General features: G+C 74.4%; 30 protein-coding genes (1 of these 30 running past the window's edge). 24 read left to right on the plus strand and 6 right to left on the minus strand.

What is annotated here, in order from left to right:
• The 3 genes in view from BLW43_RS13645 to BLW43_RS13655 are tightly spaced (at most 12 nt apart) and all read right to left on the minus strand, a layout consistent with a single transcriptional unit that may run on beyond the window.
• Nucleotides 1-1,151: the 5' portion of a glycosyltransferase family 61 protein gene (locus BLW43_RS13645; protein ID WP_093254264.1), read on the minus strand. It extends 10 nt beyond the left edge of the window; the window shows 1,151 of its 1,161 coding nt (coding positions 1-1,151); the start codon lies at nucleotides 1,149-1,151; the stop codon falls past the left edge of the window.
• Entirely contained in the window at nucleotides 1,144-1,728 is a 585-nt protein-coding gene (locus BLW43_RS13650; protein WP_093254266.1) for a hypothetical protein, read from the minus strand. Before BLW43_RS13650 ends, BLW43_RS13645 begins: the two co-directional genes overlap by 8 nt.
• 12 nt (nucleotides 1,729-1,740) lie before the next feature.
• The gene (locus BLW43_RS13655) at nucleotides 1,741-3,069 is read right to left on the minus strand and encodes a glycosyltransferase family 4 protein (RefSeq protein WP_175478908.1); all 1,329 of its coding nucleotides are present in this window, start codon (nucleotides 3,067-3,069) and stop codon (nucleotides 1,741-1,743) included.
• Between the two features lie 223 nt (nucleotides 3,070-3,292).
• On the opposite strand from BLW43_RS13655, the gene BLW43_RS13660 reads away from it, so the two are divergent.
• The 22 genes from BLW43_RS13660 to BLW43_RS13760 all read left to right on the plus strand — a co-directional run bounded on the left by BLW43_RS13660 (nucleotide 3,293) and on the right by BLW43_RS13760 (nucleotide 34,575).
• Nucleotides 3,293-5,548 carry a hypothetical protein gene (locus tag BLW43_RS13660; protein WP_175478909.1) on the plus strand — a complete coding sequence of 752 codons (2,256 nt, stop codon included), beginning with the start codon at nucleotides 3,293-3,295 and terminating at the stop codon, nucleotides 5,546-5,548.
• Entirely contained in the window at nucleotides 5,529-10,472 is a 4,944-nt protein-coding gene (locus tag BLW43_RS13665) for a glycosyltransferase family 4 protein (protein ID WP_093254271.1), read from the plus strand. The genes BLW43_RS13660 and BLW43_RS13665 overlap by 20 nt, the downstream gene beginning before the upstream one ends.
• Before the next feature lie 43 nt (nucleotides 10,473-10,515).
• Nucleotides 10,516-13,041: an FkbM family methyltransferase gene (locus tag BLW43_RS13670; protein WP_093254273.1), complete on the plus strand. Its 2,526-nt coding sequence runs from the start codon at nucleotides 10,516-10,518 to the stop codon at nucleotides 13,039-13,041.
• 5 nt (nucleotides 13,042-13,046) lie between these two features.
• Nucleotides 13,047-13,709, plus strand: coding sequence for a 6-phosphogluconolactonase (locus BLW43_RS13675; RefSeq protein ID WP_093254274.1), 663 nt, complete (start codon nucleotides 13,047-13,049; stop codon nucleotides 13,707-13,709).
• Between the two features lie 65 nt (nucleotides 13,710-13,774).
• Nucleotides 13,775-16,069, plus strand: coding sequence for a class I SAM-dependent methyltransferase (locus BLW43_RS13680; RefSeq protein ID WP_175478910.1), 2,295 nt, complete (start codon nucleotides 13,775-13,777; stop codon nucleotides 16,067-16,069).
• A gap of 88 nt (nucleotides 16,070-16,157) precedes the next feature.
• Nucleotides 16,158-17,006, plus strand: coding sequence for an FkbM family methyltransferase (locus BLW43_RS13685; protein ID WP_175478911.1), 849 nt, complete (start codon nucleotides 16,158-16,160; stop codon nucleotides 17,004-17,006).
• Between the two features lie 69 nt (nucleotides 17,007-17,075).
• Complete coding sequence (locus BLW43_RS13690) at nucleotides 17,076-17,999, plus strand: NAD(P)-dependent oxidoreductase (protein ID WP_093254279.1); 924 nt, start codon at nucleotides 17,076-17,078, stop codon at nucleotides 17,997-17,999.
• 42 nt (nucleotides 18,000-18,041) lie between these two features.
• A complete protein-coding gene (locus BLW43_RS13695; RefSeq protein WP_217632183.1) occupies nucleotides 18,042-19,082 on the plus strand; it encodes a Gfo/Idh/MocA family protein in 1,041 nt (346 codons plus the stop codon).
• 43 nt (nucleotides 19,083-19,125) lie between these two features.
• On the plus strand, nucleotides 19,126-19,701 hold the full coding sequence (locus tag BLW43_RS13700) for a D-sedoheptulose-7-phosphate isomerase (protein WP_093254281.1): 576 nt from the start codon (nucleotides 19,126-19,128) through the stop codon (nucleotides 19,699-19,701).
• Nucleotides 19,698-20,444: a hypothetical protein gene (locus BLW43_RS13705; protein WP_093254283.1), complete on the plus strand. Its 747-nt coding sequence runs from the start codon at nucleotides 19,698-19,700 to the stop codon at nucleotides 20,442-20,444. Before BLW43_RS13700 ends, BLW43_RS13705 begins: the two co-directional genes overlap by 4 nt.
• Nucleotides 20,437-21,252 (plus strand): inositol monophosphatase family protein, encoded by an 816-nt coding sequence (locus tag BLW43_RS13710; RefSeq protein ID WP_093254285.1) that lies wholly within the window; start codon nucleotides 20,437-20,439, stop codon nucleotides 21,250-21,252. Before BLW43_RS13705 ends, BLW43_RS13710 begins: the two co-directional genes overlap by 8 nt.
• Nucleotides 21,249-21,920: an acylneuraminate cytidylyltransferase family protein gene (locus BLW43_RS13715; RefSeq protein ID WP_093254287.1), complete on the plus strand. Its 672-nt coding sequence runs from the start codon at nucleotides 21,249-21,251 to the stop codon at nucleotides 21,918-21,920. The genes BLW43_RS13710 and BLW43_RS13715 overlap by 4 nt, the downstream gene beginning before the upstream one ends.
• Entirely contained in the window at nucleotides 21,907-22,686 is a 780-nt protein-coding gene (locus BLW43_RS22955) for a hypothetical protein (protein ID WP_139284066.1), read from the plus strand. Before BLW43_RS13715 ends, BLW43_RS22955 begins: the two co-directional genes overlap by 14 nt.
• Nucleotide 22,687: 1 nt before the next feature.
• Nucleotides 22,688-23,839, plus strand: a complete 1,152-nt coding sequence (locus tag BLW43_RS13720) for a glycosyltransferase family 4 protein (RefSeq protein WP_139284067.1) — start codon at nucleotides 22,688-22,690, stop codon at nucleotides 23,837-23,839.
• Complete coding sequence (locus BLW43_RS13725; protein WP_093254291.1) at nucleotides 23,836-25,509, plus strand: hypothetical protein; 1,674 nt, start codon at nucleotides 23,836-23,838, stop codon at nucleotides 25,507-25,509. The genes BLW43_RS13720 and BLW43_RS13725 overlap by 4 nt, the downstream gene beginning before the upstream one ends.
• Entirely contained in the window at nucleotides 25,506-26,861 is a 1,356-nt protein-coding gene (locus BLW43_RS13730) for a glycosyltransferase (RefSeq protein WP_093254293.1), read from the plus strand. The genes BLW43_RS13725 and BLW43_RS13730 overlap by 4 nt, the downstream gene beginning before the upstream one ends.
• Nucleotides 26,849-27,586, plus strand: coding sequence for a hypothetical protein (locus tag BLW43_RS13735; RefSeq protein ID WP_093254295.1), 738 nt, complete (start codon nucleotides 26,849-26,851; stop codon nucleotides 27,584-27,586). The genes BLW43_RS13730 and BLW43_RS13735 overlap by 13 nt, the downstream gene beginning before the upstream one ends.
• 5 nt (nucleotides 27,587-27,591) lie before the next feature.
• Nucleotides 27,592-28,773, plus strand: coding sequence for a glycosyltransferase (locus BLW43_RS13740; protein ID WP_093254297.1), 1,182 nt, complete (start codon nucleotides 27,592-27,594; stop codon nucleotides 28,771-28,773).
• A 9-nt stretch (nucleotides 28,774-28,782) separates the two neighbouring features.
• Nucleotides 28,783-30,330, plus strand: coding sequence for a capsular polysaccharide export protein, LipB/KpsS family (locus BLW43_RS13745; RefSeq protein WP_093254299.1), 1,548 nt, complete (start codon nucleotides 28,783-28,785; stop codon nucleotides 30,328-30,330).
• A gap of 134 nt (nucleotides 30,331-30,464) precedes the next feature.
• The gene (locus tag BLW43_RS13750) at nucleotides 30,465-31,583 is read left to right on the plus strand and encodes a polysaccharide pyruvyl transferase family protein (RefSeq protein ID WP_093254301.1); all 1,119 of its coding nucleotides are present in this window, start codon (nucleotides 30,465-30,467) and stop codon (nucleotides 31,581-31,583) included.
• Nucleotides 31,580-33,811 carry a polysaccharide pyruvyl transferase family protein gene (locus BLW43_RS23595; RefSeq protein WP_175478912.1) on the plus strand — a complete coding sequence of 744 codons (2,232 nt, stop codon included), beginning with the start codon at nucleotides 31,580-31,582 and terminating at the stop codon, nucleotides 33,809-33,811. Before BLW43_RS13750 ends, BLW43_RS23595 begins: the two co-directional genes overlap by 4 nt.
• On the plus strand, nucleotides 33,808-34,575 hold the full coding sequence (locus BLW43_RS13760; RefSeq protein ID WP_093254302.1) for an ATP-binding cassette domain-containing protein: 768 nt from the start codon (nucleotides 33,808-33,810) through the stop codon (nucleotides 34,573-34,575). The genes BLW43_RS23595 and BLW43_RS13760 overlap by 4 nt, the downstream gene beginning before the upstream one ends.
• Nucleotides 34,576-34,629: 54 nt before the next feature.
• Here BLW43_RS13760 and BLW43_RS13765 read toward each other — a convergent pair whose 3' ends face one another.
• Nucleotides 34,630-35,739, minus strand: a complete 1,110-nt coding sequence (locus tag BLW43_RS13765) for a KpsE/RkpR family capsule polysaccharide export protein (RefSeq protein ID WP_093254303.1) — start codon at nucleotides 35,737-35,739, stop codon at nucleotides 34,630-34,632.
• A gap of 17 nt (nucleotides 35,740-35,756) precedes the next feature.
• Between BLW43_RS13765 and BLW43_RS13770 the strand changes: the two genes are divergently transcribed.
• On the plus strand, nucleotides 35,757-36,635 hold the full coding sequence (locus BLW43_RS13770) for an ABC transporter permease (RefSeq protein ID WP_093254304.1): 879 nt from the start codon (nucleotides 35,757-35,759) through the stop codon (nucleotides 36,633-36,635).
• A gap of 100 nt (nucleotides 36,636-36,735) precedes the next feature.
• Complete coding sequence (locus tag BLW43_RS13775) at nucleotides 36,736-38,151, plus strand: carboxypeptidase regulatory-like domain-containing protein (protein ID WP_093254305.1); 1,416 nt, start codon at nucleotides 36,736-36,738, stop codon at nucleotides 38,149-38,151.
• Nucleotides 38,152-38,163: 12 nt separating this feature from the next.
• On the opposite strand, the gene BLW43_RS13780 is transcribed toward BLW43_RS13775, so the two are convergent.
• Nucleotides 38,164-39,372 carry a polysaccharide biosynthesis/export family protein gene (locus tag BLW43_RS13780; protein ID WP_093254307.1) on the minus strand — a complete coding sequence of 403 codons (1,209 nt, stop codon included), beginning with the start codon at nucleotides 39,370-39,372 and terminating at the stop codon, nucleotides 38,164-38,166.
• Nucleotides 39,373-39,474: 102 nt separating this feature from the next.
• Entirely contained in the window at nucleotides 39,475-41,175 is a 1,701-nt protein-coding gene (locus BLW43_RS13785) for a calcium-binding protein (RefSeq protein ID WP_093254308.1), read from the minus strand.
• Nucleotides 41,176-41,269 lie beyond the last annotated feature (94 nt).

The following is a 41,269-nucleotide window of genomic DNA, read 5'->3' on the forward strand; positions in this document are numbered from 1 at the left end:
TCCAGCGCGTCGAGCGCCGCGGCGGCGGCGTCGAGATCGACCAGCATCGCGCTGTTGTTGGGGTCCGACCGGGCCAGGAACGACCGGCAGCGCAGCCGCACGACCCGGTTGCCGAGCGCGCCGTCGGCTTCGTCGAGGTGGTGGCGGGTGTAGTTCTCCGACGCGAGCATCAGCACGCGCCGCCCGCCGACGCCGAACAGCAGGTTGAACAGCGCGCCGCCGAACTGGCCGGCGATGATCCCGGCGCCCGCGAGACGGTCGAGCTGGGCGCGGAAGTCGAGATCGCCGAGGTTGACGCAGCGAAAGCCCCGCGCGGTCAGCATCGCGATCAGCGCGCGCTCGTTCAGCACCGCGCGGTCCCAGAAGAACGCGTCGTGGCGGGTGAGATAGATCCGCTCGCCGGTCTGCGGCGGGGGGCCGTCGGGAAACAGCCGCTCGCGGAAATCCGCGATGACCGGCGCCGCCGCGGAAGGCGGATAGTCCGACGCCCAGAGCGCATCGGCCGCGATCCAGCCCGCCTCGGGCTTGAGGAACAGCTGCTCCGGCCCGATCCCCAGCGCCTCGAACACGGCGCGGCGGCGGGCGTGGACCTCGCGCGAGACCAGCAGCCTCGGCCGGGGTTCGGGCATGCGCCACCAGACATGCAGCCGCGACAGCACGTCGATGATGAAGTGGGTGTAGGCGTCCTCGGCGTAGGTCGAGAGCAGGAACAGCGGCGTCTCGACCCGTTCGACCGTCTCCGGCGGACCGATCAGCCGCGCGCCCTCGGGGCCGACGGCCACGCCATGGGGCGTCAGCACATAGCGCCGCCGCGCCGGGTCGGCGGCGATCTCGGGCCAGAATCGCGCGGCGGTCCGCAGCAGGAAGGCGTCCTCGCCCAGGAAGACGGCCCCGCGCCGGCCCACCGTCGCGCCCTCCAGCCGGAACAGCGCGACGTCCTGCGCCGGGGTCGGCCGCGGAAAGGGCCGCGACGGGGCGTCGTCTCCCGGCGCAAGTTCGGCGAAGCGCATGTGCGTCCCGCCCTCGAAGCGCCACGAGGCGGAAAGCTCGGCGCGCGCCGGCGGCCCCCCGCGCCGGCGCGGCAGGGCGAAACGGCCGCGCAGCAGCGCGCCCGCGCCGAAGGGCTCCGCTCCCGCCGCCTCGTCAATCATAGGCGAAATATCCGCTCAGCGTCGTGGCGTCGCCGATCGGTGCGCGCAGCGCGATGGGCGCGCGCAGCGGCCCGCATCCCGCAACGGCGCCGCCCTCGGCGAGGAGCAGCACGGAGGCCGGCCTGCGCGGGCCCGCGGCCATCGCGGCCAGCGCCGGGCCGAGCGTGGGATTGCGCCGCGCCGCGGCGCGCGAGACCCCCAGGCTGAGGCAGACCGACCGCGCTGCGGCGACGCGCGCCGCAAGCGCCTCCGCCGCGCCGGGCGCCGGGGTTCCGGCGCCGACGAAGGCCACCGCCACGCCGGGGCGCAGGTCCGCGCGGAACGCCGTCGGGTCAGCCGGCCCCGCCAGGCCGTCGACGGCGTCGAAGGCGTGCACCACGAGCTGATCCGAGGCGCGCTTGTCGTTCAGGAACAGGTGCTGGAGATAGGCGCAGAGCAGCAGCAGCCGCCCGCGCGGGCCGAGCTCCGGCGCCCAGACCGCGAAACGGTCGGCGAAGAAGGCGTCGAGGTCGCGCTCGCGGCTGCGCAGGGCGCCGCCCTCGATGCGGAACGTCTTCAGCATGGCGTCGAGGCGCAAGGCGGGGCCGCTTCAGGAGGCCATGACGCGCGCGTAGCACGCGTCGATGGCGTCGGCGACGCGGGCCTCGCTGAACGCCTCCGCCCGCGCGAGGCCCTTCGCGGCGAGGGCGCGGCGCAGCGGCTCGCTGTCGGGCGCGCTGAGCCGGCGGAACGCGTCGCGGATCGCCGCGGTGTCGGTGGGGTCCACCAGCAGCGCGGCGTCCCCGGCGATCTCGGCGGTCGAGCTGATCGAGGCGGTCACGACCGGCGTGCCGCACAGGAACGCCTCCAGCACCGGCAGGCCGAACCCCTCGTAGAGCGAGGCGAAGACCAGCGCCCGCGCCGACCGCATCAGCGTGATCATCTGGGAGAAGGGCAGGTAGTCGAGGTAGATGATCCGCGGCGAGCGCGCCATCATGTTGACCACGTCCTTGAACTGCCAGGCCTGCCGGCCCACCACCACCAGCGGCTCGGGCACGCCGGAGGCGAGATAGGCCTCGATGACGCGGCGCAGGTTCTTCTTGGGCTCGATCGCGCCGACATAGAGGTAGAAGCCCTCGCGGGTCAGCGTGTCCACGTTGCCGGGGGCCTTGTTGGCGGCCTCGCCGAGCGGCGCGTGGAAGGCGTGGGCGAGCTCGATGTCGACGTCCTCGCGGCTCTTGGACAGCAGTTTCCCGGGGATCGTCACGCTCTGGTAGGTGTTGGTGACCTTCTCCGGCGCGGCCGGCAGCATGCTGAGGATGTCGTCGCGGCTGCATTCCGAGACGGTCACGACATGGTCGGCGTCGCGGACGATCTTCCTGAGCAGGCGGTAGTAGCGCTCCTTCCGGTCGAGCGTGGCGTAGGGCAGCTTCAGCGGCACGAGGTCGTGGAAGGTGTAGATGTTCCTCGCCCCGCGCAGGCGGATCGGGATCGGGTAGGTCCAGTGGGCGATGTCCACCGGCTCCGGCGAGACGACCTCCAGGAACCCTCCGGTCAGGCTGAAGCGGTGCTGGGCGGTGCGGAACAGGTCGCGCCAGTTCAGCACCGCGTCGCAGTCGGGCCGCTGCTGGTGGCTGTCGCGGATGACGAGGCCGGTGTCGGGCACGAGGGCGGGGCGCGCCGTGCGCACGACCCGCGCCAGCGCCCGCGTCTCCCGCACGATGTCGAACTTCGCCGGCGGCGCGTCGGCGAACATCGCCTCGCGCAGCACCGCGTCGCCCCGCTCGGGCGCCTGCTTGCCGTAGAGCGCCACCAGATGGTGGCCGAGCATCTTCACGCAGACGCTGAGGTTGCGCGAATAGGTCGCGACGCCGGTGCCCTGCTCCAGCGCGAGATTCATGCCGTCGATGAGGATGCGCAGAGGGCGGGAGCGTGGCACAAGGGCCTCCGGTGCTGAGGGGGCGGGCGCCGGCGGGGCGCGGGTCGCCGTGCTTAGTGTCGCCGCCGGCGGGCGATGACAAGGGCGCGGCGCCGGATCGACCGCCCGTGCGTTGATATCCGACGCGCCAGCGGCCATGGTGCGACGCGCCGCGGGGTCTCGTTCGGCCCTGTCCCGCGCGCCCCCAGGCGCCTCCCTCGTCAACTTGGTGGACGCACAAGCCATGTTCTTTCGGAAGGCAGCCGCTCCGTCGACGGCGAGGCAGGCCCGGGGCCCCGTTTGCGGCGTGGCGCTGGTGGGCGACGGCGCCGACGCAGGCTGGGAGGACGCGTTGTGGACGGCGCTGAACGAATGCGCGCCGGCGTGGCGCCTCGACGTCAGCGCGCCGCCGCACGCCGCAGGCGCGGCGTTCCGGCGCGCGGTCGCGCCCGGCGATGTCGCGGCGGCGCTTTCGGCCGCGCTCGACGAGGCGGCGGCCTCCGGGGAGGGCGCGCTCGCTCTGGTCTTTCCGAGCCTTGCGGCGGCGACGCTCGTCGGGGCCGCCGCCGGCCGCGCCGGCCGGGTCTGCGTCGCGCCGCCGCGCATCGCCCCCGGGGACGCCGCGCCGCTTGCGCGGCTTGCGCGGTCCGGCCTGCGCGTCGGGCTGTGGTCGAGCGTCGGCGTGGATCTGTGGGCGCGCACCGAGGCGGATCTCGACGCGCTGCGCCGGGCGGGGGCGGGGGCGGTCCGACTCGGCGCGCTGGAGGTCGGCGCGCCGGCGCCGCTTGCACAGGCGGCCGACGAACTGCGCGCGGCGGGGCTGCTTGGGGGCGTCGTCGCGCTGGCGCCGGGCGCGGCGGCGGCGGACGGTCTGAGCGCGCTGGCGGCTTTCGCCGACGCGCTGGCGGCGGCGGGCGCGGCGGGGCCGTTCACGGCGCCGCCAGGATCGGCGCAGGCGATCGACGCGGCGTCCGGTCTCGCCGCCGTCTCCATCGGCGCGGCGGAGACGGACGGCGCGGCGGACCTGGCCGTGGTCTGCGCCGACGATCCCGGACATGAGGAGCGCGCTGCGCGACTGCTGGCGCAGGGCTGCGCCGTGATCCTGCTTTGCGGCGACGAGGCGCGCAGGCTCTCGGCGCCCGCCGCGCCGGACGCGCTGGCGGACCGACTTCGGGCGGCGCTCGGGATCCCTGCGCAGGCGCCTTCGGTCGTCGGCGCCCGTCTCGCCGAGCGGCTCGGCGTCTCGGTCGCCGTCGATCGGGCGCTGTTCAACCCGTGGACGCGCCTCTTCGTCCTCGACGCCGACGTTGCCGGAGACGTCTCTCCCGATGATCTGGGCGGCGACATCTCGGCGCCCGGCGGTGGCGGCCTGGTCAACGCCTGGGCGCGGAGCGTGGCGCCGCGCCCAGGCTATGCGGCGCGCCTGCGCGCCTCGGCCGTGCTTGCGGCGGGCGTGGAGCCGGAAGATCTGTCGGTGACGCTCGGCCTGCGCGGCTGGCCGGTGGCCCGCCTCTCCGGCGACGTCGCGCCCAGCGTCGAGCGCAGCGGCCTCATCGCGCTGCAGCCGGACGCGGCGGGCGGCGCGCGGATCGATTTCTGGGGCGAGCCGGGGGACGCGCGGCTGCAGGTCGGCCGCAGGCAGGTGGTCGCCGAGCCTGTCCGCGCCGACCCCGGCCGCCCCGCCACTTTCTCGACGACGCAGCCGTTCCCGTTCGACCGCGAGACGCTGACGACGCTGCCCGAGGCGGGCGTCGGCCAGAAGTTCACGGCCTTCGCGGCGCTGACGGCGCCGGCGCGGCCGAGCTCGGCGCGGCTGGCGGCGATGCGCGACCGCTTCGCGGGCCGCGAAGCCTGGCTGATCGGCAACGGGCCGAGCGTGCGTCTGGCGGACCTCGACCGGCTGCAGGACGCCGGCGCGCTGTGCTTCGGCTTCAACCGCTTCCATCTCGCCCATGACCGGACCCGGCTGCGCCCTGCCTTCACCGTCACCGCCGACCGCCAGATGATCGAGGATTTCGGCCTCGAGATCGTGGCGTCGTCGGGCGGCATGGTGTTCGTGGCCAACGACCGCTGCCCCGATCTGGCCGGGGACTACTGCTGGGTGAGGCAGGTCGGGATGTTTCCTTCGCTGTTCTCGCGCGACGCGTCGCGGTTCGTGACGCCCGGCGGCTCGTCACTCTACGTGGCGATGCAGATCGGCTACTTCCTGGGCGTCCGGAAATGGCGCGTTTATGGCGCCGACTTCGCGTTCCGCTTCGAGCCCAGCCTGCGCGGCGGCGACGTGTTCCGCGCCGCGACGGGCGACGGCAACCATTTCATCGCCGGCTATCGCAGCGGCCGCGCATGGTGCCCACCCTCGATCGAGAACATCATGCCGTCCTTCCTGGCCGCCCGTCAGCTGATGGAGGCCGAGGGCGGCTTCATTCGCAACGCCACCCGCGGCGGCGCGCTGGAGGTGTTCGAGCGGGAGGAGTTCGACCATGCCCTCGCAGCCGTCTGAGCGCCGACGCGCGCCCCCGGAAGGACAGGCGCCGACGCCCGGCGCCGAATTCCGGCTGCGCATCGCGGTTCTGGGCACCAACAACGACAAGATGTACTCGGGCGGGCGCTATCATGCGCTCATCATGGCCTATGTCCTGGCGCGGGCGGGCCATGACGTCACGGTGGCGACCAACCGCCGGCCGATCTTCGTCGACGACCTCGAGCCGATCAGCCCTGGCGGCGTGCGCTACGCGTTCACGCCAGATTTCGCGCGCGCCATGCCGGAGGGCGCGTTCGACTACGTCCTCCTGACGCCCACCGGCGTGTTCAACCCCGTGTTCTACGAGAACGCGCTCGACTTCGCGCGCGGCGCCGGCGCGCGGCTGGCGCTCATCAACTTCGAGTCGGCCAACTGGTTCAACGCGACTGCGCCGGAGCCGCGCGACCCGCGGCTCTGGGACTACTGGCGGCGCGCGGTGTTCGAGGGCGGCCTCGTGATCTCCAGCGCGATGGAATCCGACCGGATGGCGCGGGCGTTCTACGCGCCGCTCAGCAAGGGCGGCGTGGGCTTCGAGGTCTGCGGCCCGGCGATCAACGACGTCGCGGCGGCCCCATCGCTCGACGCGCCGAAGGACGGCGCGGTGGTGGCCTTCGTGCGCGCCTCGGACCGGCACAAGGGCGGCGCCGACCTCTTGCGCATCCCGCCCGAGGTTCTCGCCGGGCGCACGCTGCGGATCGTCTCCGGCGGTCCGGCGGACGATGATTTCCGCCGCGCCCTCGAGGCGCGCTTCACGCCCGGGAGCGGCTGCGCGCTCGCGTTCCACGCCGCCATCCCGGACGCCGAGAAGTTCCGCCTGCTGGCCGCCGCGCAGGCGGTGCTGTTTCCCAGCAGGTTCGAGGGCTTCGGCTATCCGCCGGTGGAGGCCTGCCATGCCGGCGCCGAGGTCGTCTGCTACGATCTCCCGGTTCTGCGGGAGACGGTGGGCGCGACGGCGCATCTTGCGCCGGTCGGCGACGTGGACGCTCTCGCCGGCGCGCTGCGCCGGGCCCTGGCCCGGCCTGAGCGGCGCGAGACGCTCAGGCGCTCGGTCGCGGGGCTGGCGGGCGTCGACGCCGTCGGGGCGCGGCTGACCGACATCCTGCTGCGCCGCCATGACGCGACGCCGGTGGTCAGGCGAAAGAGGCACCGCGTGCTCTGGGGGCCTTTCGCGGACGCGCCGCCGGCCCGGACGGTGCGCGCGGCCGCCGATGGGAGCCTCGCCGCCGCAGCGCCGGGCGCGCCGGCCTCGACCGTCACTGCGTTCCACACCCCGGCGGGCGATGTCGTGGTCTCGTTCTTCTTCTCTGCGCCCGGGCGGGTCGCGACCCTGCGCGAGGAGGGAGGCGCGGCGTTCACGGAGGTGCATGTGCGACGGCTCTGGCCGGTCGGCGGCATGGCGCTGCAGCAGGCGACCGGCCGCCTTGCGGCCGAGGCCGTCGGCCGCCGGCTGAGGCTGACGGCCCTCGATGCGTCCGGCGCGGCGGTCGCCGGCTTCGAGGTCGAGATCGCCAGGCCGGGACCGCCCGCGCGGGTGGCGCTCGACATGGTCGGCGTCGAGCCAGACGCGTCCGGCGCGACGCTGACCTGGGCCGTCGATCCCGCGGGGGGCGTGACCGCCGGCGCGATCAGCGTCGACGGAGAGCGCTGGACGCCGGTGACGGTCGAGGGCGGACGGATCGCCGCGCGGGTGGAGACGCCTGCGCCGCACCTGACCGGGGCGACGCTCTATCTCTACGGCGACACTGCGCCGCTGGGGGCCTATGGCGGCTTCCCCACCCTGTGCGGCGGGCAGCGCCAGCCGCTGGCCGCCGTCGAGCCAGCCGCGCCGCTCACGCCGCTGCGCGGGGCGCGGCGCGGCTGGCGGCATGGCGTCGCCCTCTCGCCGCGGGGTCGCTGGCTTGGCGCGCTCGCCTGCGCGCCGACGTCGGCGGCGCTGGCGCTGCGGGCGGGCTCGGTGGTCGCGTTCGCCTCCGGCCGGGAGCTGACCGTCGCCGCGGTCCGCAGGACGCCGCGCCTGACGCTGGCGCTTTTCGATGCGCCGGTCGAGGCAGATGCGGATGTGGGCTCCGAGGGCGACGGGCGTGCGATAACGGCCCATGAGCCTGCGCCGCAAGCGGCGGCTTTCAGAGCAGAAGCGTCGACGCCCTCCGATGGCGCGCCGCCCGAGACCGCGCTGCTGCCTTCCTGGGTCGGCGGCGTCTGGCGCGGCGACGGTCCGCTGTCGGGCCGCTGCGTGGCGCTTGAGCGCCCGCTTCTGGAGCGAATGCTGGCCGCGGGCGTTGCCGCGTTGTGGTTTGCGGGCGCTGGAGAGCGGCGGGTGGAGCGGCTGTTCCGCCATGCCGACGGCGCGCTGGCGTGGCTCGACGCGGCGCTGCCGCCCTTGGTCGAGGCGGCGGCGGGGTCCCTTCCGGCCGACGTCGCGCCGCCGACTGCGCAGGGGCGGTCCGTCGCCCCTGTCGATCACGCCGGGGACGGCCGGCCGGAGCCCGGATCCCTCTCGGCGGCGCGCGGCGACATCCTGTCATTGCCGGGCCTGGGGCGTCTGCGCGCGCCGGGGCGGCGGCGCGCCGGGGGCGGCTCCGGGGTTGCGCCGGATGCGGCGGTCGGCGACGGCGCCGCCGCGGCCGGGGCGGAGCCGCGACGTCTGGCGACGGGCGCTCTGGCGACGGGCGCTCTGGCGGAGGGCGCCGGCGCGCCGCTGGTCCACGCCTCGCCGGTCGTGTCGGCGCGGGCGAGCCGGCTCGACCGGCTGGTTGACGACTACCGGCGGCGCGGAGAGGGTCGGGCGGCCGCCGCGACGGCGACGGCGGCGCGCGCCGAAGACCGGCCGCGCGTGCTGTTCGCGTCGCTGGCGTCGCCGACGCCTGCCGATCAGGGCAACCGCGTGGTCACGCGCAACCTGATCGCCCATCTCGTCGGGCACGGCTTCGACGTGGATCTGGCGCTGGTCGGCGACGCGGACCCCGCGGCGATCCGGTCGGCGTTCGGCGACCGCGTCAGGGTGTTCGCCTGGCCGTTTCCCGAATGGGCGTCGACGCCGGGCGCCGCCTTGCGCCGGCGGATTCTGCGGGAGCTGCGCGACACGCCCTTCGGGTCGATGGAGAAGGAGCTTCGCGACGCCCTGATCGAGCATTGCGCGCGCCATCATCCGTACTTCATCGTGCCTGACGCGGCGGCCCGCATGGCGCGGGCGCTGTTCAGGGCGAACGCCTACCATTCCATCGTCTGTAATCATACGCACATGGCGCGCATCGCCGAGGAGCTGGCCGCCTGCGGACCCCTGCCGCCGACGGCGATCGTCACCCACGACGCGCTGTCGCGGCTGCCCATCGAGCACGAGGGCGGCCCGCTGGACACGATGTACCGGCTGTGCGCCCCGGAGACCGAGCGCGCCGTGCTGGACGGCGCGCCCGGCGCCGTCGTCGTCGCCATATCGCGCAGCGAAGCGGACTACTTCCGCGCCATCGGCGTGCGCAACCCCGTCGAACTCTGCGAGTATGACGGCTTTCTGGAGTGCCGCGGCTATGCGCTGACGCCGCGCGCCTTCGACCGCCGCCGGCTGGTGTTCCACGCCAGCGGCAACCCGATGAACGTCGCCGCGATCCGCTGGTTCGAGGCCAACTGCTGGCCGGCGATCCTCAGGGCGGCGCCGGACGCGCGGCTGCGCGTCTGCGGCGGGGTGTGCCGGGCGTGGCGGCCCTCGACGCCGTCGGTCGACATGCGCGGGACGCTGTCGCGCGAGGCGCTGCTGAGGGAGCTTCACCACGCCAGCGTCGCGATCAATCCGACGCTGGCGGGCACCGGCCTGAAGATCAAGACCGTGGAGGCGGCCTGTCTCGGCCTGCCGGGCGTGTTCCTGCCGCCGGCCGTGGAGGGGCTGGAGGACGTCGCGGAGGCGTTCGGCGTGGTGTGCGGCGACGCGCGTTCCTTCGTGGACGCCTGCGTGGCGTTGCTGACCGATCGGGACCGCTGGGAGGGCCTGCGCCGCACCGCCCTGGCCTTCAGCGCCCGGCGCTTCTCCGATGAGGCGATCTACGCCGGGCTTGACGCGCACATGGGCTGGGATCGCGGCGCCGAGGCGCGCCGCGCCGCGCCGCGCCCGCCCTACGCGGCCGGTCCCCCGGAATCAGAACCCCGGGAGACCGGGCCCGGAGCGCCTGGACCCGGAGACGCCGGTCAGGCGGCGACGCTGGCGGCGACGCTGGCGGCAGGCGCGCGCGCGCTTGCCGCCGGCGACGTCTCGGCCGCGTTGCACCATGGCGCCGTCGCCGCCGCCGCGCGCCCCGACGCCGCGGCGGCCCATGCGCTGCTGTCGCGCGCCGCCGACGCGGTCGGCGACCTTGTCTCGGCGGAGCGCGCCCGGCGTCACGCGCTGCTCGCCGCCCCCTTTGCGCAAGGGCCGGCCGTGGCGGCGCAGACGCCGCGCGGAGCCTTTTCCGGCGCCGAGGATGTGGTCCATGCCGCGCCGCTGGGTCGGACCTTTCGCCTGCCCGCAATCGTCGCGCCTGGCGTGTCGCCGGGCCTGGGCTGGAGTCATGTCGAGAAATGGGGGGCGTGGATGGCCGCCGGCTACGCCCGGCTGGCGCTGGAGGTCGACGCCCCCGCCGGACCGCTCCGGGCGCGCCTGACGCTGAACGCCGCGCGTGGCGGCTTCCTGCCCCTGCAGGAGGTGTCGATCCAGGCCGACGGCCGGCCGTTCGGAAGCCTCCGCCTCACACGCGACAACAAGACCGCGCCGATCGAGGGCGCGCTGCCGGCGGCGCCGGCGGGGCCGCGCCGCATCCTGCTGGAGTTCCGCGTGCGCGACCCCGCCCCGTTCCGCAGCGCCGACGACGACCGCATTCTCGACTGGCGCACCCTCGGCGCCGGCCTGCTGGACATCCGCCTCGGAGACCCGCCATGAGGGCTCTCCGAAGTCGGCGCCGGCCATATCAGGAACAGCGATCATGCCTTCAGGCAACGTCTCCTCGCCCAACGCCGACGCCTGGCGGAAATTCGAGCGGCTGACCCCGCCGGTCACGGCGCGGGTGTTCGAGGCGATCATCGAGAACGCCTACCGCGCCGTGCTGCGTCCCGGCGACTGGGCCGTGGACGCCGGCGCCCACCGGGCGCGCCACACCATCCCGATGGCGCGCTGCGTCGGCCCGCAGGGCAGGGTGGTCGCCATCGAGGCGGCGAGCGCCATGCGCGACAAGCTCCGCGCCGCGCTGGACCAGGCGGGCGACCCCGCCGTTCAGGCGATCGTGGAGATCGCCCCGTTCGCGGTCTGGTCGGAGCCGGGCGTCGCCGAGTTCACCTATTTTCCGAAGATCGGCAGCGGGCAGAGCAGCCTGCGGGCCCTTCCCGGCGCCACTGCGCCTTCCGAGAAGGAGACGGTGACGCTGGCGCGGATCGACGATCTGGTGGCCTCGCCGGAGAAGGTGCGCTTCATCAAGCTCGACGTCGAGGGCGCCGAGCACCATGCCCTGCTGGGCGCGACGGCGACCCTGCGCGCGGGCCGCCCGATGCTGGCCATGGAGTTCGGCAACGCCGGCGCGGCCGAACGGTTCGGCTATGGCCGCGACGCGTTCTTCGCGCTGTTCCGCGACGCGGGCTATGCGCTTCACACCGCGCTCTGCGGCCCGATGACGCCGGAGATGTGGGGCGTGCCGGGGCCCTACTACCTGTTCGGACTGCCGGAGGAGAATCCTGGGGCGCTGGCGGGCGTGCTGGCGCCGTCGCTGGTCGCCGCGCTCAGCGACGAGTGCCTCGCGACGGCCGCCCTCGCCGCCGCGCCGAAGGACGCGCCCGGCGCCGATCCCGTGGCCGCCGGCCCGCCGACGCCGCTCTGCGCCGGTCTCGACGCCGTCGCGCGGTCGGTCGTGTTCGAGGCCCTCGCCCACGCGCCGGTCGCGGCGTTGCGGCTGGAGGTGTGCGGCGCGACGGTGGCCGAGCTTCGCGACGCGCCGGCCGGCCGGCTGTCGCTGACGGGCCCATGTCCGCCGGAGGCGGGGCCCGACGACGTGCTGCGGGTGATCGTCGGGGCGGACGTGACGCTTTCGGCGCCCCTGGGCGCGCTCGCCGACGTGACGCCGCCGACCCTGCGCGTTTCGGCGACGGAGGTTGATTTCACGCGCGAGACGCTGCGGGTGCGGGGCTGGGCGGTCGCGCCCGGACCCGCCTTCGGCGTGCATCTGCATCGCGGCGGGCGGCGCGCCGCGGCGGCGGTCGTCGGGCAGTTGCGGCGCGACGTGGCGCGCGCCAATGCGTTCCTGCCGGCCGATGCGGGCTGGATGGCGGCGGCGCGGATGCCCGGTCTCGCCGAGGAGGGCGGCGCCGAAGGGGGGCCGGCGCTGGACATGGTGCTCACCTGCGACGGCCGTGTCGCAGGCGTCGCGCGCGTATCGCTCGGGGATCGGCGTCCGACCGCCGAGGAGGCGACGATCGCGCGGCTGCGCCGCGCTGTGCGCGCGAAGGCCGTCGCCGCGCCGCCTGAGCGCGCGCTGCGCCTCATCGCGTCGGACGCGTTCCGCAAGCGCTGGGCCGTCGCGCCGGAGGGGCGCGCGGCGCACGCCCGCGAGGCGCTTGTCGAGACCGTCGCCGCCCGGCTGACGCCGGGCCGCGAGATCGCCGTGCGGCTGGCCAGCGGAGACCTGGTGTGGTGCGATCCCATCGCCGACACGGTGATGGCGCGCGCCTTTCTCGCCGATGCGGGCTATGAGGCCGGCTTCGTGGCCTGGGCGGCGCGTCAGGTCCGCCCGGGCGACGCGGCCATCGACGTCGGGGCCGCCTATGGCGTGGTCAGCCGGGCGCTCGCGCGCCGCGGCGCGCGGGTCGTCGCAGTCGAGCCCGAGCCCTCCTCGGTCGCGCGCATGACGCGGTCCGGCCTGCGCTTCGGCGACGGGAGCATCGACATCGTCGAGGCCGTGGCGGTCGAGGCGGCCGGTCAGGCGGTGTTCGGCGCCTTGCCGAACTCGAACATCGGCGCGGCGCGGGTGCTTGAGAACGACGACCCGGCGACGGTGAGCGACTACGCGCGCTCGCTGTCGCTGTTGAACGAGCGCGTGCTCGACCCGATGCTGACCGCGGCCAAGGCGCGCCGCGCCTACAGCGCGGACGACGTCGCGGTGATCCGGCGCGAGGCGGTGACCATCGACGGGCTTTGTTCGCGCTTCGGCTTGCGCGACGTGGCGCTCATGAAGATCGACGTGGAGGGCGGCGAACTGATGGCGCTGCGCGGCGCCGCGGCCCTTCTCGACGGCGCTTTCGGGACGCCGCCGCTGGTGGCGTTCGAGTATTCCGACCTGTTTCCGCAGCGCGGCGGCGCGCTGGGAGACGTGCTGGACGTGTTCCTGTCGCGGGGCTGGCGGCTGTTCCGCTTCGAGCATGAGAAGAACCTGGGCGGCGCGCTGCTGCCGGTGACGGGCCCTGACGACGCGCCCGAGCATGACAACCTGGTGGCGGCGCCGCCGGGCCGCGCCCCGGCGCCCTGAGGCAGATGTCGGTCCGCGTCGTCTCCTGCGTCGACCGTGCCGCCGCCGAGGCGGCCTGTGCGGCGCGTCTCGCGGCGCTGCTGGGCGCGGCGCTGGCCGACCGCGCCGGCCGCGTCGGCCTGCTGGTCTCGGGCGGCGCGACGCCGACGCGGGTGCTGCCGCTGCTTCTCGCCGAGAAGCTGGACTGGGACCGGGTGGACATGCTGGCCAGCGACGAACGCCTGACGCCGCTCGATCACCCGGACAGCACCGAGGGCATGGCGCGCGGCCTGCTGCGCCGTTTCGGGCGCGGCGCGCGGTATCTGGGCCCGGGAGGACTGACCGACCCGGCGGCGGCGGAGCGGGCCTGGCGAAGCGCCATCGCCGCGGCGCCGTGGCCGCTGGCGGGAGGGCTGATCGGCGTGGGCGCGGACGGCCATGTCGCGTCGCTGTTTCCCGGCAGGCCCGAGATCCTCGACGCCGGGCTGAGGACGGCCTTCGTGCCCGAGACGCCGCCCCATGCGCATCCGCGTCTGACGCTGGGGCCGGCGGCGCTCGCGCAGGCCGGGGAGCTTGTTCTGGTGGCGGGCGACGCGGCCAAGCGCGCTGTCCTGGCGCGGGCGGGCGCGCCGCTGGCCCTGTTGTCGGCGGCGATCGACGTGACGGCCTTCACGGCCATCGGGCCATGAAGCCTTGTGAATCTATGGCCCCAGCCTGGCGCATCGTCTATAGCCGCCATAGCGCATTAACGAGGATGACGCACGACATCATGGACAAGACTTCTGTAATTGGCGCAATTAGTGTTTGCGTCCTGGAGCGGCGCAGTCGGATCCTGCGAGTCCATGGATGGCTGACGGCGCCTTTTGAAAGCGCGGTGTGCCAGTTAGGCGCCTTCGGCTCTCAGACCGTGCATCGCAATGTGCCGCGGCGCGATGTCGTGGAGCGCTTTGGCATGTCCTCCGACGCGAGACCAGGCTGGCGCGTAGAGGTGCGTCTTCCCGAGTTGCCCGACCCCGCCGCCCGGTTCAGGATAACTTTCCTCTTGGCCGGCAAAGTAGTCGCCATGCTCGAGCGGACGGTGACGGTGGACAATGATGGCGTCCCCGAGTTTCACGAAGCGCTTTTCGCGCAGTTTCATGCGCTGAACGCCGAAATTGCGGCTTCGAGGGCGCCTGTGGAAGGCGGCATGTTTTTCTTAAGCACCGACGCTTTCGGCGCCGATGTTGCGCCTACGACCGTCTACGCCGCCAAGCGTGCGCATTTCCGCGACGCGGTCCGGGGCCGTCTCCAGGGTATCGAAATCGGCTTCAACGGCGGCCACTCTGCGCTCATGGCGCTGTCTCTCAACCCGGAGCTGCGCTTGACGGCGGTGGACATTGGCCATCATCCCTATACCGCGTTGGCGGCGCGTTTCCTGAAGCGACTCTTTCCTGAGCGCTTCAGGTTTGTCGAGGGTGATTCCCGCGAGGTTGTTCCCGCCCTGCGCCTTGCGCTGGTCGGCGCGCGCTTCGATTTTGCGCATATAGACGGTGGGCATACGCCGGAGATCTGCCGCGCCGACATCTCCAACGCGCTGACCATGACGGCCCCGGGCGGTGTCGTTGTGGTCGATGATCTCGGCGATCCAGCGCTGCTGGCCGTCACAGCTGAGTTCGAGGCGGCGGGGCTTCTCGAGCGGGTCCCGGGCTTCGAGGAGATCTTGGAAGCGCGCCATGGCGTGTTCGTCGCGCGCCCAGTCGGTCTGGATGCGGACCGTTCCCTGGGCGCCGGTGAGTTCGTCAACGTCGCGGTTGCGCCGGTCAGCGCCGCAGACGACGCGCAAGCCGACGCTGGCGGGGAGACGCCGCTAGTCCTGCTGCGCCGTCTCTGCGGTGCAGAACCGGAGCGGCGACGGCTTACGTTTGATCTGTTCCGCGCGCTGTCGCGATCAAAGGAATTCGAGTTGCTGAGCGCGCTTGGCGAGAACGTGCTGCCGTTCAAGGTGGGTGCGGCCGACGCTCAGCGTTACGGCCTCGCCTTCGAGGCGTGGTGCGAGGCGGTCTATAGCGCCGCGCCGCGCCGTACGGCGACGGAGGCGGTCGCGGCCATGTGCTTCGCCGACGCTGCGCTCAACGGGGAGCGCCCCTGGAACACGCTCTATCTGGGGGCGACGGTGTTTGGGACCGCCGGCCTCGTTCCGGCCGAGGCCTATTTTCTGCGGGTGGCCGCGATGGACGAGACCATGATCTCGACCAATGCGCATGGCGCATCCTCTCTGAGATTGATGCTTCCCCCTGCTCCCGCAGCGCCGTCGCCCTTCGACGACCTTGATAATGTTGCGTTCGCTGCGGCTGATCTGGCCGATGGGCCGTTCGTGCATCTCGTCGCGTGCGATTGGCGCTACTGGGAGCTGTTCAGCAATGAATTGCTGGGTTCGGCGGCGCAGGTCCGATCTTCGGCCGTGCTGCATGTGCACATCCTGAATCCCGAGCAGCCACTCGAAGCGTTGCGTTCGAAGGCCCGCGCGGACTATCCGGAGCTCGCCCTGAACCTGTCAGGCCATAGCGTGCGGCTTCCCGAGGCGCTGGCGGCGCAGTGGGACGGCATGAACGCGCGAGCCCTCTACACCTGCATGCGGTTTCTCATCGCGCCCCATGTTCTGAAGCGCTATGGGAGGTCCGTCCTGATCACCGAGTTCGATGCGAACCTGAACAGCAGCATCGCGCAGGTCGATATGCTCAACCAGGATGCCGACGTCTTTCTTTGCCACTATCGTGAGAACCAGCAAAATCATTTTCCTTGGAACCAGATTTGGGCGGGAACGCTGCTGCTAAAGCATACGCCTGGTGCGATTCGATATGCGGAAATGGTGGCTCAGTACTGCAAGCATGTATTCGCAGCGGGGACTGCGGAGAACCGGCCCATGTGGCACATCGACCAGAACGCCTTGTTTGTCGCCGCCGAGCAGGCGCGCACCGCCGATCCGAGTATTCGCTTCGCGCAGTTCGCCGATGCTGCGCGCCCGATCAGCCGCAACTTTGGCAATGTCTTCGCCGTCCGCGGCGCGTGAGGTGGGGGCCAGGCTGCCGCTTCGTCGCCGCTTGATCACCCCGGTGGTCTGATCTAACACCACAAGCCTCGGTGGACAGGCCATGTGCATGATGGACGGGACCATGATCCAGACAGGCGGCTTCCTTGCCGCGCGACCGCACAGGAATTTCGTCGAGTTCCGCAATATCCTCCTTGATCCAGAACTGCCGGAGATCGGCAGGAAGAGTTTTTACGAAGACATTCTGGCGGAGCTCATCCGCAGCAAGGTCGGGCGTGGCGAAACAGTGATGGACTGTGGCGCAAACGCCGGACGGCACGTGTTCAACTTCGTCAGAGCGCTTGGCGGAGAAGGGGAGTGCATCGCCTTCGAGCCGAACCCGGCGATGGTCGCGGTTCTGCGATCGCGGCTCGACGGACACGCGCTGGCCTCTGCCGTACGGATTGTAGAGGCGGCGGTGGGGGCGTATCCGAGCGAGGCGCAGTTCCTCGTCTACGAGAACGAGCCGGCGGTCAGCCGCATGACCACCTCTCCGGCGCCGGCGGGAGAGCATTCCATCAGCGAGATCACGGTCCCGGTGCTGCGACTCGATGATGTGGAGCGCGGCGGGCGCGTCTCCTTCGTCAAGATCGACGTGGAAGGACACGAGGTCCCGGCCCTGATGGGCGCGCGCGGCATCCTCGGCGCAGATCGCCCGCTGGTGTTCTTCGAGTGCAACATGACGGACATGCTGGCCAGCCACGGCCTTGCGCTGTTCGATCTGTTTGCGGAGGTGGATTATGCGGTGCTGTCGGCCGCCGGACAGCATGTCGATCACGCCTGCGCGGACAAGCCGCTTCCCACCAACTTTTTTGCAGCGCCGACCGAGCGTCTTGGCGAGGCGGCGGAGGCGCTGCACTTCGCAATTCTGAAGGCTACGCTGAAGCTGTTCGCCGGACGGCGGATCGCCGATGGCTAACCCGCCCTGCGCCGGCCCGGCCCGGCGCGGTGGCTTCGGGGCCTTCAGTGCAATGTTGGGAGGTGGCGCATGACGCGGCGCGTTCTGGTCAGCAACATCATGATGCTCAATGAGCAGTCGCGGTTCGACGGCGAGCTGCGCGCGCTCGGCTTCGAGCCGTCTTTCGCCGAGGTCTCGCAATATCTCGACGAGGCCGCCTGCCTCGCGCTGGTCGGCGACTTCGACGGCTGGCTGGCCGGCGACGACCGGATCACCCGCGCGGTGCTGACGCGCGCGTTGCCGCGGCTGCGCGTCATCGCGAAATGGGGCACTGGCGTCGACAGCATCGACCTCGACGCCGCGCGCGAGCTGGGCGTGCCGGTGCTGAACGCGCCCGGCGCCTTCTCCGACGCCGTCGCCGAATGCGCCATCGGCATGACGCTGATGCTGACGCGCCATCTCGCCGCCATCGACCGGGCGGTTCGGGCCGGCGGCTGGCCGAAGCCCCGCGGGCGCGAGCTGCGCGGCGGCGCGCTGGGGCTGATCGGCCATGGCGCCATCGGCCGGCGCATCGGCGAGCTCGGCGCCGCCTTCGGCATGGCGGTGCGCTTCCACGACCCCGCCATCGAGGGCTCTGCGCCGCTGGAGGAGATCGCGGCGGGGTCGGACGTGGTGTGCGTCGCCTGCGCGCTGACCCCGCATACGCGCGGGCTGGTCGACGCGGCTTTCCTGGCGGCGATGCGGCCCGACGCCGTGCTGGTCAACGTCGCGCGCGGCCCGATCGTGGACGAGGCGGCGCTGCTGGCGGCGCTGCGGGCGGGGCGGATCGCCGGGGCGGCGCTGGACGTCTTCGAGACCGAGCCGCTGGGGCCGGATCATCCGCTGGCGGCGTTGGACACGGTCGTTCTCGGCAGCCATAACGCCAACAACGGCGTGCAGGCGGTCGAGGCGGTCCATGCGCGCACCCTGCGCAACCTCGTGGAGGGCATGGCCGCGCCGGTTGCGAAGGGCTAGGGAGAACCCGCCGCAGAACGCGACTGGGACGAGGGGCGTCAGGTGCTGACATACGGGATCATCGGCTACGGCAAGATGGGCCGCACGCGCCATGAGGCGATCCAGCGGACCGGCGCCGGCGCGGTGAAGGCGATCCACGGCTTCGAGCGCGATGCGGTGGAGCCCGCGCTGGCCGTGCGCGGCGTGCGCGACATCCTCGACGATCCCGCCATCGACGGCGTCTACGTCTGCTGCGTCAACGCGCTGAACAAGCCGATGACCATCGAGGCGCTGGAGGCGGGCAAGCACGTCTTCTGCGAGAAGCCCCCGGCCTTCAACGCGGCCGAGGTCGAGGAGATCCGGGCGGTCGAGGCGCGGTCGGGCCGGGCGCTGATGTACGGCTTCAACCACCGCCACCACGGCGCGGCGGTGAAGATGCGCAAGACCGTCGAGGGCGGGGACTTCGGCGCGGTGCTGTGGATGCGGGGGCGCTACGGCAAGTCGGTGGACGAGAACTATTTCGACAGCTGGCGGGCGGACCCGGCGCTGGCGGGCGGCGGCATCCTGATCGACCAGGGCATTCACATGGTCGACCTGTTCCTGACCCTCGGCGGGGACTTCGACGAGATCCAGGCGATGACCTCGAGCCTCTACTGGCGGCTGCCGGGGGTGGAGGACAACGTGTTCGCGATCATGCGCAACACGCGCAGCGGCTGCGTGGCGTCGCTGCACTCGACCATGACCCAGTGGCGGCACCTGTTCTCGCTGGAGGTGTTCATGGAGCGCGGCTACATGGTGCTGAACGGCCTCAAGACGTCCTCGGGCACCTATGGCGCGGAGCAGCTGGTCATCGCGCGCAACCGCTCCGTCGCGCCCGCCGCCACCTGGCGCGATGAGGAGGTCGAGACCTTCGAGGCCGACGAGAGCTGGGACCGCGAAGCGCGCATCTTCGCGGACTGGATCCGCACCGGCCGGCGCAGCGACCTTGGCGGCGATTCGTCGGACGCGCTGCGCGTGATGCGGATCATCGACGCGATCTACGCCCAGGAGCGCCACGAGGCCCCGAAGCTCTATTCCCGGCTGAATGCGGTCGAACAGGTCTGAGCGGGACCGCCCCCCGGAGGGCTCAGCGCCGAGGAGACGCCACATGACATCCAGCGCCTTTCTTGACGAGTACTTCGAGCAGTATCGCGCGCTGCTGTTCGACGACGCCGCGCGGCGGGGCGTCGAGGCCTTCGCCGCGCTGGCGCTGGCCGTGCGCGACCGCGGCGGCAAGATGATGTTCGCCGGCAACGGCGCCAGCGCGTCGACCGCCGAGCACGGCGCAGTGGACTTCACCAAGCAGGGCGGCGTGCGCGGCGTCACTTTCCATGACCCCAACCTGATGACCTGCTTCGCCAACGACTACGGCTACGACAACTGGGTGGCGCGCGCGCTCGACCACTACGCCGATCCTGGCGACGCCGTGGTGCTCCTCAGCGTCAGCGGCGCCTCGCCCTCGGTGGTGAATGCGGCGCGGCGGGCGCGGGAGAAGGCGCTGCCGGTGGTGGCCTTCACGGGCCGCGCCGCCGACAATCCGCTGCGCGGGCTGGCGGATGTGGATTTCTGGGCGCCGTCCCACGCCTACAATGTGGTGGAGAACCTGCACGCCATCTGGCTGACGGCGACGATCGACCTGATCGTGGGCCGCGCCGTCTACGAGACGCGGGCGACCGGGGCGTGAGCGGCGCGGTCCCCTATCACCGGCGCGAGCGCAGCCCGCTCCTCCCGGTCCTGCTCGACGCGCAGACCGCGCCCCGGTCGCTTGCGGAAGCCTATGCGGCGATGGCGGCCCAGGCGGCCGCGACGCCCGGGAGCTGGACCGCGTGGAAGCTGGGCGGCACCAACGCCGCCTCGCGCGCCGCCTTCGGCGTGGCGACGCCTTACTTCGGCGCGCTGCACCGCGACGAGGTGCTCGACCGGCCCGCCGCCGCGCCTGGCTTCGCGCTTTTCGAACTGCGTGGCGAGGTCGAGCCGGCGGTGCGGATCGCACCATCCGGCGAGGGCTTCGACGCCTGCTGCGTCGCGCTGGAGATGCCGTCCTCGCCGGTCGCCGACCTGCCGTCGGTCGGCGTGGCGGCGCTGGTCGCCGATCGCTGCGCCGCCGGGGCGCTGCTGCTGGGGCCGGCGTCGCCGCCTGCGGCCATGGCGGCGCTGGAGGCCGGGCGGCTGACGCTGGAGATCGACGGCGCCGCGGCGGGCGAGGGCGGCCTCGATGCGCTGGTTGCGAGCCCCGCCGCGTGTCTGGCGGATTTCCTCGCGCTGGCGCGCGGCCTCGGCTTCGCGCCCCGGCCCGGCGACTGGGTGGCGCTCGGCGGCGTGACGCCCTGCCTCGACCTGCCGGAGGGCGCCCGCGTGCGCGTGCTGCTCGACGACGCGGCGCAGCTGGATTTCACCGTCAGCGCGGGGCCGCGCGCCGATGGATGACGCCGCGATCCTGCCGGGGCTGGCGGCCGCGCTGCGCGAGGCGGCCGCGATGGCGCGCGCCGCCGCGCCGCGCCGCGCCGCCGCCAAGGCCCCGCAGGACTACGTCACCGAGGTCGACCTCGCCGTTGACGCGCTCCTCGCCGAGCGGCTCGCCGCGCTGACGCCCGGCGTCGCGGTGCTGAGCGAGGAGCGCGCGGTCGAGACGACCGGGCGGCTGGCGCGCTACTGGATCGTCGACCCGATCGACGGGACGCTGAACCTGATGGCGGGCCTGCCCTTCGTCGGCGTCTCCGCGGCGCTGGTGGATGCGGGCGGGCCGCGCGTCGCGGGCGTGGTCCGGGTGTCCGACGGGCTGATCTGCGCGGCCGTGCGCGACGGCGGCGCCACCTGCGGCGGCGCGCCGCTCAGGACGCCGCCGGCGCCGGCCGAGCTCGTGGCGCTCTCGACCGGCCTGCTCGACGCGCTGATCGCCGAGCACGCCGGCGCCTATGCGGCGGCGCGCCGGGTTGGGAAGCTGCGCAACCTGGGAGCGCAGGCCCTGCACCTGTGCGCCGTGGCGACGGGCGGGCTGGCGGCGGCGGCCTCGCTGGAGGCGCGGGTGTGGGACGAGGCGGCCGGCGGGCTGATCGCGCGCGAGGCGGGCTGCCTGTGGCGCGCGCGCTCGGACGAGCTGGACTGGGGCGATCCGGCGGGCGTGATGACCGCTGGGCCGCAGCGCAGCCTTGCCGCCCATCCCGCCGTCGCCGCCGCGCTCTCGGCGGCGCTGGCGCCGGCGCTTGAACACGGTCCTGAACGGAGGCGACCATGACAACCGGTCCGCTCATCGCGATGATCCCGGCGCGGCTGGGCTCCCAGCGCCTCGTCCGCAAGAACCTCGCGCCCTACAAGGGCGCCCCCCTGATCGCTCATGCGATCCGCAAGTGTTTCGCCGCCGGATGCTTCGACGCGGTCTGGGTCAACTCCGAGAGCGCGGAGATCGGCGCCGTGGCGCAGGCGGAGGGTGCGCAGTTCCACCGTCGGCCGCCGGCGCTGGCCGACAGCGTGGCGACCTCCGAGCAGTTCGTGGCCGAGTTCCTCGAGGCGCATCCCTGCGAGGCGGTGGCCCAGGTGCATTCGATCGCCCCGCTGCTGACGGCGCAGGAGGTCGCGGCCTGCGTCGCGGCCTGGCGCGCGGGCGGCCAAGACGTGATGCTCTCCTGCATCGAGGACCAGATCGAGGTCGCGTTCCGCGGCAGGCCGGTCAACTTCACCTTCGCCGAGAAGACCAACAGTCAGGATCTGACGCCGGTCCAGCGCATCACCTGGGCGATCACGATCTGGCGGCGCGAGCCGTATCTGGCCGCCCTGCGCAGGGGCGAAACCGCCACCTATGGCGGCGACGTCGGCTTCTTCCCGGTCAGCGCCGCCTCGGGGCACGTCATCAAGACCCAGGCCGATCTCGACATCGCCGAGGCGCTGAGCCGTGTCCGGGGATGACCGGGCGACGCGCAGCGCCTCGGGCGAGCCGGAGCGGCCGTTCGTGACCGCGCTGGACGAGGCGCTGTCGCTGGCGCTTGGCGCCCGGGTCGGCGACGGGATCGACGCGCGCGACGTCGCTGAGGCCGCGTCGCTGTTCCGCGCCATGCTCGCCGACCGGTTCGAGACGCTGATCCGCGTCGGCGCCGTCGACGCCGACACCTTGGCGCGCCGGGTGGCGGAGCTTCAGGCCGACGTGCTGATGCTCAAGGCGGCGGTCGAGCGCCGCGAGGACGCGCCGGCGGCCCTGCGCCCTGCCTACGCCGATCCGCTGGCGCTTGCGCGCGCGCTCGCCTCTGGCCCCGCCTCCAGCCCCGACGCCCCCCCGCCCGGCGGCGGCTCGGCGACGACGCCCTTCGATGAGCGCGTCCTGTGCGCAGGCTGGTCCGCCCCGGCGGCGGACGCAGACGGCGTGCGCCGCCGGCGGATCGCGCCCGGTCCGAAGGCTTCGGTGGTGCTTCCCGCCTTCGGGCCGGGCGCGCACCGCGTCGAGGCCGCCTGCGGCCCGCTCGACGCGGCGCAGGCGCGCGGCCTGCGCGTCGCCTGCCTCGGCGGCGCCGTCTCGAACCTCGCCGTCGGCGGCGGCGCCGTCCGTTTCACGGCGGAGATGCCGCCGCATCATCGCGGCGGGTTCCTGTTCATCGAGTTCGAGCAGGCGCAGGAGGGCGACGGGGACGGGGTGGCGGTGGCGTCCTTCGCCGTCCGCCACGTCCCGGCCGTCCGCTGACATGTCGCAGGACCGGCGGCCCAGAGTCGTCGCGCTCACCGATGTGCCCTTCTGGAAAAGCGCCTTCGGCAGCCATGCGCGTCTCGCCGCGCTGTTTGGCGCGCTGACTGCCGAGCTCGATCTGTCGGTGCTGAGCTTCGCGCCGTCCGCCGTCGGCGCCGGGAGCGACCGGGTCCGCGTGGTTCCGCACGGCTCCGTCGCGCCGCTCGCCGCGCCGTCGGGGCGGCATTCGCGGCGCCCGTTCCTGCGCGACCGCGTCCGCCCCGACTGGCTGGCGGCCGCGCGCGGCCTGCTCGACGCCGAGCGGCCCGACGCGGTGATCGTGGCGTATCTCGACCGGTCCTGGCTGCTCGACGCGGTCCCGCCAGAGACCGTGACGCTGCTCGACAGCCACGACGTGATGTCCCAGCGCTCGCTGAGCTTCGCCCGCTTCGGCGCCGCCCCCTCGATCGCGCCCACCGCGATGGAGGAGCGCGAGATCATGGCCGCCTACGACGCGGTGATCGCGATCTCGGACGCCGACGCCGACGACATCCGCGGCCGGCTCGGCGTGCCCGGCGTGATCGTGGCGCCGCACGCGCCGCCCCTGCCGCCGCCCCTGCCGCCGTCGCCGCCGGCTCCCGGCCCGATGCGGCTGCTGTTCGTCGGCTCCTACGCCGAGGCCAACATCGCCGGGCTGCGCTGGCTGCTCGATCAGGTCTGGCCCGCTCTGGGCGGGCGGTTCCGCCTCGCCGTCGCCGGCGGCGTCTGCGGCGCGATCCCGGCGCCGCCGCCGGGGGTGACGCTGCTCGGCCGGGTCGACGACCTCGGCGCGGCGATGGCGGCGGCGGACGTGCTGGTGAACCCGGTGTTCATGGGCGGCGGGCTGAAGATCAAGACGCTCGACGCGATGGCCGCCGGCCTGCCCTCGGTCAACAGCCGCGAGGCGGTGCGCGGGCTGGAGGCGGCGGTGGGCGGCGCCCTGCTGGTCGCCGACGGGCGGCTGGAGTTCATCGCGCATCTGCTGCGGCTGGAGCGCGACCCCGGCCTGCGCGCCGACCTCGGGGCCGCGGCGCGCGCCTTCGTGGAGCGCGAGCTGTCGCCGGCGCGCGCGTTCGGCGAGCTGATCGCCTTCCTGCATCGCGCCCGGCGGCGGGTGGAGGCGGCGCCGTGACCGCGCCCGCCATCCGGCGCATCGTGTTCACCGGAGACTTCCTGCGCCCGTCGCCCTACCGCTGGCGGCCGACGCAGCACTACAACATCCGCTGGCTGCGGCAGCTGCTCGGCGCGCCGCTGGGTCTCGCGACCCGGCTGCCGATCGAGACGGTGGTCTGGGGCCGGGGCTCGGTGGCGAGCGAAGGCGTGGACGGCGCGGCGGCGGCGCTGATCTACGACGCCTTCGGCCTGCCGCGCTCCAGCGACGGCTGGGCGCGGCTCTCCACCGCCGCCGCGGTTCCCGATCTGGTGGAGACCTTCATCCACGGCCTGTTCCGCGACGCGCTGGTGATCGGCTTCGAGACGCCGCCGATGCTGGAGGGCTGCCTGCGCCGGGCCGGTGTTCCCCATATCGACGTCATCAACCACCCGGTGCGCTTTCTCGACGACATCTTCCTCGGCTTCCGCAGCGACCTCGCGCCCGTCCGCGCGGCGCTGGCGCGCCATGCGGTGCGGGAGGACCGGCTGCGCCTGATGGCGGGCGTGCAGGCGGCCGCGGCGCAGCGGCTGTTCGAGAAGGCGCTCGAGCCCCGCAGCCTGCTGTTCCTGATGCAGGTCGCCGACGACCGCAGCCAGATCCGCGACGGCGCCTTCGTCGGCGCGACGGACTATCTCGAGGAGATCGCGGCGCTCGCGCGGGGCTTCTCGCGCGTCTACGTCAAGGAGCATCCGCTGCAGCCGCGCTCGCCGCATTCCCGCGCGATCCTGGCGCGCTGCCCCAACGCCGAGACGGCCGTGGAGAACTTCTACAGCCTTGTCGCGACCGACCAGATCGCCGCCGTCGCCTCGCTGAGCTCCAGCGCGACGCTGGAGGCGGGCTATTTCGGCAAGGCGGCGCACTATCTGCTCGGCGCGCCCTATGCGCTGGCGCCGGACGGCCGCGCGCCGGCCCCGCACGAGCATGTCGGCGTGTTCGACGCGTTCCTGACGCCCGATTTCTGGCGCGAGGCGCTCGATGGAACCGTGCCGGTCACGGCGACCGACGGGCTGCGCCCGCCGTTCAAGCCCAACCGCCTGCGCGCCTCGCTGCGCAGCTTCTGGGGCTTCAACCAGATCGACACCGACGCCGCCGTCGCCCTGCCGCTGCGCGACGCGCTGTCGCCGCTGGAGGCGCGGCTGGCGGCGTTGGAGAGTGCGGGCGGGCCGGGCTCGGCGGGGGCTGGCGCGCCCCGGCTGCCCCGCGACCTGCGCCCCGACCTGCGCCTGCGGCCGCGCGCGGCGCTGGACTGGGACGGCGGGGTGGAGATCGAACCGGGCGAGGAGGGCCACGCGGTCTTCGGCCCCTATCTCGCCCTGCCGCCGGGGCGCTACCGCCTGCGCCTCGCCGTCGCCGCGCCGCCGCGCCCGCGGCGGCTGCTGTCGCGCCGGCGTGCGGGCGAGGCCGCGCGCTTCGAGGTCGCGCTCGGGGCCGCTGCGGTGGTCTGGGCGGCGGCGCTGTCGGAGCTGCCGGCGCCGTCGCGGCGCGCAGGGGGCGAGCGGCGCGTGACGGTCGCGTTCGAGGCGTCCGGGGCGCCGGGAGCCGCCCCGTTCGAGTTCCGCGTCTGGGCGGCGGCGGACGCCGCGCTGACCATCCGCACCCTGCGGCTCGAGGCTGTGGACGGGCTTGCGGGCGCGGGCGGCGCCGGATGATCCACCTCCACACCCCGGCGCCGCCGGCGAGGACCGGCACCGCCGCCTATGCGGGGCGGCTGCTGCGCGAGCTGCGCCGGCTGGGCGCCCCCCCCGAGGCGCTGCGCGTGGTGACGGAGGCGCCCGGCGGCCCCTGCGAGGGTTTCGCGCGCATCGAGGGCGCCGCCTGGCCCCGCGTCGCGGCGCCGGGGGAGATCCATGTGTTCTTCCTCGCCAACAACGCCGCCCACATCCCCGTCCACGCCGCCCTGCGGGAGCTGCGCCGCATCCCGCCCCCGAATGGCGGCGCGCCCGCCCGCGCGATCGCCGTGATCCACGAGCCCTGCTGCTGGATGGCGCTCAACCTCGCCGCCGGGCGCGGGCTGGGCGGCTTCTCGACCGCGGCGCTGACGGCGGGGCTGGAGGACCAGTACGGCCCCGCCGGCGGGCGGATGCTGGAGGATTTCCGCGCCGGCCGCGCCGCGCCCGCCTTCGAGTACGTCACCCACATGCTCGGCCACGCCCTGCGCGGGGCCGACGAGATCTGGACCCACAGCCGCTTCGCCGCACTGAAGCTGATCCTGGAGAGCCGCATCCCCGCCGCCGCGCTGCCGCGCTTCCGGGTGTTCGACCATCCGCCGCCCGAGCATCTTCGGGCCGAGCATCTTCGGGCCGAGCATCTCCGGGCCGAGTGTTTCGGGGCCGAGTGTTTCGGGGCCGGCGCGGCGCCGCGCCGCGCGGTCTTCACCGTCGGCCTCTTCGGCCATGTCACCCGGCCCAAGCGCGTGCGCGAGGCGGTGCGCGCCTTCTACCGGGCGAGCTGCCGCGTCGAGCCCGACGAGCTGCCGCTGCTGCGGATGCTGGTCGCGGGCGAGATCCCCGACCCCGGCCGCTACGACCCGCGCGCCGACGCCGCCGAGCTTGGCGTGGCCGACCGCGTCGACTTCGTCGGCCGGCTGGACGATGACGGCTTCGTGGCGGGGATGGCCGCCTGCGGCCTGATCCTCAACCTGCGCCACCCCTCCAACGGCGAGACCAGCGGCACGCTGATCGAGGCGCGCGCGCTGGGCGTGGCGACCGTGACCTCGGACTGCCAGGCGATGCGCGAGGGCGGCGCGACGGCGCGCGTCCCCACGCCGCCGGGCGACGAGGTGGAGGCCTGCGCGCGGGCCATCGGGGCGGCCTTCGCGGCCTGGCGCGGGCGGCGGAAGACGGGCGCCGCGCCGCCGCCGGGAAAGGACGCGGCGCAGGACGGGGCGGAGGATGGGGCGCAGGACGGGGCGCCGCCGCCGGCCCCGCTGGCGGCGATGATCGCCGCGATGGCGCGGCGCGGGTGGCGGAACGGGAGCCGGGGAGCGCCATGGGTGGACTGAAATGGTTCGGCGCCGCGGCGGCGCGGCGCGCCGAGACGCTCGCCGCGCGGGTCGAGGCGCTGGAGGACGCCCTGCGCGAGGAGCGCGGCCGGCGCGAGCATCTGGAGGCGCGGCTGGAGGCGCTGGCGGCGCTCTACGAGCGGCGGGTGGACCTGATCTATGCGCGGCTGCTGGAGGTTCTGCCCGAACTGGCGGCGGCGGGCCGGCTGGGCTTTCTGGAGCCGCCCGGCCGGGAGAGTTCGGACGGGCGCGCGCCGCTGGCGCCGGGCGCGATGACGGCGCCGCTGACGATGCACGGCTTCCGCCTGACGCTCGGGGGCGCCGTCGAGCGCGAGGACGCGGTCGAGATCCTCGGCGCGCGCCGCGGCATCGCGCTGTTCGGCCCCTATCGCCGCCTGCCGGCGGGGCGCTGGCGCGTCACCTGGCGCTTCCGCGCGCCGGAAGCGGGCGCGGAGGCGGGAGGAGCGGAGGCGCCCGCCGTCGGGCTGGAGGCGGTGGACGCCGCGACGGGCGCGACGCTGGCCTCCGGGCGGCTCGGCCCCCTCGGCGCGGGCGCGTGGGGCGCGGCGCTGGTGGTGGACGCGGGCGACGCCCTCTCCAACCCGCTGGAGCTGCGCGCGCGCCAGCTGGGCGAGGCGCCGGCCTTCCTGACCGCCGTCGAGCTGGAGCCGCTCGGCGCCGCCGCTTCTGCGGCCGCCGCCCCGCCCGCAGACCGGGAGGGCTGAGCGCCGTGGCCGGCCGCCTGACCGCGCCGCCCCTGCCGGTCGAGACGCCGCGCGCGCTGTTCGACGTCTCGCGCCTGCTGCGCCAGCGCGCCCGCGCCTTCGGCACGGGGGTCGACCGCATCGACCTCGCCATCGGCCTCGACCTCGCGGCGCGCTTCGGGCCGGACTGCCTGTTCGTGCATGCGGCCCCGGCGGGGCCGGCGCTGCTGCCGCACGCCGTCGGGGCGGCGGCGCTGCGGGCGCTGGCGCGGCGCTGGGGCGCGCTCCCGGCGGCCGGGGACGCGAAGGAACCCGACGCCGACCCGTCGGCGCCGCGGGGGCTCGCGCGCGCGCTGCTGGCCGGCGCCGTCCGGGGCGCGGCGGGCGGCTTCCGCGCCCTCGCCGGGCCCGACGTCACCTATGTCGTCGCCTCCCATTCCGGGCTGCCGGCGGAGCGGGGCGGGATCGACCGGGTGGACCCCGGCCGGCGGATGCGCCGGCTCGCCTACATCCACGACGTGATCCCGCTCGAATATCCCGAGTACCAGACGCCGCGCAGCGCGCGCCGCTTCGAGCGGTTCCTCGCCGCGCTCGGCGCCGCGCCGACGCGCTATGTCGCGAACTCCGCCGACACCGCGCGCCGCCTGGGCGCCTGCGCCGCGGCGCGGGGCTGGGCCGTGGAGGGGATCGACGCGCTGCCGCCGCGGCTGGAGCCGGGGCCGCCGCCCCGCGACGACCCGGCCCCGCGCCCGGCCGTGCGCGCCATCCTGGACGGCGCCGCGCCGTGGTTCATCGCCATCGGCACCATCGAGCCGCGCAAGAACCACCTGCTGCTGCTGCAGCTGTGGCGGGCGCTGGCGGAGGCGGGGACGCCACCGCGTCTGGCGGTCGTGGGCCGGCGCGGCTGGGAGAACGAGATGGTCGTGGACATGCTCGACCGCTGCGCCGCCATCGCGCCCCATGTCAGCGAGTTCGGCGACCTCTCCGACGCCGAGACGCTGGCGCTGCTGAAAGGCGCGCGGGCGCTGCTGTTTCCGTCCTTCGCCGAGGGGCTGGGCCTGCCGCTGATGGAGGCCGCCGCAGTGGGGACGCCGGCCATCGTCTCCGACCTGCCGGTGTTCCGCGAGATCGCGCCGCCGGGAACCGTGTTCCTCGACCCGCTCGACGGGCCGGGCTGGGCCCGGGCGATCCGCGCGCGGCTGGGCTGAGGGCGGCCCGTGGGACGAGGCGCCCCGCCGCTGCTGCCGCCGGCCGCGCCGGGCTGGCCGTCGCCGCTGCCGGCGGGAGAGCCTTCGCCGCCGCCGGCGGGGGAGGCGGGCCGCCTCGACGGCCCGTCCATGGCCGAGGCCGCCGCCGCGCTGGCGCGCATCCGCGTGGAGGCGCTGTGGTGGCCGGCGCCGCGGGCGGGCGCGCCGCGGCCGCGGGCGCTCGCCTTCGGCGCGGCCGGGCTGGCGGCGGCGCGGGCGCGCTTCGCTGACGCCGACATCCTGCGCGCCGACGCCGCCGCGGCGACGGACCCCGAGCGGCTGGAGGCGGCGTTCGGCCCGCCCGCCGACGTCGCCCTCTGGGCCCGTATCGGCGGCGCGGCGGTCCTTGGCGCGGCGGGGGAGGCCTTGGGAGAGGCGCCGCCGCCGGACCCGCTCGCCCTGCTCGCGGTCGCGCGCCCGCGCTGCCCGTGGTCGGGCCGCGAGGTCGCGCTCGGCGCGGCGCTCGACGCGCAGGCGCTGCTGCGCGCCGCGGCGCTGCGCGCGCGCGGGCCGGTCGCGCTGGTGGGCATGAGCCGCTGGAAGCGCCGCTGCCTCGCGCCGTTCCTGACCGGGCCGGACGGGCCGCCGCGCGCCGCGCGCAGCCTCGCGGAGGCCGGCGACGGCCCCCGCGCGCTGTGGGGCGACGCCGGCGAGGGCGATCCGGCCGCGGCGGGCGCGCTGCGGGTGGAGGACGGCTTCCTGCGCTCGGTGGGGCTCGGCCTGCGGCACACCGCGCCGGTGTCGCTGGCCATCCGCCCCGGCCCGCCGCATTTCGACGCCACCCGCCGCAACGCCTTCGAGCAGACCGTCGCCGCCGCCGACTTCACCCCCGCCCTGAAGGCGCGCGCGGCGGCGCTGCGGGCGCAGGTGCTGGCGGCGGGGCTCACCAAGTACAACCTCGAAGGCGCCGCCGCCCTGCCCGACGCCGGCGGCCGGCTGCGCGTGCTGGCGCCCGGCCAGGTGGAGGACGACGCCTCCATCCGCCTCGGCGCCCGCGCCGTGCGCACCAACCTCGCCCTGCTGGAGGCCGCGCGCGCGCGGTTTCCGGACGCCTTCCTGCTGTTCAAGCCCCATCCGGACGTCGAGACCGGCCTGCGGCCGGGCGCCGTCCCCCGCGCCGAGGCGCTGCGCTTCGCGGACGCCGTCGCCGACCGGGCCCCGGCGGCGGCCTGCCTGGACTGGGCCGACCGGGTGGCGACCATCACCTCGCTGATGGGTTTCGAGGCGCTGCTGCGGCGCAAGGCCGTCACCTGCTTCGGGCGCCCGTTCCACGCCGGCTGGGGGCTGACCGACGACGTCGACCCGCCGCCGCGCGACCGCGCGCTCGACCTCGACGAACTGACCGCGGCGGCGCTGATCCTGCATCCCGACTACATCGACCCGGCCTCCGGCCTGCCGGCGCCGCCGGAGATCGCCGTGGCGGCGCTGCTGCGCGCGCGGGCCGCGGCGAGGCGGCCGCTCGGGCGGCTGGACCGGGCCTGGCGCGATGCGCTGTCCTGGACGCTCAACCGCTTCTGAACGCCGCGCCGCCATGGTCGCGGGATGGTCGGCGGGCGGGCGGGGTTGCCCTTCCCGGCCCGGGGCGCCATCGCTCTGACGAAAGCGCGCGACCGCTGCGGCGGCGCGCGCGCGCTCTGGAGGGACGAAGCTCGATGCCGGACATGTTCGCCGAGTGCGCGGCGGCGCCGCTGGCCTGGGTGCGCGCCCAGCCCGGGCCGCCGCCCTATGTGAATGTCGGCGACGCGCTGAGCCCCTTCCTGCTGACCATGGTCTCCGGCCGGCCGGCGGCGGCGGCCGACTTCGTCTCGGACGCGCCGCGCATCGCCGCGATCGGCACGATCGCGCAGAACTTCGCCGGCGGGCGGGTGGAGGTCTGGGGGGCGGGCTGCTCGCCGTGGTCGGACCCGCTGTCGCCTCGCCGGCGCCCCTTCGTCCCGCCGGCGGGCACGGAATTCCGGCTGCATGCGACGCGCGGCCCGCTCTCGGCGCGGCTGCTGTCGGGGGGCGGGGCGCCCGACGTCCCCTTCGGCGACCCCGCCGCGCTGCTGCCGCGCTTTTACGCCGCGCCCGTGGAGAAGCGCTGGGAGCTGGGCGTCGTGCTGCACCTCTCCGAACTCGCCGACCGCGGCTTCGAGGCCGTCGCCAAGCCGGCGATCGCCCGCTACGCCGCGCCGGCGGACGGCTCGGTGCGGCTGATCACCATGGTCGCGCCGCCGACGGTGGCCGCGACCCGCGACAAGATCGACGAGATCCGCGCCTGCCGCCGGATCGTCTCGACGTCGCTGCACGGGCTGGCGATCGCCGCCGCCTACGGCGTGCCCTGCCTCTATCTCGGCGCCGACCGCGGCGCCGAGGGGGTGGCCGCCGCCGACCTGACCGCGCCGGACGCCATCGGCCGCGTCAACGCCCGCTTCGTCGACCTCCTGCTCGGCTGCGGCCAGAGCGAGATCGTCTACTGGCGCCAGCGCAAGGGCCGACCGACCGACTGGGACGCGCTGATGCGCGCCGTCGACGCCGAGGCGCGGCCGCTCGGCGTGGACGGGGACGCGCTGATCGACGCCTGCCCCGCCGGCGCCGCGCCGCTGGCGGCGCCGGCGGGCGGGACCATCTGGGACCATCCGCTGATCGCCGCGGCGCCCTTCGACGCCGCCGCCGCGCCGGCCGAGGACGCCGAGGGCGCCGCCGCGCCACGCGCGGGCCAGGGCGCCGGCCAGGGCGCGGTCCAGGGCGCGGGGCGTCGGCTGGTGCGGTGGTTCGGGGGGCGGGCGTGAGCGGCGAGCTCGCGCGGATCGTCCGCGGAGAGGGCGTCGCGCCGCTGGCCTGGGCCGGCGGCACCACGGCGCAGGACTACCTCAACCTCGGCGACGCGCTCAGCGCGGTGATGACGGCGCTCCTGTCGGGCAGGCCGGTGCGGCGCGTGCCGTTCCGCTCCGGGAACCCGCGGCTGGTGGCCGTCGGCACCGTGGGGCAGAACATCGCCGGCGGCGAGGCGTGGTTCTGGGGCACGGGCTGCTCGCCGCGGTCGGGGCTGGCGGACAAGGCGGCGCGGCAGTCGCCCGACCCCGGCCTGCGCGCGCATGTCTGCGCCACGCGCGGGCCGCTCTCGGGCGCGCTGATCGCGGGCGGGCGCGTCGCCGCGCCGGTCTTCGGCGACCCGGTCTGGCTGCTGCCGCGCTTCTACCGGCCCGAGGTCGAGAAGCGGTGGGAGCTGGGGGTGATCCTGCACCTCTCCGAACTCGCCGACCGGGCGACGGAGTGCCATCCGCGCGCCGGGCTGCGGCGGGCGGAGATCCCGGCCGAATTCGCGGGCTCGGTGCGGCTGATCAACACCGTCACCGACATCTCGACCGGGGCGATGCGGGCGCGGCTCGACGAGATCCTGTCATGCCGCCGCATCCTCTCGACCTCGCTGCACGGGCTGGTCTGGGCGGAGAGCTACGGCATCCCCTGCCTGCCGTTTCCGGCGCGCGGGCCGGCGGGGCCGGCGGAGACGGCGCTGACGGAGGATTGCGGGCTCGATCCGCGCGCCGTCGACCTCTACATGGGCGCCGGGCGCGACCGCCTGCCCTACTACGCCCAGCCCCATGGCGAGCCGACCGACTGGGCGGCGGCGATCGACGCGGTGGACCGGCGCTGGACCCAGGCCGCGATCGACGAGGACGCGCTGTTCGAGAGCTTCCCGATCGACCTGAACCCGATCGTCCCCGAGCCCGGCGCGACGATCTGGGAGCACCCGACGCTGAACGCGTTCCCCTACAGCCACGACGTCGCCGCGCTCAGGGCGTCGGACGTCGCGGCGGGGCGCGCGGCGGCGGCGGCGGAGACCGCCCGCGTCGCGGCGCTGGAGAAGCGGCTGGCGGGCTGGCGGCTGCCGGCGGTGGCCCGGCCGCCGGCGCCGCCGCCGCCGCTGACGCTGGCGCGCGGCGAGGACGGCGGCGCGGCGATCGCGCTGAGCTGGGCGCGCACCGAGGCGGATGCGGGCTACGTCAACCTCGGCGACGCGCTGAGCCCGGTGATGGTCGCGGCGATGACCGGCCTGCCGGTGCGCCACGCCGCCTTCGACAGCGCGGCTGAGCGGCTGGTCGCGGTGGGCACCATCGCCCACGGCCAGCAGGGCGGCGTCGCGCATCTCTGGGGGCCGGGGCTGGACGCCGGCGTGAACCCCGCCGACCGCGGCAAACCCTGGCGCCTGCCGCCCGACACGGCGCTCCACGTCCACGCCACGCGCGGGCCGATGACCGCCGCAGCCCTGCGCCGCGAGGGCGTGCCGGCGCCGGAGATCTTCGGCGACCCGGTCTATCTGCTCGACCGGGTGTTCCCGCTGGGCGAGGTGGAGAAGCGCTGGGACCTCGGCGTGATCGTGCATCTCAGCGAGCTGGACCCGTGGGGCGCGCCCGAAGCGGGCCGGGCTGAAGACGCGCCGTCGGCCCCGGTGCGCGCCGCGCTGGCGCGCTACCACGTGCCGAAGGCGTTCCGCGACCGGGTGCGGATCATCGACACCCGCGTGGCCCCGACGGTCGCGGCTTTCGAGGCGCGGCTGCGCGAGATCGCCTCTTGCCGGGCGATCCTCTCCACCTCGCTGCACGGGCTGGTGATCGCCGACGTCTACGGCGCGCCGAACGCCTGGTTCGGTTTCCGCGAGGGAGGGCTGCGCGCGGTGGAGCCGATGAACCCGCGCGATCCGCTCGACCACAGGGTGCGCGACCTCTACGCCGGGCAGGGGCTGGGGCGCGTGCAGGTGATGCTGACCAGGCGCGAGGCCGCCTCGGACTGGGACCGGCTGATCGGGCTGACGGGCGAGATCGCGCCGCGGCGGCCGGATGCGCGGGCCCTGTTCGACGCCTTCCCCGCCTCGCGGGCGGCGCGCTGGGAGGACGCGGCCTGGCCGCTCCCCGAAGGCCTCGTGCCGGGGCTCGCCGGCGCCCTCGGCCCCGTCGCCGCCCCCGCGGCGTCGGCGGACGCCGCCGCTCCCGCCGACGCCGGGCGGCCCCGGCGGTGACGGCGGCCGGAACCGAGCCGGGCGCGGCCCCCGGCGCGGCGGAGGAGCCGCAGGACGGGCGGCGGGATGGGCGAGAGGACATGCCGCAGGAGGGGCGGGCGGTCGTGCTGGCGCTGGAGGGCGTGGTGAAGCGCGCGGGCCGCCGCACCGTGCTGTCGGGCGTCGACGCGCGCTTCGCGACGGGCGAGCTGACGGCGATCCGCGGCAAGCGCGGCTCCGGCAAGTCCTCGCTCGCGCGGCTGCTCGCGGGCGTGAGCTTCGCCGACGCCGGCCGCATCCGGCGGGCCGGGCTGGCGGCGCCGATCGTCGGTTCGGGGGCGGGCTTTCTCGGCGGCGCGCCGGCGCTGCGCGGGCTGGAGCTGCGCGCAGCCGCCTACGGCCTCGAACTCGCCGGCTACACCGCGGCGACGGCCGGGTTCCTAGAGGACGCCGAGGCGCTGTCGCGCGACTTCGGCCGCATCGTCGGGCGCGACCGGACGGCGCTGCTCTACGCCTCCGCCTATCTGGTTCCGGCGCCGGTCTACGTCGTCGACGGCGCGCCGCTTCCCGCCGACGCGGCGCTGCGCAAGGCGCTGCGGCCGCTGCTGCAGGCGGCGCGCGGCCGGGCGGCGGTGATCTGGATCGCCGACGAGAAGGCGTCGGTCTCAGCCTATCGGCCGGAGCGGGCGCTGCGGCTGGAGAACGGCGTCCTGCGCGACGACCCCGAGGCGCTCGCCGAGAGCGCCGCCGCGCGGAAGGACGAGGCCGCCCCCGCCCCCGCCTGACCCCCCCCGCCTGACCCCCCCGCCTGACCCCGGCCGGGGAGGGGCGCCGGCGGCCTACTGCGTCGCGAGGCTCGCCAGCAGGATGCGCAGGATCAGCCATGCCGCGAAGGCGGCGCCGAACGCCTTCAGGGTTTCGAGCATCCGGCGCGGCTCCGTCGCGATGTCGGCCGCGCGGGGCGGCACGAAGACCACCAGCTCGGCCTGGCCGAGGGTGGCGGCGGCCTCCGCCTCCTGCTTCAGGCCCAGCGTGGTCACGAAGGTGTCGCGGGCGATCTCGTAGGCGCTGCGCAGTTCCTCGAAGCTAGTGAGCTGCTCGGGCAGGGCGCCGCCGCCCTCCTCGCCGGCGCGCTGCGCCAGCTCATTGCGCAGCTGCGCCTCCAGCGAGGCGATCTCGCCCTCGATCACGGGGATGCGGGGCGAGTTGCGCGCGCGCTCGCGCAGGGCGCGCAGCGTCACGGTGCGCTCGGCGATCTGGCCCGAGAGCGAGGCGATGATGGTGGAGCCGATGCTCACCTCCTCGTCGGGGGAGATGATGCGGTTGGCCCGCCGGAACGTCTCGATCGCGGCGCGGGCGTCGTCGAGCTCGCGCTCGGCGCGGCGATACTCCCGCTCGACATAGTCGAGCATCTCGGTGCGCGCCTGCTCCGACAGGCTGTCGACGATCCGCCTCAGCTCCGTCACCAGCGCCGCGCCGACAGCCTGCGCGTCCTCCGGGTGGAACAGCGAGACGCTGACGGTGGTGATGCCCGTGACGGCGTCGAAGCGCGGCGAGACCGCGGCGCGCCAGTAGCCCAGCAGATCCTCCAGCGGCGCCTCGGGGTCGTAGCCGCGCACCCGGTCGCCGCCGTCGCGGGCCAGAATCGCGCGAATCGGCACATGCGCCTCGATGTCGACCAGCGCCTGGGCGCTGGCGAGATAGTCCTCCAGGATGAAGCTGTCGCCGGCGAAGATCAGCCCGCCGCCGCCGCCCAGCATCCCGCCGCCGCCGCCGCCGGGCATCATCGCCCCGCCGCGCACGGAATAGCGCACCTCCGTGACGTAGCGGTCGGCGGCGACCGTGTAGTAGTAGATCCCCGCGAACAGCGTGGGCGCGATCACGAGCGCGAAAAAGCCGATCGCGGCGCCGAGATAGGATCGCGGGCGGATGGACGCGGCGACGGGCATGGGAGTTCCTGGCGAGAATGACGGCGAATGATAGCGGCCCCGCGCCGCCGCCCCAAGGGGCGCCGATGCGGGGCGGGCGGAGCGTCTCGCCGCCGCAGGCCCTCCCGGCGGGCGACGCGGCGTGGACGCCGCGGCTGCGCGACCGGCTGAACCTCGTCTGGACCCTGCTGTGGCGCAGCTTCCTGCCGCGCAACCGCCGCGAGAGCTTCCAGCTCGTCTGGGTGTTCGCCGAGCCCGTGGGCCAGCTCGCCGTGATGATCCTGCTGTTCTCGCTGATCGGCCGGACGGCGGGCTACGGCGACAGCTTCGCGCTGTTCCTGCTCACCGGCATCGCCATGCTGACGCTGTTCACCCGCGGCGCCGGGCTCGTCTCCTCGGCGATCACCGGGCTTGGCGGCACCACCCGGCTCGCCGGCGTGGGCATGTTCCACGAGGCGATCGCCAAGGCTCTGTTCGAGACTCTGATCACCGCGGTCATCCTCGCCGCGCTGGCCTACGCCATCGGCGCGTTCGAGGGGCGGGACACCTGGCCCCACCACTTCGAGCATGTGGCGGCGGCGCTCTTCTGGGGCGGGCTGCTCGGCTTCGGCTTCGGCCTGCTGCGCGGCTACGCGGTGCAGGAGATGCCGCTGCTCGAACGGATCTACGTGATCCTGTCGCGGGTGCTGATCTTCGTCTCGGGCGTGTTCTTCGTGCCGAGCTTCATGCCCGACCCGTATCGCAGCTGGCTCGCGTGGAACCCGGTGGTGCATGTGGTGGAGCTGCTGCGGCTCGGCGTCTACGATCAGTATCCCACCCTCGTCTACGACGCCGACTACCTGCGCGGCTTCGCGCTGGGCTCCACCGCGCTAGGCATGGCGGCGCTCTGGCGCCGGCGGGCCCTGTTCATGGGCTGAGCCGTCGCCCGCGGCGGCTTTGACCTCGCCTTAACACGATCCGCCCACCTTCCGCCGCGGGGCGCGGGGTGTACGCGCCTCGTGTGAGGTGGGGTGCGGCATGCGTGAGGCGACGGCTGAGGAGCAGCTTCTCCTGGAGCTGATCAACCGCACGCGGTCCGACCCCGCCGCGGAGGCGCAGCGCCTGGCGCAGATCGCGCAGGAGGATCTGTGGGTCGCCGCCGCGGTCGCCTTCTTCGGCGTCGACCTCGACGTGTTCGCAGCGGCGATGGCCGATCGGCCCGCGGCGCCGCCCCTGGCCTGGAGCGGGGCGCTCGCCGACTCCGCGACGACGCACTCGCTCGGCATGATCGAGTTCGGCATGCAGTCGCATCTCCTGCCGGGCGAGCCGGGCCTGGCGGAGCGCATCGCCGCGGCCGGCTACACCGGCTATCGGCGGCTGGCGGAGAACGTCTTCGCCTGGGGTCGCGACGCGGCGCACAGCCACGCCGCCTTCGTCATCGACTGGGGTTACGGGCCTGACGGGATGCAGTCGCCCGCCGGGCACCGCGACGTCATCCTCAACCCCGCCTACGCCGAGATCGGCGTGGCCATGGTCGATGTCGGCGCGATCACGCCGGTCGGCCCCGTCTCGGTGACGCAGCATTTCGGAACGCGCTTCGGCGCCGATGCGGCCGTGACCGGCGTGGCCCTGATCGACGCCGACGGCGACGGCTTCTACGACCCCGGCGAGGGCGTCGGCGGCGCGACGGTGCGCGCCGAGGGCGCCGGCGGCGTGTTCGAGACCGTGACCGGCGCCGCGGGCGGCTACACCCTGCCGCTGGCGCCCGGCGCATGGACCGTGAGCCTGTCCGCCGCGGGTTTTGCGGCGCCGGCGGCGCAGAGCCTGACGATCGACGCCGCCAACCTGAAGCTCGACTTCTTCGGCGCCGTGGCCGATCTCGCCGACCAGGCGGAGGCGAATTTCCGCGCGGTTGGCGAGGTCATCAAGTCCGGCCAGGGCGCCGACGTCATCGCGGCCGGCGAGGCGGACGACCTGGTGCTTTCGGGCGACGGCGACGACACGATCTCAGGCGGCGCCGGGAACGACACGATCAAGCCCGGCCGCGGGAACGACGTGATGGACGGCGGCGCCGGCGACGACATCCTCGTGGGCTTCCGCGGCGACGAGGTTCTGGTCGGCGGGGCCGGGAACGACACCCTGCTCGGCAACCTCGACGACGACACCCTCACCGGCGGCGCCGGCGACGACCGGATGCAGGGCGGGCCGGGCTTCGACGTCTTCGTGTTCGACACGGCGGAATGGGGCGACGACCGCATCGTGCTCGACTTCCTGCCCCAGTCCGACACGCTGGACTTCCGCGGCTCGGGGCTGGCGCTGGCCGACCTGAGCATCACCCAGGCCGGCGACAACGTGCTGATCGAGGCCGGCGACAGCTCGATCCTCGTCAACTCCCAGCGCTTCGGGGCGCTCGACGTCGCCGACTTCGCCGGCGACGTGCTGCTGTTCGGGTGAGGGCGTCCGCGGTCAGAGCCCCGTGGCGTTGACGGTGTTGACCGGCGTGATCACCGAATTGAACAGCTGCAGGAACTTGCGCAGCTCGGTCAGCGGCGCGTTGGTGACGAACAGCGCGTCGCCGTCGCGCATCCCGAAGCTGCGCGCGACGAAGAAGCCCTGCGGCGCCGACAGGTCGAGCCGGTAGACGATCGGGCGGCCCGGCCCGGCGGGGGCGCCCGGCGGCGGCGGCCCGGTCAGCAGCGCGTCGGCCACCGCCGGCGTCTCCCAGCGGAACACGAACACGCCCGTGGGGTCGGCGTCGAAATCGTTCAGGCCGCGCGCCGCGGCGATCGCCGACAGCAGGTCGAGCGGCCGCGTGGGAAACACGATCTCGGCCTGCCCGCCGGTCGCGCCCATGGCGATGAACCGCTCGCGGATCGGCGACAGCACGACGAGGTCGCCGGGCCTGAGCGCGACGTTGAGCGCCGGCTCGTCGAACACGTCGGCGAGTATCTGCCGGCCGATCACGCCGTCGCGCGCGATGGCGACTTCGACGGCCTCGGGCGGGACGGGCACGCCGCCGGCGGCGGCCAGCATCGCCGAGAGCCGCGTGGTCGCGCGCTCGATGGGATAGACGCCGGGGCTCGCCACCGCGCCCTGCATCGCCACGAGCCGGCTGAGCGGCTCGTTGAGCCGCACGTCAACCTGCGGGGATAGAGACAGCGGCTGCAGCGCGGCGCGGATGCGATCGCGCAGTTCGGTCAGCGTCGCGCCCGCGGCGCGCTGCGGGCCGATGAACGGGATGTAGAGCCGCCCGGACGGCTCGACGGCCGCGCCCTCGATCACCGTGGCGCCGCCCCGGTCGGAGAAGATCCCGCCGCCCTCGGTCTCCCACACCGTGACGTCGAGCAGGTCGCCGACGCCGATGCGGGTCGGGTCCAGCGCCGCCGCGTCGCGGAACGCCGGCGGGAAGCCGGCGGGCGGCGCCGCAGCGGTCAGCGCCACGGCGTCGGCGTCGAGGGCGGCGACGAGGCCCTCGAGCGGCTCGGTCTCGCCGATGATGTCGGCGGTGCGGGGGCCGCTGCGCGGCAGCGCGGCGCAGCCGGTCAGGGCGATCGGCGCGCCCGCCGCGCCCGCCGCGCCCGCGCCCCCGATCCGGCGAAGGAACTCGCGCCGATGCATGCTCCAGCCCCGCTCGATCGTCTTGTTGGAGCGCCCGCGCCGAGGCGGACCGCCCATCTCGCCCCCGCGGCCGCCCGCGGGGATTCGCCGTCCGTCTTAAGGCAAGGCGCGGGCGGGCAAAAGCGGCGGCGGGCCCGACGCGCCCGCCGCCGCCCGGCCTCAGCCGAACAGCAGCACGTCTCCGGTGAAGTCGGCGACGTCGAGCGGGCCGAAACGGGCGGAGTTGATCAGGATCGAGCTGTCGCCGGCCGCTATCAGCACGTTGCCGCCGGCGGAGGCGCTGATGGTCAGGTCGACGAAGGTCAGCCCCGAGCCGCGGAAGTCCAGCGTGTCGGACTGGGGCAGGAAGTCGAGCACGATGCGGTCATGGCCCCATTCGGCCGTGTCGAACACGAAGACGTCGCGCCCCGGGCCGCCCTGGAGGCGGTCGTCGCCGGCGCCGCCGGTGATGGTGTCGTCGTCGAGGTTGCCGAGCAGGGTGTCGTTCCCGGCCCCGCCAATCAGCACCTCGTCGCCGCGGAAGCCCACCAGGATGTCGTCGCCGGCGCCGCCGTCCATCACGTCGTTCCCGCGGCCGGGCTTGATGGTGTCGTTCCCGTCGCCGCCGAAGATCGTGTCGTCGCCGTCGCCGGACAGGATGATGTCGGCATACTGGCGACCGTTGATGACATCGTCGAAACTGCCGCCCTTGATCGTGTCGCCCATATTGGCGCTGACGGCTCCAACCGCCGGCGCCGCCAGCCTGATCGCCGTGGCGTCGCCCTCGATCGCGGCGCTCACCGAATGGGACCAGTAGTCTCCCTTGAGGCCGATCGTCAGGTCGCCGGATCCGTCGCCGTCGAGATCGATCAGGATGTCCGTGTCCCCCGATCGCAGGATGAGGGACACGCGGGAGGCGTCGAACGACGCGCCCGCGACCTCGATCACGTCATCCTCGTCGAAATCCATGATCAGGTCGCCGTCGAGCTCGGATGCGGCGCCGCGGAACACGTCCGCGCCGCCGCCGCCGGTCAGGATGTCGGCGCCCGCGCCGCCGCGGATGCGGTTGTAGCCATCATCGCCGATCAGCACGTCGGCGAAGCCGCTGCCTACGACGTCTTCGATGTCGATGAGCGTGTCCCGGTCGCCGAAGCCGTCTATGGCGAAGCCTGCCGCGAGATTGACCGTGACGCCGCTGGCGCCGCCGCGCGACGCGTCGCGATCGTAGCGCGCCTCGTCCCGTCCGCCGCGCCCGTCGATGGTGTCGGCGCCGGCGAGGCCGCGGAAGTTGTTGAAGACGTCATTGCCCCGCATGACGTCGGCGAACTCGGTGCCGCGCACATGCTCGACGCCGGTGACGGTGTCGGTGTCTCCGAACTGATCGATCACCGCCCCGGCCTCGAGGTCGGCGATGATGCCGCGGAAACCGCCGTCGTGCATGATCTGGTCGTAGTCGCCCTCGCCGCCATCAATGAGGTCGGCGCCCGCGCCGCCGCGCAGGGCGTCGTCGCCGCCGCCGCCGCTCAGGGTGTCCGCGCCGTCATGGCCGCTGAAGTCGTTCTCCCGGTCGTCGCCCAGCATGAGGTCGCCGCTGGCGGTTCCATCGAAGTTGGTGATGTCGATCACGGTGTCGGTGTCGCCGAAGCCGTCGGTCACGACGCCGGCCGGGAGGTTCACGAAGATCGCGCCGCCGCCGCCCGCCTCGGCGTCGCGCCGGTAGTCGGCGATGTGGTCGATCACGCGGGAGCCGACCAGCGTGTCGTCGCCGGCGAGGCCCCTGAGGTCCCGCCACGAACTGACGTCGTTGCTGTCGCCGCCGCTGTCGCTGCCAATCAGGATGTCGTCCCCGGCGCTGCCGACCACGTCGACGATGCCGGTCACCCAACTTCGACAGCAAAACGCGTAAGCGATTGATATTGTTATGGCCGGATGGGCCAAAATGTAACTACACGGGCTTGTCAGGCTGGTTTTGGCA

The sequence above is a fragment of the Rubrimonas cliftonensis genome, assembly GCF_900107585.1.
GTDB lineage: Bacteria > Pseudomonadota > Alphaproteobacteria > Rhodobacterales > Rhodobacteraceae > Rubrimonas > Rubrimonas cliftonensis.

Excerpts from the sequence above, each read along its gene's own strand:
- BLW43_RS13775 (WP_093254305.1), top strand. The coding sequence starts at position 36,736 with ATGCGTGAGGCGACGGCTGAGGAGCAGCTTCTCCTGGAGCTGATCAAC.
- BLW43_RS13675 (WP_093254274.1), top strand. The coding sequence starts at position 13,047 with ATGTCGGTCCGCGTCGTCTCCTGCGTCGACCGTGCCGCCGCCGAGGCG.
- BLW43_RS13685 (WP_175478911.1), top strand. The coding sequence starts at position 16,158 with ATGATGGACGGGACCATGATCCAGACAGGCGGCTTCCTTGCCGCGCGA.
- BLW43_RS13660 (WP_175478909.1), top strand. The coding sequence starts at position 3,293 with ATGTTCTTTCGGAAGGCAGCCGCTCCGTCGACGGCGAGGCAGGCCCGG.
- BLW43_RS13765 (WP_093254303.1), bottom strand. The coding sequence starts at position 35,739 with ATGCCCGTCGCCGCGTCCATCCGCCCGCGATCCTATCTCGGCGCCGCG.
- BLW43_RS13665 (WP_093254271.1), top strand. The coding sequence starts at position 5,529 with ATGCCCTCGCAGCCGTCTGAGCGCCGACGCGCGCCCCCGGAAGGACAG.
- BLW43_RS13690 (WP_093254279.1), top strand. The coding sequence starts at position 17,076 with ATGACGCGGCGCGTTCTGGTCAGCAACATCATGATGCTCAATGAGCAG.
- BLW43_RS13670 (WP_093254273.1), top strand. The coding sequence starts at position 10,516 with ATGCCTTCAGGCAACGTCTCCTCGCCCAACGCCGACGCCTGGCGGAAA.
- BLW43_RS13710 (WP_093254285.1), top strand. The coding sequence starts at position 20,437 with ATGGATGACGCCGCGATCCTGCCGGGGCTGGCGGCCGCGCTGCGCGAG.
- BLW43_RS13780 (WP_093254307.1), bottom strand. The coding sequence starts at position 39,372 with ATGGGCGGTCCGCCTCGGCGCGGGCGCTCCAACAAGACGATCGAGCGG.
- BLW43_RS13730 (WP_093254293.1), top strand. The coding sequence starts at position 25,506 with ATGATCCACCTCCACACCCCGGCGCCGCCGGCGAGGACCGGCACCGCC.
- BLW43_RS13715 (WP_093254287.1), top strand. The coding sequence starts at position 21,249 with ATGACAACCGGTCCGCTCATCGCGATGATCCCGGCGCGGCTGGGCTCC.
- BLW43_RS13735 (WP_093254295.1), top strand. The coding sequence starts at position 26,849 with ATGGGTGGACTGAAATGGTTCGGCGCCGCGGCGGCGCGGCGCGCCGAG.
- BLW43_RS13750 (WP_093254301.1), top strand. The coding sequence starts at position 30,465 with ATGCCGGACATGTTCGCCGAGTGCGCGGCGGCGCCGCTGGCCTGGGTG.
- BLW43_RS13720 (WP_139284067.1), top strand. The coding sequence starts at position 22,688 with ATGTCGCAGGACCGGCGGCCCAGAGTCGTCGCGCTCACCGATGTGCCC.
- BLW43_RS13770 (WP_093254304.1), top strand. The coding sequence starts at position 35,757 with ATGACGGCGAATGATAGCGGCCCCGCGCCGCCGCCCCAAGGGGCGCCG.
- BLW43_RS13680 (WP_175478910.1), top strand. The coding sequence starts at position 13,775 with ATGACGCACGACATCATGGACAAGACTTCTGTAATTGGCGCAATTAGT.
- BLW43_RS13700 (WP_093254281.1), top strand. The coding sequence starts at position 19,126 with ATGACATCCAGCGCCTTTCTTGACGAGTACTTCGAGCAGTATCGCGCG.